The sequence below is a fragment of the Bacillus sp. ISL-34 genome (genome assembly GCF_018613325.1).
GTDB lineage: Bacteria > Bacillota > Bacilli > Bacillales > DSM-1321 > Peribacillus.
Genome location: NZ_JAGGQJ010000025.1, coordinates 173,015 through 230,070 on the forward strand (window position 1 = coordinate 173,015; position 57,056 = coordinate 230,070).

Annotated in this window: 59 protein-coding genes and 1 pseudogene; 18 read left to right on the forward strand and 42 right to left on the reverse strand. The window is 37.8% G+C overall.

Annotation, left to right across the window (positions count from 1 at the left end):
* Window positions 1-12: 12 nt before the first annotated feature.
* The 3 genes from J7E52_RS18185 to yneA all read right to left on the reverse strand — a co-directional run bounded on the left by J7E52_RS18185 (window position 13) and on the right by yneA (window position 1,299).
* The gene (locus J7E52_RS18185) at window positions 13-246 is read right to left on the reverse strand and encodes a DUF896 domain-containing protein (RefSeq protein WP_137020072.1); all 234 of its coding nucleotides are present in this window, start codon (window positions 244-246) and stop codon (window positions 13-15) included.
* 65 nt (window positions 247-311) lie between these two features.
* Complete coding sequence (locus J7E52_RS18190; protein ID WP_214749564.1) at window positions 312-968, reverse strand: YneB family resolvase-like protein; 657 nt, start codon at window positions 966-968, stop codon at window positions 312-314.
* 19 nt (window positions 969-987) lie between these two features.
* Complete coding sequence (gene yneA, locus J7E52_RS18195) at window positions 988-1,299, reverse strand: cell division suppressor protein YneA (protein WP_214749567.1); 312 nt, start codon at window positions 1,297-1,299, stop codon at window positions 988-990.
* A 155-nt stretch (window positions 1,300-1,454) separates the two neighbouring features.
* Here yneA and lexA point away from each other — a divergent pair, with 155 nt between their 5' ends.
* Complete coding sequence (gene lexA / locus J7E52_RS18200; RefSeq protein ID WP_214749570.1) at window positions 1,455-2,078, forward strand: transcriptional repressor LexA; 624 nt, start codon at window positions 1,455-1,457, stop codon at window positions 2,076-2,078.
* Window positions 2,079-2,553: 475 nt separating this feature from the next.
* Here the strand turns inward: lexA and J7E52_RS18210 are convergent, their stop codons facing one another.
* The 3 genes from J7E52_RS18210 to J7E52_RS18220 form a co-directional block, all read right to left on the reverse strand.
* A complete protein-coding gene (locus tag J7E52_RS18210) occupies window positions 2,554-3,933 on the reverse strand; it encodes an MFS transporter (protein ID WP_214749573.1) in 1,380 nt (459 codons plus the stop codon).
* Window positions 3,934-4,016: 83 nt separating this feature from the next.
* A complete protein-coding gene (locus J7E52_RS18215; RefSeq protein WP_214749575.1) occupies window positions 4,017-5,036 on the reverse strand; it encodes a quercetin 2,3-dioxygenase in 1,020 nt (339 codons plus the stop codon).
* 91 nt (window positions 5,037-5,127) lie between these two features.
* Window positions 5,128-5,703, reverse strand: coding sequence for a TetR/AcrR family transcriptional regulator (locus tag J7E52_RS18220; RefSeq protein ID WP_214749577.1), 576 nt, complete (start codon window positions 5,701-5,703; stop codon window positions 5,128-5,130).
* Window positions 5,704-5,835: 132 nt separating this feature from the next.
* Between J7E52_RS18220 and J7E52_RS18225 the strand changes: the two genes are divergently transcribed.
* A complete protein-coding gene (locus tag J7E52_RS18225) occupies window positions 5,836-6,153 on the forward strand; it encodes a hypothetical protein (RefSeq protein WP_286197867.1) in 318 nt (105 codons plus the stop codon).
* A 385-nt stretch (window positions 6,154-6,538) separates the two neighbouring features.
* Here J7E52_RS18225 and J7E52_RS18230 read toward each other — a convergent pair whose 3' ends face one another.
* Both J7E52_RS18230 and J7E52_RS18235 read right to left on the reverse strand, forming a co-directional pair.
* Window positions 6,539-8,071 carry an esterase/lipase family protein gene (locus tag J7E52_RS18230; RefSeq protein ID WP_286197885.1) on the reverse strand — a complete coding sequence of 511 codons (1,533 nt, stop codon included), beginning with the start codon at window positions 8,069-8,071 and terminating at the stop codon, window positions 6,539-6,541.
* Window positions 8,072-8,794: 723 nt separating this feature from the next.
* A complete protein-coding gene (locus tag J7E52_RS18235) occupies window positions 8,795-9,019 on the reverse strand; it encodes a helix-turn-helix transcriptional regulator (protein ID WP_101221641.1) in 225 nt (74 codons plus the stop codon).
* 134 nt (window positions 9,020-9,153) lie between these two features.
* Here J7E52_RS18235 and J7E52_RS18240 point away from each other — a divergent pair, with 134 nt between their 5' ends.
* Window positions 9,154-9,792, forward strand: coding sequence for a LexA family protein (locus J7E52_RS18240; protein ID WP_214749583.1), 639 nt, complete (start codon window positions 9,154-9,156; stop codon window positions 9,790-9,792).
* Between the two features lie 416 nt (window positions 9,793-10,208).
* Here J7E52_RS18240 and J7E52_RS18245 read toward each other — a convergent pair whose 3' ends face one another.
* Entirely contained in the window at window positions 10,209-10,898 is a 690-nt protein-coding gene (locus J7E52_RS18245; RefSeq protein WP_214749586.1) for an N-acetylmuramoyl-L-alanine amidase, read from the reverse strand.
* Between the two features lie 617 nt (window positions 10,899-11,515).
* Here J7E52_RS18245 and J7E52_RS18250 point away from each other — a divergent pair.
* Both J7E52_RS18250 and J7E52_RS18255 read left to right on the forward strand, forming a co-directional pair.
* Complete coding sequence (locus J7E52_RS18250; protein ID WP_286197869.1) at window positions 11,516-12,436, forward strand: aminoglycoside phosphotransferase family protein; 921 nt, start codon at window positions 11,516-11,518, stop codon at window positions 12,434-12,436.
* 209 nt (window positions 12,437-12,645) lie between these two features.
* Complete coding sequence (locus tag J7E52_RS18255; protein WP_286197886.1) at window positions 12,646-12,888, forward strand: CotD family spore coat protein; 243 nt, start codon at window positions 12,646-12,648, stop codon at window positions 12,886-12,888.
* A gap of 73 nt (window positions 12,889-12,961) precedes the next feature.
* On the opposite strand, the gene J7E52_RS18260 is transcribed toward J7E52_RS18255, so the two are convergent.
* Window positions 12,962-13,423 (reverse strand): GNAT family N-acetyltransferase, encoded by a 462-nt coding sequence (locus J7E52_RS18260; protein ID WP_214749591.1) that lies wholly within the window; start codon window positions 13,421-13,423, stop codon window positions 12,962-12,964.
* A gap of 227 nt (window positions 13,424-13,650) precedes the next feature.
* On the opposite strand from J7E52_RS18260, the gene J7E52_RS18265 reads away from it, so the two are divergent.
* The gene (locus tag J7E52_RS18265; RefSeq protein WP_214749594.1) at window positions 13,651-13,806 is read left to right on the forward strand and encodes a hypothetical protein; all 156 of its coding nucleotides are present in this window, start codon (window positions 13,651-13,653) and stop codon (window positions 13,804-13,806) included.
* Window positions 13,807-13,905: 99 nt separating this feature from the next.
* On the opposite strand, the gene J7E52_RS18270 is transcribed toward J7E52_RS18265, so the two are convergent.
* Window positions 13,906-14,046, reverse strand: a complete 141-nt coding sequence (locus J7E52_RS18270) for a hypothetical protein (protein WP_214749597.1) — start codon at window positions 14,044-14,046, stop codon at window positions 13,906-13,908.
* A gap of 881 nt (window positions 14,047-14,927) precedes the next feature.
* Between J7E52_RS18270 and J7E52_RS18275 the strand changes: the two genes are divergently transcribed.
* A complete protein-coding gene (locus J7E52_RS18275) occupies window positions 14,928-16,148 on the forward strand; it encodes a GAF domain-containing sensor histidine kinase (protein ID WP_286197887.1) in 1,221 nt (406 codons plus the stop codon).
* A gap of 185 nt (window positions 16,149-16,333) precedes the next feature.
* On the opposite strand, the gene dnaN is transcribed toward J7E52_RS18275, so the two are convergent.
* Window positions 16,334-17,464 (reverse strand): DNA polymerase III subunit beta, encoded by a 1,131-nt coding sequence (dnaN, locus tag J7E52_RS18280; protein WP_214749604.1) that lies wholly within the window; start codon window positions 17,462-17,464, stop codon window positions 16,334-16,336.
* 273 nt (window positions 17,465-17,737) lie between these two features.
* Here dnaN and J7E52_RS18285 point away from each other — a divergent pair, with 273 nt between their 5' ends.
* Both J7E52_RS18285 and J7E52_RS18290 read left to right on the forward strand, forming a co-directional pair.
* The gene (locus J7E52_RS18285; protein WP_286197871.1) at window positions 17,738-18,067 is read left to right on the forward strand and encodes a DMT family transporter; all 330 of its coding nucleotides are present in this window, start codon (window positions 17,738-17,740) and stop codon (window positions 18,065-18,067) included.
* A gap of 25 nt (window positions 18,068-18,092) precedes the next feature.
* Window positions 18,093-18,440 (forward strand): DMT family transporter, encoded by a 348-nt coding sequence (locus J7E52_RS18290; RefSeq protein ID WP_214749607.1) that lies wholly within the window; start codon window positions 18,093-18,095, stop codon window positions 18,438-18,440.
* 185 nt (window positions 18,441-18,625) lie between these two features.
* Here the strand turns inward: J7E52_RS18290 and treR are convergent, their stop codons facing one another.
* From treR to treP, 3 genes are all read right to left on the reverse strand, one after another.
* Window positions 18,626-19,339 carry a trehalose operon repressor gene (gene treR / locus J7E52_RS18295; protein ID WP_214749609.1) on the reverse strand — a complete coding sequence of 238 codons (714 nt, stop codon included), beginning with the start codon at window positions 19,337-19,339 and terminating at the stop codon, window positions 18,626-18,628.
* Between the two features lie 31 nt (window positions 19,340-19,370).
* Complete coding sequence (gene treC / locus J7E52_RS18300; protein ID WP_286197872.1) at window positions 19,371-21,041, reverse strand: alpha,alpha-phosphotrehalase; 1,671 nt, start codon at window positions 21,039-21,041, stop codon at window positions 19,371-19,373.
* 81 nt (window positions 21,042-21,122) lie between these two features.
* On the reverse strand, window positions 21,123-22,574 hold the full coding sequence (gene treP, locus J7E52_RS18305; RefSeq protein ID WP_214749611.1) for a PTS system trehalose-specific EIIBC component: 1,452 nt from the start codon (window positions 22,572-22,574) through the stop codon (window positions 21,123-21,125).
* Between the two features lie 324 nt (window positions 22,575-22,898).
* Between treP and J7E52_RS18310 the strand changes: the two genes are divergently transcribed.
* Together J7E52_RS18310 and J7E52_RS18315 are read left to right on the forward strand one after the other, a co-directional pair.
* On the forward strand, window positions 22,899-23,483 hold the full coding sequence (locus J7E52_RS18310; protein ID WP_214749750.1) for a CGNR zinc finger domain-containing protein: 585 nt from the start codon (window positions 22,899-22,901) through the stop codon (window positions 23,481-23,483).
* A 389-nt stretch (window positions 23,484-23,872) separates the two neighbouring features.
* On the forward strand, window positions 23,873-24,427 hold the full coding sequence (locus J7E52_RS18315) for an HPP family protein (protein ID WP_214749613.1): 555 nt from the start codon (window positions 23,873-23,875) through the stop codon (window positions 24,425-24,427).
* A gap of 158 nt (window positions 24,428-24,585) precedes the next feature.
* On the opposite strand, the gene J7E52_RS18320 is transcribed toward J7E52_RS18315, so the two are convergent.
* Complete coding sequence (locus J7E52_RS18320) at window positions 24,586-25,698, reverse strand: DNA alkylation repair protein (RefSeq protein WP_214749616.1); 1,113 nt, start codon at window positions 25,696-25,698, stop codon at window positions 24,586-24,588.
* 98 nt (window positions 25,699-25,796) lie between these two features.
* Here J7E52_RS18320 and J7E52_RS27065 point away from each other — a divergent pair.
* Window positions 25,797-25,894, forward strand: a pseudogene (locus J7E52_RS27065) (IS6 family transposase); the annotation flags it as partial.
* 335 nt (window positions 25,895-26,229) lie between these two features.
* Here J7E52_RS27065 and J7E52_RS18325 read toward each other — a convergent pair.
* From J7E52_RS18325 to J7E52_RS18380, 12 genes are all read right to left on the reverse strand, one after another.
* On the reverse strand, window positions 26,230-27,024 hold the full coding sequence (locus J7E52_RS18325; RefSeq protein ID WP_214749619.1) for an XdhC family protein: 795 nt from the start codon (window positions 27,022-27,024) through the stop codon (window positions 26,230-26,232).
* 26 nt (window positions 27,025-27,050) lie between these two features.
* On the reverse strand, window positions 27,051-27,917 hold the full coding sequence (locus tag J7E52_RS18330; protein ID WP_214749622.1) for an FAD binding domain-containing protein: 867 nt from the start codon (window positions 27,915-27,917) through the stop codon (window positions 27,051-27,053).
* Window positions 27,914-28,378 (reverse strand): (2Fe-2S)-binding protein, encoded by a 465-nt coding sequence (locus J7E52_RS18335; RefSeq protein ID WP_034312987.1) that lies wholly within the window; start codon window positions 28,376-28,378, stop codon window positions 27,914-27,916. Before J7E52_RS18335 ends, J7E52_RS18330 begins: the two co-directional genes overlap by 4 nt.
* Entirely contained in the window at window positions 28,375-30,534 is a 2,160-nt protein-coding gene (locus J7E52_RS18340; RefSeq protein ID WP_214749626.1) for a xanthine dehydrogenase family protein molybdopterin-binding subunit, read from the reverse strand. Before J7E52_RS18340 ends, J7E52_RS18335 begins: the two co-directional genes overlap by 4 nt.
* 135 nt (window positions 30,535-30,669) lie before the next feature.
* Entirely contained in the window at window positions 30,670-31,269 is a 600-nt protein-coding gene (locus J7E52_RS18345; protein ID WP_214749629.1) for a nucleotidyltransferase family protein, read from the reverse strand.
* 446 nt (window positions 31,270-31,715) lie between these two features.
* A complete protein-coding gene (locus tag J7E52_RS18350) occupies window positions 31,716-31,886 on the reverse strand; it encodes a hypothetical protein (RefSeq protein ID WP_214749632.1) in 171 nt (56 codons plus the stop codon).
* 194 nt (window positions 31,887-32,080) lie between these two features.
* A complete protein-coding gene (locus J7E52_RS18355) occupies window positions 32,081-32,983 on the reverse strand; it encodes an aldo/keto reductase (protein ID WP_214749635.1) in 903 nt (300 codons plus the stop codon).
* Window positions 32,984-33,270: 287 nt separating this feature from the next.
* Complete coding sequence (locus J7E52_RS18360) at window positions 33,271-33,597, reverse strand: PTS sugar transporter subunit IIA (RefSeq protein WP_214749637.1); 327 nt, start codon at window positions 33,595-33,597, stop codon at window positions 33,271-33,273.
* A 24-nt stretch (window positions 33,598-33,621) separates the two neighbouring features.
* On the reverse strand, window positions 33,622-33,927 hold the full coding sequence (locus J7E52_RS18365) for a PTS sugar transporter subunit IIB (protein ID WP_214749640.1): 306 nt from the start codon (window positions 33,925-33,927) through the stop codon (window positions 33,622-33,624).
* A 29-nt stretch (window positions 33,928-33,956) separates the two neighbouring features.
* Window positions 33,957-35,039 (reverse strand): DUF871 domain-containing protein, encoded by a 1,083-nt coding sequence (locus J7E52_RS18370; RefSeq protein ID WP_214749643.1) that lies wholly within the window; start codon window positions 35,037-35,039, stop codon window positions 33,957-33,959.
* Complete coding sequence (locus J7E52_RS18375) at window positions 35,036-35,332, reverse strand: hypothetical protein (protein ID WP_214749645.1); 297 nt, start codon at window positions 35,330-35,332, stop codon at window positions 35,036-35,038. Before J7E52_RS18375 ends, J7E52_RS18370 begins: the two co-directional genes overlap by 4 nt.
* A complete protein-coding gene (locus tag J7E52_RS18380; RefSeq protein WP_214749648.1) occupies window positions 35,325-36,653 on the reverse strand; it encodes a PTS sugar transporter subunit IIC in 1,329 nt (442 codons plus the stop codon). Before J7E52_RS18380 ends, J7E52_RS18375 begins: the two co-directional genes overlap by 8 nt.
* A 722-nt stretch (window positions 36,654-37,375) precedes the next feature.
* Here J7E52_RS18380 and J7E52_RS18385 point away from each other — a divergent pair.
* A complete protein-coding gene (locus J7E52_RS18385; protein WP_214749651.1) occupies window positions 37,376-37,654 on the forward strand; it encodes a ribbon-helix-helix domain-containing protein in 279 nt (92 codons plus the stop codon).
* A 112-nt stretch (window positions 37,655-37,766) separates the two neighbouring features.
* Here the strand turns inward: J7E52_RS18385 and J7E52_RS18390 are convergent, their stop codons facing one another.
* The gene (locus J7E52_RS18390) at window positions 37,767-38,186 is read right to left on the reverse strand and encodes a VOC family protein (RefSeq protein WP_214749654.1); all 420 of its coding nucleotides are present in this window, start codon (window positions 38,184-38,186) and stop codon (window positions 37,767-37,769) included.
* 282 nt (window positions 38,187-38,468) lie between these two features.
* Between J7E52_RS18390 and J7E52_RS18395 the strand changes: the two genes are divergently transcribed.
* Window positions 38,469-38,729: a potassium channel family protein gene (locus tag J7E52_RS18395; protein WP_396020294.1), complete on the forward strand. Its 261-nt coding sequence runs from the start codon at window positions 38,469-38,471 to the stop codon at window positions 38,727-38,729.
* 441 nt (window positions 38,730-39,170) lie between these two features.
* On the opposite strand, the gene abc-f is transcribed toward J7E52_RS18395, so the two are convergent.
* The 7 genes from abc-f to J7E52_RS18430 all read right to left on the reverse strand — a co-directional run bounded on the left by abc-f (window position 39,171) and on the right by J7E52_RS18430 (window position 46,568).
* Window positions 39,171-40,799: a ribosomal protection-like ABC-F family protein gene (abc-f, locus tag J7E52_RS18400; RefSeq protein WP_214749657.1), complete on the reverse strand. Its 1,629-nt coding sequence runs from the start codon at window positions 40,797-40,799 to the stop codon at window positions 39,171-39,173.
* A gap of 446 nt (window positions 40,800-41,245) precedes the next feature.
* Window positions 41,246-42,115, reverse strand: a complete 870-nt coding sequence (locus J7E52_RS18405) for a cation diffusion facilitator family transporter (protein ID WP_148356810.1) — start codon at window positions 42,113-42,115, stop codon at window positions 41,246-41,248.
* A 194-nt stretch (window positions 42,116-42,309) separates the two neighbouring features.
* A complete protein-coding gene (locus J7E52_RS18410) occupies window positions 42,310-43,308 on the reverse strand; it encodes a sensor histidine kinase (protein ID WP_214749661.1) in 999 nt (332 codons plus the stop codon).
* Entirely contained in the window at window positions 43,305-43,976 is a 672-nt protein-coding gene (locus tag J7E52_RS18415; protein ID WP_214749663.1) for a response regulator transcription factor, read from the reverse strand. The genes J7E52_RS18410 and J7E52_RS18415 overlap by 4 nt, the downstream gene beginning before the upstream one ends.
* A gap of 18 nt (window positions 43,977-43,994) precedes the next feature.
* Window positions 43,995-44,960 (reverse strand): alpha/beta fold hydrolase, encoded by a 966-nt coding sequence (locus J7E52_RS18420; protein ID WP_214749666.1) that lies wholly within the window; start codon window positions 44,958-44,960, stop codon window positions 43,995-43,997.
* 144 nt (window positions 44,961-45,104) lie between these two features.
* The gene (locus J7E52_RS18425; RefSeq protein ID WP_214749669.1) at window positions 45,105-45,656 is read right to left on the reverse strand and encodes a dihydrofolate reductase family protein; all 552 of its coding nucleotides are present in this window, start codon (window positions 45,654-45,656) and stop codon (window positions 45,105-45,107) included.
* 66 nt (window positions 45,657-45,722) lie between these two features.
* On the reverse strand, window positions 45,723-46,568 hold the full coding sequence (locus tag J7E52_RS18430; protein ID WP_286197874.1) for a nucleotidyltransferase domain-containing protein: 846 nt from the start codon (window positions 46,566-46,568) through the stop codon (window positions 45,723-45,725).
* Between the two features lie 216 nt (window positions 46,569-46,784).
* On the opposite strand from J7E52_RS18430, the gene J7E52_RS18435 reads away from it, so the two are divergent.
* The gene (locus tag J7E52_RS18435) at window positions 46,785-47,111 is read left to right on the forward strand and encodes an antibiotic biosynthesis monooxygenase family protein (protein WP_214749675.1); all 327 of its coding nucleotides are present in this window, start codon (window positions 46,785-46,787) and stop codon (window positions 47,109-47,111) included.
* 540 nt (window positions 47,112-47,651) lie between these two features.
* Here J7E52_RS18435 and J7E52_RS18440 read toward each other — a convergent pair.
* Both J7E52_RS18440 and J7E52_RS18445 read right to left on the reverse strand, forming a co-directional pair.
* Window positions 47,652-48,209: a GNAT family N-acetyltransferase gene (locus J7E52_RS18440; protein ID WP_214749678.1), complete on the reverse strand. Its 558-nt coding sequence runs from the start codon at window positions 48,207-48,209 to the stop codon at window positions 47,652-47,654.
* A gap of 164 nt (window positions 48,210-48,373) precedes the next feature.
* On the reverse strand, window positions 48,374-49,123 hold the full coding sequence (locus J7E52_RS18445) for a class I SAM-dependent methyltransferase (RefSeq protein WP_214749681.1): 750 nt from the start codon (window positions 49,121-49,123) through the stop codon (window positions 48,374-48,376).
* Between the two features lie 421 nt (window positions 49,124-49,544).
* Here J7E52_RS18445 and J7E52_RS18450 point away from each other — a divergent pair, with 421 nt between their 5' ends.
* Complete coding sequence (locus tag J7E52_RS18450) at window positions 49,545-51,329, forward strand: laminin G domain-containing metallophosphoesterase family protein (protein WP_214749684.1); 1,785 nt, start codon at window positions 49,545-49,547, stop codon at window positions 51,327-51,329.
* A 154-nt stretch (window positions 51,330-51,483) separates the two neighbouring features.
* On the opposite strand, the gene J7E52_RS18455 is transcribed toward J7E52_RS18450, so the two are convergent.
* The gene (locus tag J7E52_RS18455) at window positions 51,484-52,380 is read right to left on the reverse strand and encodes a DMT family transporter (protein ID WP_214749687.1); all 897 of its coding nucleotides are present in this window, start codon (window positions 52,378-52,380) and stop codon (window positions 51,484-51,486) included.
* A 262-nt stretch (window positions 52,381-52,642) separates the two neighbouring features.
* Between J7E52_RS18455 and J7E52_RS18460 the strand changes: the two genes are divergently transcribed.
* Window positions 52,643-52,942 (forward strand): hypothetical protein, encoded by a 300-nt coding sequence (locus J7E52_RS18460; protein WP_214749691.1) that lies wholly within the window; start codon window positions 52,643-52,645, stop codon window positions 52,940-52,942.
* 79 nt (window positions 52,943-53,021) lie between these two features.
* On the opposite strand, the gene J7E52_RS18465 is transcribed toward J7E52_RS18460, so the two are convergent.
* Genes J7E52_RS18465 through J7E52_RS18475 form a run of 3 tightly spaced genes read right to left on the reverse strand, consistent with a single transcriptional unit; the run spans window position 53,022 to window position 55,771 of the window.
* Window positions 53,022-53,846, reverse strand: a complete 825-nt coding sequence (locus tag J7E52_RS18465; RefSeq protein WP_214749694.1) for an ABC transporter permease — start codon at window positions 53,844-53,846, stop codon at window positions 53,022-53,024.
* Window positions 53,847-53,866: 20 nt separating this feature from the next.
* Entirely contained in the window at window positions 53,867-54,682 is an 816-nt protein-coding gene (locus J7E52_RS18470; RefSeq protein WP_214749697.1) for an ABC transporter ATP-binding protein, read from the reverse strand.
* A gap of 27 nt (window positions 54,683-54,709) precedes the next feature.
* The gene (locus J7E52_RS18475) at window positions 54,710-55,771 is read right to left on the reverse strand and encodes an ABC transporter substrate-binding protein (RefSeq protein WP_214749700.1); all 1,062 of its coding nucleotides are present in this window, start codon (window positions 55,769-55,771) and stop codon (window positions 54,710-54,712) included.
* A 408-nt stretch (window positions 55,772-56,179) separates the two neighbouring features.
* On the opposite strand from J7E52_RS18475, the gene J7E52_RS18480 reads away from it, so the two are divergent.
* A complete protein-coding gene (locus J7E52_RS18480) occupies window positions 56,180-56,326 on the forward strand; it encodes a BH0509 family protein (protein WP_214749703.1) in 147 nt (48 codons plus the stop codon).
* Window positions 56,327-57,056: the final 730 nt, after the last annotated feature.

The following is a 57,056-nucleotide window of genomic DNA, read 5'->3' on the forward strand; positions in this document are numbered from 1 at the left end:
TTATCAGAAGCATTAATGTAAGTTTCTTTTTTCTTTTATATTTTTTATCTTTTGAGGAGTGACGTCATTACCTTCGGGATCGACGACTTTCACATGCTCCAACGTATCGGTCATGGACTTTCTGAAAGTTTCCAAATACTCACTTCTCAATTGGGTTTGCTCTTTCGCCTCAACTTCCGTCAAACCTTCAGCCTTTGCCTTTTTAGAAAGTTCATTAATACGGGCTATTTTTTCTTTTGATAACATAATTTCGCTCCTTCATAATCTCCGGATATTGTCATGGTATTAAAAAAAAAGCGAAATTACAAGTTCTATGATTGACTTTCCTTTGCATTCATTTGATGTTCGAGAAAACGCCTGTTCACAGTGGCCTTGGAAACATTGTATCCAAAGCCCCTTAAAGTGGCTGCGATTTCTGCAAATGTCAATCCATTGGCCCGAAGTTTAATAATTTCTTCAATAGGAATCTCCATACGGTCCCTTCCAGTGGAATTCCTTTGATTCTGAAGATTTTTTTGAGGACGGTACCCTTTTTCAACGGCTCTTATCATCCCGCGCTTTATTTTAAGATTATGTAGTTTCCTTTGATATTCTTCTACAATACCGACTATCTGGATGACCATGGCATCCGAATCCGATAACTCAAGCTCCCCATCGTGTGAGAGCGTATAAATTTTCACACCTTCTTTAAGGATGACATGGAAAAGGGCAATTTTGGCATTCCCTCTTCCCAATCTTGTTTCGTCCTGGATTAATAGTACTTCAGCTTCTTTAGTTTTAAATAGTTCGAGCATGTCAAAAATGCCATCCCGATTCAACTCATAACCACTTGCCTGTTCTTTTATTATGGAAATGACTTCAACATCCATCTTTTCTGCCAATTTGACTAATTCATCTTCCTGCCTTGCCAATGATGTTTCCTGTGACTCTTTTTCTGTGCTGACCCTACAATAGATTACCGCCTTCATAATACCCTACCTTCACTACTTACTGCTCACTGGCCAAATTCTGGACAATTTCTTCCCCTTTAACCGGAATGACGATGACTTGACCAGGTTTAATTGAATCCGCCCTGACTCCATTATGCTCTTCTATCCAACCAATGAATTCTTTTTTTGTCAAATTTGCTTCTTCATATTCTTCGGCAATTCCCCATAGGGTATCACCTTCACTTACTTCTATAGAAAGGAAATCCTTTTTTGGATCATTGTTCAATGTACAAGAGAATAAAATTGAAAAGATGAATACAGATCCCGCTAATAGAATCGTATAAATATAATTTTTGTATAAATTTTTCATAAATATCCCTCCAAAGCGAATGTTCGTTCGTATGTTATGGTCAAATTATAATACGAACGTTTGTTTCAGTCAACAAGAAAATTCGAACTTATGTTTGTATAGAGTTGGGGGCCATGCTATAATGTAGCAAAGAACATTGGGGAAGAGGTGCACAAATGACTAAACTATCAAAACGGCAGCAAGATATTCTTGATTTCATTAAAGAAGAGGTCCGCCAAAAAGGGTATCCACCTTCCGTACGGGAGATTGGCGAAGCGGTGGGACTTGCTTCAAGTTCAACAGTACACGGACATTTATCCCGCCTGGAAAGCAAAGGCCTGATTAGACGTGACCCAACCAAGCCAAGGGCCATTGAAATCATGAATTTGGAGGAAGCGAACAATATTCCAAAAGCCAATGTCGTGAACGTGCCGTTACTTGGTAAAGTAACAGCGGGAATGCCGATAACGGCCATTGAGAACATAGAAGAATACTTTCCGCTTCCCGAAAGCATGGTTCCGCATGATGACCATGTATTCATGCTGGAAATCATGGGTGAAAGTATGATCGAAGCAGGAATTCATGATGGAGATTATGTCATCGTGAAACAACAAAGCAATGCCAATAATGGAGATATCGTCGTGGCCATGACGGAAGATGATGAAGCCACTGTAAAACGATTCTTTAAGGAACCGGATTACATAAGGCTTCAGCCTGAGAACTCGAATATGGAACCAATTATTTTACGAGATGTTTCGATACTTGGAAAAGTAATAGGCTTATATAGACAAATACACTAAAAGCGCTAATCGCGCTTTTTTTGTTTGTTTAATTTATGTCTTGAATTCTCTCAATATGCTTATGGAAGAGTAGATATTGATATATTTTTTAATAGAATCAAGTTTTCATGGGAATTTAAACATCCTTTATAACGGATGGAATTTATTCTAGCGCCCAGATAAAATTCATTTCACTCTTAATCTTTGGTTCACTTTAATGGGGTTAAGATCGACCAAACCGTTCCACTGTTGAATCTGCACTTGTGTAGAACCGTATGCTTTTGCAAACGCAGAGACGGAATCCCCTTACTTGACAATATGATAAACCTCTTCAATGCTTGCATCATATTTAGTTAAATCGCTTGTTCCGATAAGGTTCACCAGTTTTTCTATATATTGGATCCGAGACGTACCCCGCATTGGTTTTCTGTAATCTTTTTCTCCATATATTTATATACAACAAAACAGGAGTTCAATAAATTGACCCCTGCTTTTATTAATGACTTTTTATAGTTTCTTTTCGAAAGTTACTCATATAAATTAAGGTAACAATCACAATTAAAATTGCAAGAACGACGTAGATATTACTGTAGTTTAAACTATTGTGATCTAACAAAAATGGATTAAGTTGAAGACTTGCATTTTTAACTTCTAATGCTTTACTAATTAGTGTAGTAGCTGTAGCCCCTGCGATAAAGTTCATCATCATATAAATGCCCATACCTACACCTGCTTGTTCTTTTGGTAGCGAACGTGACACATTATTACCTAATGCAATTTGAATAAATGTTTGACCAACATAAGCAAAAATAAGCACAATCATAATGATATATGGAGAGGAACCTGCAATAATTGACAAAATCCCATATCCTAAAAAGAAACATAATAATGCTGTGTATGCCACAAATCCATTTCCTTTTTGATCCGCGAGCTTCCCGCCTTTTCTCCCTAGGATAGCTGCAAGAGCCGCCCCAGGAAACATTACAAGTCCACTAAGCATTGGAGACAGCCCATTAACCCCTTGAAGTAAAAGAGGTGTAAGGTACGGTATACCAAACCCAATCCCAGAACTTAGAGCTGAGACAAGTAGCCCCGCAGAGAAAGTTCTATTTTCAAATAAATTCCCTTGTATGAAAGGATTTTGAGCCACTCGAATTCTCCATAAAAATAAAACAAAGAAGACAATTCCGATAAAAGCAAGTAATAAAGACCCTTGCGTAATAGCTAAAAGAAGCAAAGCAAGTGTTCCGGCAAGTAAAACGGCTCCAATCAAATCTGTTTTATTTTTTACCTTTTCTTCCTCATTATCTAGAAAAACTCTAAAGAACGGAAGCGTCAGGAGAATAAGCAGCGAAATGACAAAGAGATAGCGCCAACTTATAAAGTTTGTCACAAGTCCCGCAACAATGGGACCAACAGCTGTTCCAAAGGCTGTCGCTGAGGATGTAATCCCTAATGCTCTTCCTCGTTTTTCAGGTGTAAAATACCGAGTTGGGATGATCATGGATGTAGCCGGCATGATAGAAGCTCCCATCGCTTGTATGATTCGTCCTGCTAAAACAAACGAAAAGTTTGGTGCTAAAAAACCCATTAAAGATCCAAATGCAAAAATGAGCAGACCAACTGTTAATAAATTTTTCAACTTGTATTTATCAGCGAGCTTTCCAAACATGACAGATCCAATGGCATAGACAATAATATATCCTGTCACAATCCATCCTGCCTGTGATGGTTGCAGATGAAATTCATTTGTAATAGTAGGTAGTGCAATGTTAAACATGGTCGAGTTCATGACCGAAATTACCATTGCAAATGCTAAAATTAAGATAAGTTTTCCTTTTCTTTTTTCATTCATTTCTATCAGATCTTTTTTCATTTTTCTCCTTCTCTCTAATCTGGAATAAAGGTTGATTAATTAAGGCTAGAGAGAAATTTTTTCTCTCTAGCCTCATCATCTTCTTATCCTTTATTTTGATCTGCCATCTTTAAATCGAGGTTATGAATGTTTGCAATTACTCGATCAAAACGTAGTGGCTGAGGATCAGCTGGGAAAATATGATGCTCATATAGATCTCCCAAAGTACGGAAGAATGGTTCAAATAGACCTGAAACAAGTACTCCTACCATCTTAGTATAAGGAGAATCCAGACGGTATGAATGAACAGTGTGAGCAGGAACGTGAAGGAAATCTCCTGGGTTTAGCTTAATTTCCTCTCCATTTGCCCACATTGTCATTTGACCTTCTAGGCAGTAAAACGTTTCTGTATGATGCTCATGATAATGATCAACAATCCGGTCACCTTTTGGACCTTCCGATGAAACAACGATAAATTGTCCATCGGTATTGGTCTGAGCTGCCACAATTCGGTGAAGCTGGTCACCGGTTAAAAGGCGATCCCCTTCTCCAGACTCAAGGACATACGGGACAACTTCATCAGGACGTTTTGAATTTGCCACAAGTTTTACTTCAGTTTCTAAGTTTTCCTCGTTCGATACAAACTCAATATCAGAAACTGCTGCAGCTTGTAAGAAGCGCTCGTAAGACAATTCTTCTGCAAATGGAGGATGCTCTACATACTGATAAGGTGTACCAATTTCAGCATAATAGTTCGCAACTTTCCCTTTCGTTGTATATGAAACAAAACGAGTGCGATGACTTTGCATTTTATAGCCGTGGGTCGTATCTGCTGGAATATGAGCGTAGTCACCCGATACAAGAAGGTGCTTTTCTCCATTAAGGATAAGTTCTACTTTTCCGTCTAAAACTAAAATGCCTTCATGCGTTTCTTTATGAAGATGAAGAGGGAAAGAATCTCCTTTTCCACCTGAAAATAAGACAATTTCAAACATATCCCCTGTACTTTTTCCATTTGCCATAACTGTCGCTACTTGTCGTCCAAAGAGATAGCGAGGACCTTCCCCATTTCGTAGTATATAAGGCAGTTTTTCTTCTGGTAATTTATTAACTAATGATGTCATTTAATCCCCTCCTTATAAATAGACCATTCTACATAATTATTGTACCGACCGGTCTATAAGTTTTGATTATAAAGTAAAGAGTAACAAAATGCTACCCTTTTTTTTGTACAATCACTGGAATTTGCTTTGAAATAAGTAAAAGTGGCTGTTTATCTTTATGAGCTAGTGAGAACATAATACCGCCTTCAATCATTGAGTTAATCGTCATTCCAAGCTGTTCTGCTTCTTCATGTTCGAATCCATGTTGGATTAACTTTTTTGCAAACACATTTGCCCAACTCTTAAAAACTTCAACACATGTACATCTTAGAGGCTCACTTATTAAGGCTGTTTCACTAGCTAACAAGCCAACTGGAATTCCCTCAACATTTTCTGGGTCATTAAACTGGCTGGCTGTTACGCCAATAAAATGTTGGATGGCTTCAACAGGATCTAAGATTTGGGCCATACTTTCTTTGATTTGTTCTTCAATAGATCTTCCTGTATATTTTACAGCCTCAATGGCTAGTTCTTCTTTTCCATTTGGAAAGTGATAATAAACAGAACCACGAGGTGATCTGCTCTCTTTTATAATTTGATTCAAACCTGTTGCGTGATACCCTTGAAGTTGGAAGAGATATGCAGCAGTTTGAATAATTCTTTCTCTTGTCTCCCCTTTGACTTTCATTAAATTTCCTCCTACTAATTATGAAGACCAATCGGTTTAAGTATAGAAAACGGTAGCTAAAAAGTCAAAAATCGCTCATATTTTTATATGTTCCCTGTCTTCTTTTGGTTTAGTCTATGATGACCTTCTTCTGTGAGTGCTTTTACTGCAACACCAGCAATATCAACTTCATGGAATCTAGCGGTTAAACTAACAGAAAATGCAGTGATAGCCATTCCTGCCATCATGATTCTTACTCAACTTATTAGGTCATGTTTCATATTCATCCAAAATTCATCCCTGCCATCGCTTTGGTTATTGGCTAATTCATTTCCATTTTCATTGCCATCGACATCATTTGGTTGCAGGAATTTAAACGGGATGGTTCATGGCTATGCAAGCATTGACAAGTACGTTGAACTCAAAACTGGTATTTTATCTTATAAAGAATCTTATCAAAAGGCGGAATAAATCAATACGGCTGTCACTCGTTGAAATTCATAAAATCTTTTATTGCCAGGGAACCTGACTTGGTTATATCACCCTCCCCCCACTTTCATCCAAAAAAAGACCCTCTCATTTAAGAGAAGGCATTAGTTTGGACAAAAAAAGACCTAGTTATCCTTCATGAATTATTTATATGGGATGAAACCCTTAATAGATTGAAGAAATTTGCAACACTCCTGCCGAATAACTGGCTAGCCGAGACCCCACAGGCGCTTTCAGCCGAGGAGGCTTGGCAGACAGTCGGCAGAATGGGAGCGATTTCTGAAATCAACTGGATCTTTTTTTAAGAATAGAACTGTAGGCAAACTTCGAATTTGTCTACAGTCTGATACCCTCAAATAAGAGAGCACTACTTCTCAATATAGACCGAACGAATAAGCGTCCGGGTTCTTTCAGTACCATCCACATTTTTTTCCTTGACATCTATCGTTACATTATAAACACCTGACTTAGGTACTTCTGGAAGGGTGCCAGTAAAATTTTCGGTATCCATTACCTTAATTGAGCTTTTTTCACTAATTTCATTACCTGTTTCATCTATTAGATGAACCAAAAATGTTGTGCTGATTGGCCTTTTTTTATCATTCATTGGGTTTTTTATTAAAAATTTTGCATCTTTTTGCTTAACTTTACCTGCCATACTTAATGTAATGGGATTCTTTTCGTTAAATTGTGCTGTAAACAGGTAGGCGTCTTTGGGCGATTTAGTCTTCATTCGAACTTTCCAATCACCAATTTCAAGGTTGTTTCTATTGAATGATTGGATGGTTGCACCATTAAAAAAGGAAGATTCATTTTTGGCTGAATGAACCTTTAAGGAAGGTGAATACTTTTTATTGGATGGAGAAATCAATTCAACCTCGACATCATTTGAGGCTGTATAAATGTTTATATTACCTGGAGCTGCTTCATTTACATGGAAGCTTTGTTCGATCCAGACATTCTGTTTCAGGACATCACCCAGTACGGTTTGAGCGAGTGCGGTTGTGATGACATTATCTTCAACTCGTTCTTTATAATTGACATTATATTCAGGAATCCCAGCGGTGGAAGTGCTTCTTAAATATGGTTCAATTCTTGAAAATACAGCTGAACCGACCCGAATATGGTCGTGGTCAAAGTTGGGATCTGAAAATAAATGTGTTGCATAGGGTATTTTTGTACTCCATACATTCACTAGACCATCATTTTCCCCATATGAGGATAAATATTGTCCACCCATTGATAAGGCTGATAAAGCCGGGCCTCTGTTCAAGCCTGCCACAGTGAAATACATGTTTTTACGAGAATTAACATGGTTATCGGTGACAGAACGAAATTCCGCCATTTTACCAACTTGTAAAGAATAAGTTCCCTCATCTTTTTGACCTAATAGGGAACCGAGCCAGCCCGCATACCAGCTATAAGCCAAATCAGCTAGGTGAGAACCATGATGAGGGGAAGCTAAAGTGATCACCCTTCCAACATATTGGTGTGCTCCATAGTGTACTAGGGCCGCTTGGGTATCTGGGCCCCCTTTGCTGTGAGCGATAATATTTACTTTTTCGCCCCCGAAATGGTTACTGATTTCTGAAAGCATTTGAGCTAAAAGCCTTCCATTAGCATATTGGCTCACTGATCCATTTCCAGCTGAATCATGAAGCTGAACAAAAACAGTTTGGTAGCCCGCTTCATATGCCTTGGTATACATATCATTGACACCATGATATTCCGTTTCACCGTACCAGCTGGTTGAACTGCCGTTTTTGCCTTGAACAAACACGATCGGCGGTTTCTTTGTATCAAGATTGGGAGGAATGCTTCCAAGAAACCAATCCCCTGGACTGAAAGTTTCGGAAGGAGGCATCAATTTTCCTGCTGAGGAAATGTCTGGCTTAGCCATAATTAAAATGGTTAGAATGAGGACAAGAAAAACGACATAATTGATTACATTCCTTTTCAATTGTTATCTCCTCCAATATCAAGTGGAATTTTTTCGAACTCATCCTATTATCAACGCCCTCCTTCCAGTCCTTCATTAGTATATATTTGTACTTTTGCATACCATTACCTGCTATCTTCATAAAGATGGGAGAAAAAAACTAGAAGAAGTTCATAAAAAATGGAGATATAGTATGAAGATTCGCCTTCAATTCAATTTATGTATACAGTCATTTTCCATTTATGAAAATATACTTATGGAGGAAATCCTTATATCGATGCTGTATGTTCACGAAGAAAAAGAGAATAAGCCCTTCTCCTGCAAAGGATATAGGGCTTGAATTTTTTTATGATCGTCCAATTATTATTCTTCGAATTTGCCACTGTCCAATTGCTCCTATTCATGGTGTTTTGAAGTCCATCCTCATTAAGTAAATCGTTGAAAAAAATTCTTTCACAGCAATTGGCTGCGATATTTAGCTCCTTTAAGTACTCCCCACCACCCTACATACCCATATCTCACAATGAGAACTGGATAAATATTATCAGGGATAACTCGTCCTTCCGATTGTACAATTTGTTTATATAATTTTCCTTTCCCCTTTTTCCCCCTCTTTCCATCATTACTTAAATCTTGTCCCAGAAATGGCTACTTTGGTGAAGAAACGCTGATACACTTGACCCTTCAACTACATTTGAAGTGTAGGTGAGGGTCAAAAAAAATGATATCGTCGATCGAGAACCCTACACATTCAGCAAACAAATAAGCCTTATCGATTCGCAAAGGAATCTTATATTGCTCATAGTCAATGTAAGTCCTCTTGGCCATTTTCAGCACTTTAGCCATTTCTTCTTGTGTTAAACCCTTATACTTCCTCGCTTGTTTTAGTGTGAACTTAACGTTTGTCATATCTTGTCACCACCTATCTAAAAAAATAATATCACACTTGAAGTATAGTTACCAACATTTTTTCGTAAAATTCACGCACTTTAAGTTTACTCACTTTCACTCATGGTGTATATTCAAGTAAGAGGTGAAGAAATATGCACATTGGTGAACGGATTAAAATGTTAAGAAAAGAAAGAAAAATGACACAAGAAGATTTGGCAAATATATTAAAGGTGGCCCCAACGGCAGTATCAGCTTGGGAATCCGGACGGAATAAACCTTTAATGGATAAATTGAGCATGATGTCCACATGCTTTGAAATACCGCTATCCCACCTCATTGAAGGAGCACCTATCGTTAAAAATACTCCTGGAATGGAATTTCTAACTGAAAAGAATGTTAGATTAATTGGAGTCTATGGTAATATCCCTGCTGGGGAGCCTAATTTCACCAACGAATATATAGAAGCCTATATGCCGACATTAAATTCGATGCTAAAATCGAATAAAGAATATTTTTTCCTTAGAGTGAATGGCAATAGCATGAACAAAGAATTCAGTGACGGATCATTGATTCTCGTTGAAAAAACAACCTACGTTGAAAACGGAAAAATTGGAGTGGTCTTGGTAAATGGTCACGATGCTACGGTCAAAAAAGTGAATATCGTTGAAGAAAACATCACACTCACCCCCTGCAGCACGGATCCTTTTTATGAAGAAAAAACCTATAACATCAAAGATGATAGAGTCCGAATTTTAGGAAAAGTGGTTCAAGCCATTAAAATATACGATTAATATCATTTAGAGGGTTTCAAAATAAAAAAATAATGAGCAACAATACATAGATACAATTCCTTCAGTTCTCTTATTTGCTGATACATATTAGGTAAAAGCCATCATGGTTTGTGCTTTTTAGTATGGATCCTTTTTATATGTCTTTACAAAGAATCCATTTAAATTTGTGTCAGCCTATAAAAAAGCATACCTTACATTAGTAAAGGAGTAGAGATCAATAATATTTTCGTCATTTTATTCCCCTTTCACTTCTTCCGCTAATATCCAAGTACTCAAATAGGACATTAGAATGTACTCGTTATTTCATTACATGAATTTTTCCTGAACAAGGAAAAGCCCCTCTCTTTTTGAGAAGGGCTTCCTGCGTGGTGTGCTTCTGGAAGTTAAAAATAATTTAACCATCAACTATTACTTATTCATTTCACCCGCAATTTCTGGTTTACTGTAATGGTGTACTGACTGTCAAGACCGTTCCAATCTTTAATTTGCTGAACCGTACTTCCATAAGCAATGCTTAAGGAGTATACGGTGTCACCACTTACGACAGTGTGGTATACAGCTGTACTTTTCTTTGTAAGATTGAAGCATTTAACTAAACCGTTTACATGTCCGCGAGCCAGTAATTCGATAAAGGATGCCGTTTTCAATTTGGCTGCGTCATTGACATTATCGATAAATCCATTTTCAGTCAGTAGTGCAGGCATGTCGGTTTCACGGAGCACATGTAAATCTCCTGTTTTTTGTCCTCTGTCTTGGATGTTGATAAGCTTCATGACCTCTGAATGAATATGATCTTGATACGTTTTCGTAATCTGGTTAGTGGACGTATAAATGTAATCCTCGTACCCAGTGCCTCCGCCGGCATTAATGTGGATGGAGAGATAGAAGTCAGCTCCCCACGCGTTTGCTGCATTCGTCCTATCGTTTAAAGAGGGGTACGTATCTTGGGTCCTGCTCATTTTTACAGAAACGTTATTATATTCTATTAATAATATATCTTTAATTCGAGTTGCAATGGATAAAGTTAAATCCTTTTCTCTCAATCCATTCCCCACCGAGCCTGGATCCGTACCGCCGTGGCCGGGATCAATAAATACTTTTACCATTTCTATCACCTCTATTAATCTTATGTTACGTATCAAAGAGTGCTTGTACACATAACTATCGATTAAAGAAATTTCAAAATAAAGAATTCTTCTTCTCGGCTACAGTTCCAAAAAAAATACACCCCTAAAGGTGTTGGCATTATATGATGACATTCGCCAGGCCCCCTAGCGAATGTCCAACCAATAAGTATGGAGGTTCAAACCCCACGATAGTTAATGCTTCACGTAAGTGTTAACAATACTTATCGCGTCTTGGCTTGCCTTCCGTTTATCGCTGCCAGCAACACCTAAGCGATTATAGGAAAATAAAGAGTATGCTTCCGAAATTGCCGGTAGTATTTTCATCCAACCCTCTATCGGTCCAGAGCCACCGTTAATCAACTATATTTGGTTTGCCTTTTCCACTAATATTATATTGTAACGTCCCATTTGGTGGTTCCACTTTACATTTTTCTATTTTCAATGTCCACACCTCACTTTGTATAGATTACTCTACGTGTCTAACAAGCTATTGGTTTCATTTGTTGAAGTTCTAACATAATGCCTTAATTTTTACGTAGGTTATCTGGAAACTTATCCTGTATAAGGTTAGCTTAAATTTTAAAAGGAGAGTTCGTATGATGAATGAATATGGTAAGTTTGAACAATTGGTTCAAAAGTTTGATCAAGGAAGCAAGCTAGTTCGCGCATGGGAATTAAAAGGCGGAATTTCTGCTCAGGTTACAGGACTTGAAATATTACGAGCTTCAGGGCGGATCATAAAAATGATCGTTCGTCAGCATGGTGATAATGACTTAAAACGGAATCCAAATGTTGCAGCAGATGAACACAAGCTCTTAGGGATATTGAAAGCTGCAGGTTTGCCTGTACCGATGCCATATTACCTCGAGCAATCGTGCGAGATTTTTTCCAAGCCATGCATACTTATCGAGTTTATTGAGGGCAAGTCAGAGTTCATACCCTCAAATCTTAATGATCATATCTTACAATCGGCAATCAATCTAGCAAAAATCCATCGTGTTGATTGTACGAATCTATCTTTATCATTCCTGCCTAAATTGGAGAATACATATATCGAGATGTTAAATAATAAAGATAGGGTAATCCTGGACGATACATTAAATCTGAGCTTGATTAGAGATTTATTAAAATCATTCATGCCTCTACCTTCCATGAATAAGGAAGTGATCCTTCATGGTGATTATTGGCCGGGAAACCTATTATGGAAAGAGGATAAACTAGTTTCCATAATTGACTGGGAAGATTCAGGCTTAGGGGACCCTTTGGCTGACCTTGCCAATAGTCAACTTGAAATTTTATATCATTTTGGAATGCAAGCGATGAATGACTTCACCAATCAATATAAATCGATGATGCCTGAGGTAAATTTTACAAACTTACCTTACTGGCAATTATTTGCCGCATTACGGTTATCTACATTTCCTGAATGGGGCTTGGAAAAGAGCAAAGAAGATAACTGGCGGAATAGACACAAGTCCTTTGTTCGTCAAGCGATTAACCGAATTCGTTTAAATTAATGCATAATCGATTTTTTAAAAATGAGTGAAAGATCTGATATGCCCCGGATATTTTTGATAAAGGCATTTATACTAGTCCCTTTATCATTTATTTTCATAAACTAACAATGACTTTCAAAAAAAATCCAGGAGGTGTTCCAATGTTTAATAAGCCCTGGAGGCATCCGAAAGGCGGTCAATGTCCACCACAATATTGCCCACCTCACAGTATGCCAACTCAGTATGATCCACCTCAAATCTCCCCAGCAAAGCAATATGTCAAAACTAATGTCATTAACACTGTCATTCCGGTTTTTCACCCGACACATACAACTACCGTGAATAAACACTTCATCACGTATAAACATAATTTTCCGCATACCAGAAGTGTCATGGCAGAATGTTATACCCAAAGCTTTGTTTGTGGAGTTCCTCAGCCCCCCCGTTTTTCGAGGAGAATGTTAAGATATTAATTAAAAAAACCCCGATTCGGGGTTTTTTTATTAATTCCTTCCGCCAACCTTTGAAAATTGACATTCAAAGGATTTACAACTGTCTAAATGCAAACTCCCTATACTTTTTAAAGTCTTGTTTTTGATAAAACTCTTTTGCAGCTATGTTTTCAAACCAATAATCCAGTTCAATTAAATCTATATCATTCTTTTTGGCAATATCATAGACCTCATTCATTAGTTTTTTCCCGTAACCTTTTTGGGTTTGATTTTCAACGATACTAAGCTGATGCACATATACTGATTTATACGCATTTTTAAAAGCGCTTTCTGGATAGTTCTTAATTTCAATCCATGCATAACCGATCGCTTCTTCATGTTCTTTTAAAATTAGAAAAACAAAACTGTTATTTGCAACCAAACTTTTGAAAGTTTCTTTCATTGCACTATAATTATATTCCTTAAAAAATTTAGGATATAGTTTTGCATGCAGATTGTGAACATTTCGATTTAATTTTGCAATTACTTCATGATCCCTGGTTTGACTAACATACATAATTATCCTCCTGTCTATATCCTGTGAATTTCTTTATACACACAACGTCTACATTCAAAAGTACATTCATTTATATAGGCCAGTCAATAGTCGTAAAGAAGAATCCCATTCCTTTAGAGGCAAAGTTCTTTTTTCATTCTGGGTAAAAAAAAAGATGCAAATAAACAGTTTCAACATACTAATAAATAAAGTGGAAAATTTCCTTAACATTCTGGAAGGTGATGATCATGACTTACCCTCTTTTTATTATGACTGGCATTAGTGGCTCAGGTAAATCAGCAACTTCACTGGAATTGCAGAAAATCATGGTGGATTTCAATGAATTGATATGGATCTTATCGTTAACAATGACGATTATCAAACAGCATGTGATAATTGGTTGAAAGTTGCCTATTATAGTGCTTATTCCGGACGTAATTCCGTATTATTCGGCAATGTACCCGATCCATATAATGTTGAAATTTGCGTCCATTACCCTTTATTTAATCCAGTTCATTACCTACATCTTTATTGTAACGGTGAAGCACGTACACAACGATTAGCGGCTCGTGGCAAATGGACGGCTGACAGCATAAAATATATGAATGCACGATCTGAGAAGTTAGTTCAAGAAGCCAATACATCTGTACCACCAATACCTACTTTAGACACTTCTACCACTTCGCCGCCCCAAGTCGCCAAGTTAATTAAACAATGGATAATGAAGAACTTGCCTAAATAAGAAAAATTTTATAAATTGATTCTAAGTGTAGCTACATCATCAATTTCAGTGACTAAAAAGAATTGACCATTGACTTCTAAAATACAAGGTGATTGCATTCATTCTTCCTCCTTTCTTTAGAAAGATAAAATAGTATATGAAAAATATATTAAAGTGTAATAGTTTAATAGTTTGATTTTAAGAGGAAATAATATGTTTGATTACTATGTTAATGGCATTAGGGGATTTCTTTTGTAAGTTAGAAGTGCCTTATTTCATTCGCGGACACTCTATTGGCGGTCAAGGTACCTTCTTGGAGCGTTCATTACATAGGAGTGATAAATCCTCCTGAAAAACGAATAGTGAGTATTTAGCTATTGTTGGATAACATTTTTACAATATATTCTATCGAGGTATATTTTAAAATAAATAATGTCTTTACAGAGGGTTTCCAACAGTGCTTAAACAACTTTAGCCGAATAACTTTTAATTAATTTCATATTCTACCGCTTTTCTATTCCTTAAATTCTTAGTAAAAAAATCTGCTACCCAGATGTCCTTATTGATGGGCATTCTGCACAACAAAAAATGGACAAATCCTTCATAATCCAATCCAACAGCGAACTTAATGTTATACTAAGTGGTATTCTGAATAATAAACAACATATTGGAAGCTATAGTGCCTTTCAATACAAGAGCTTCCCGGAGTTTTAAAGGATTACAATACCTTGATGAAATCTCAATATGTTGCCTTTACTGCACTTGGCAATCCGTATGACTTTGGAGGAATAATAATTGAACAATATGATAGAAATAAGCCAACTTGAGCGAGAGCGTATAAATGCTTTACAGCGGTATCAAATACTTGATACACCGCCAGATGGCGCTTTTGACAGGGTTACAGCTCTTGCGTCGCAATTACTAAACGTCCCCATCGCAATAACAAGCCTCGTCGACACGGACCGGATTTGGTTCAAGTCCCATCATGGTTTGGATGTGGAGGAAATAGATAGGGAGCCAGGGCTTTGCGCTTCGGCCATTCTTAAAAATGTTCCTTATATTCTTAACGATGCCAGTATAGACCCCCGATCATTGGCCAACCCTTTGGTTGCAGGTGAAAACGGATTTCGTTTTTATGCAGGCATCCCATTGAATACCCATGATAACCATAACCTTGGCGTGTTGTGCGTCATTGATTATAAGCCGCGTACGATTACAGAAGAAGAGCTGGATATTCTCAGGTCTCTTGCACAAATCGTCATGGATGAAATGGAATTGCGTCTGGCTTCACTTCAAATCAATAAACTCAGTAAGGATAAATCCGACTTATTGGCGGTCTTAAGTCATGAAATCAGAAACCCATTGAACGGGATTATGGGGATGGCAGAACTGTTACTATCAACTGAATTGACCGAAGAACAAAAAGAATATACAGAAATCATTGAAACGAGCGGAAAGTCACTGCTTACTGTGCTTAGTCATATATTGGATTATTCGAAAATGGATGAAGGTAAAATGGAAATGAACATTCAACCATTTGATATCCGTTCCTGTGTGGAACAGGTCATCCAACTATTCACAGCGGAAATCGATAAAAAGGGAATCCAACTAGTAGGGGAAATCGATTCAGATATTCCTATGGTATTATTAGGGGATGATCATAAGATTCGTCAAATCCTTGTTAATCTAGTAGGAAACGCCATTAAATTTACGAATAACGGGGAAATTAACATTGCCGTCGCTTTGATTCCCGATGAAAATAATCGTGATTTCGTTCGTCTATCCTTCACTGTGAAGGATACAGGAATCGGTATCCCCACTGACAAAATCGACGGGTTGTTTCATTCCTTCAATCATATGCTTCCGAAAGGATATGAGGAAATGTATAGTGGAACTGGATTGGGACTTTCCATTTGCAAACGATTGACGGAATTGATGGACGGACATATTTGGCTTGATGAGTCCAGTGAAAAAGGGTCTACCTTTGCCTTCGAAATTGATTTGCCGGCTTTAAACCAAGAATGAAAACCGTTATTTCAATAATCCATATGAATACAATGGGCCCAGATTTTTCTGGGTCTCTTTTTCTTGTTCTTTTTCATGATGAATGCATTTGACATTATCTCCACTATCCATCAACAACCATCCTTGTTTTTATTAACCCGCTGTTGCCGTTCACCCTGTAATTCGTTTTTTATATACTTTGTTCTTTAATATGTTCTCACTGGTGATATAAGTTGACGATAGGAGGAATTACCGCTTGGCTCTATTAAAACAGGTCTCATTGGACCACCAAAACTTAGCTTTACATCTTTTTCTTTAATCGCTTTTAAGGCATCCAATAAAAAACTTCCATCCAGTGATATACTTAACCCCGCTTCACCTCTGATTGCCTTGATGCTTTGCGTTTCTTCTATTTTCCCTAATTCCGATGAGTTAGAAGATATCCTTAGCTCACTATTATCCAGGATTTCTAAATGTACATTGTTATTTCTCCATTCACTTGCAAAAAGGCAGGCCCTATCAATACCCCTTAACAGTGTTTTGGTATCCAAGGTGATGATCGTTTTAAAATCTTTTGGCAGCAATCCTGATGCATTCGGATAATTACCTTCAATCAGCCTTGAAAAAAGTGAGATATTGTTTGATTTAAAGACGATATAGCTTTTTGTGATGAAAATATGTATGATACCCGATTCATCATTAATTAACTTGGTTAACTGATTAAGGCTTTTACTTGGAACGATGAAAGACCCATTCACCATCGATTCTAACGGAAGTTCTCTTAACGCTAAACGATGGGAATTTGTTGCAACACAAGAAAGCCTGTTTTCCCTGATTGACAAATTGACTCCTGTCAGAGCAGGTCTTGCCTCGCTTTTAGAAACGGCAAACACAGTCTGTTTTATGATTTCCAATAATTCAACACTTGGGATATTAAAATAACCTGCTCCATCTATTTGAGGAAGATTTGGATATTCACCGGACTGTAATCCATTTAAGTTCGTTACTATTTCATTTGATTTAATAGTAACTGATTGATTTTCGTTCAGCTTTAAATGGATGACCTCAGGTAATTTTTTTACGATTTCACTTAAATATTTAGCCGATAATACAACAGTACCCTTTTTATAAACCTCCAATTCCTTTACACCATCAATCGTTAAAGGAATGGTTTTTTCTATGACAATATCGGAATTACTACCAAGAAGGGATAAGCAATCGCTATTTGCCACTATCTTTATTCCTGATAAAATGGGTACTGGTGTTTTTATGGAAACGGCATGGCTGACATCTGAAATCGCCTTATTGAAACATTCTTTGTTTATTATAAATTCCATGAAATAAGTTCACCCCAATATAATCGTTAAAGGAATAATTCGACAAAATTCCTAAAAACCCCTGTTTAACCTTCTTATATGTTGCTTTCAGGTTCGAAGAAGCGGCTTATTGTATCACTTTCGGCCTAAGATTGAGAGTGAAAGGATATATTCTGCAATGACAGAGAATATGAAACTGACTATAGGTGGTATTGGTTTAATATGAGTCCTTTAGATGATAAGATTCATGGGGGAAGTGATTGAAAATAGATCAATATTTAGGAGGAGTTCATCTTGAATCCTTATGCATTTTTGGCAATAGCCATCCTAAGTGAAGTGTTTGGCAGTTCGATGTTAAAAGTATCAAACGGGTTTAAAAGGTTATTCCCTTCCATTGGTGTGGTAATTGGAATGGGTTTGGCTTTTTATTGCTTATCGTTATCATTAATAACCATACCGCTTGGAACGGCTTATGCGATTTGGTCAGGAATAGGCACAGCTTTAACGGCATTAGTGGGAGTTATCGTTTATAAAGAAGGCTTTAACGTGAAAAAATTTTTAGGTTTAGTCCTGATCATTGGAGGGGTGATTGTTTTGAAACTCTCTAGTGGTGACACTCATTAGCAATTTAGTAATCGGAGGTAATAATATGAAAGGATACATAGCTTTAGGAATATCAATCATTAGTGAAGTATTTGGTACGACCATGCTTAAGTTGTCTGAAGGATTCACTCATTCATTCGCTTCATTTGGGGTTATAATAGGATTTGGCATAGCATTTTATAGCTTATCTTTATGTCTTAAAACAATTCCGTTAAGCTTAGCATATGCCATTTGGTCGGGAATAGGCACAGCTTTAACGGCATTGATTGGTGTACTAATATGGAATGAGGCATTTAGTATCACTACATTAGGCGGCTTAGTATTAATCATTGGGGGAGTGGTTTTACTAAATGCTTCCCATACCTCCAAACAAGTGGAAGGAGAGTCAAACTAAGTTTGACTCTTCTTCTCTCCCCGCTCGTTCAAATTAAAAATGCCTTTAAAGACCCCCACTGCGGCCTTCTATTGAATGGGGCTAACTTTCAAGAATCTGACCTACCATTGAAGAAAACTCCCCAGTCTTTTTCCTGAATAACCTGATTCCGTTTCTTCCTTAGCTTGCCCTCATATACCATTCCTTCACCAAGTCCTTCGTGCAAAGTCCGTGAACTTGAATTTATCGGGTCTATGCCTGGATTCGCTATATTGAAACAAGCTTCCATCGATTAAATGGACCGTACTTTTCACAACTGCCACCATATCGAAGTCTTCAATGTCCAATAATTGTTTATCTTCCTCACTGCATGGCTCCACGGTGATTTCCTTGTTGGAAAAACCAATCTGGAGCCCTAGTTCCTTTTCGATATATCCATAAATCGAATCCTCACAAATTTCCTTTGTCAGGTTAGTTACGAACTCACTTTTGAAATAGTCTTTGTCCAGTATGATCTTCTTTCCATTGATTTGGCGTACCCGGAACACTTTCCACACTTCACCATCATCAGTTAAGTCTAGAAGCTTGGCCATGTTTGCGTCGGGGGTCTCAAGCTCCAACTTATGGATGATCGTTTTGGAATGCAAATTCAACTTTTCCACCATTTCTTTATAGGAAATCAACCCTGCTACAGGAAAATTAAATTTGCTGAAATCCAAGACAAAGGAACCCTTGCCTTTAATTTTATGGATATATCCATTTTGTTCAAGCAACTGTAAGGACTTTCTCACAGTATCCCTGGAGATGTCATACTCTTCCATGAAGCTGCTTTCGGAAGGAAGCTTTGAATTTGTCGGAAAGGTTCCTTCTTCAATTTTTGAAACGATATCACTATATAGCGATAGATATTTGCTGTTCATTTCATCACCACAATATATTTTTCTTAGTCTGCTACTCGTCCTTTTTCAACAAATAGACAACCGATTCATAGGGACGAAGGATAAAATTATCTGCAAGGTCTTTCGAATCGATATAGTTTGAGAGCAGGAGCTCAAAGTTGTATCCGGATAGATTTATATCCTTTGGAATTTCGAAGGACGCTTCTTTTGCATAAAAGTTATTGATGACCAAAAGTTTCTCGTCTTCATAACTGCGTACATAAGCGAACAATTGGTCATGGTCGCCAAGAATATCCTGATAGTCCCCATATGCAATGATATCATGTTTCTTGCGTAAGAATATAAGTTTTTGGTAATGATGAAAAATGGAATCCTGATCCGCCAGTGCGTGTTCAGCATTGATGATCTTAGCATTATCAGGCACTGCAATCCATGGAGTCCCTTTTGTAAATCCTGCATGCTCCGTATTTTCCCACTGCATGGGAGTTCGCGAGTTATCACGGGATTTAGCTTGAAGGATTTCGATTATTTCCTTTTCATCCTTGCCTCCCTCTTTTAAAATACTGTAATAATTAATCGATTCCACATCCCGGTATTGTCCAATATCATTGAATTTCGGATTGGTCATCCCTATTTCCTCCCCTTGATAGATATAAGGGGTTCCCCTAAGCATATGAATGGCTGTTGCCAGCATCTTGGCAGATTCCTTATGATACTCTTGATCATTCCCGAACCTTGATACGATCCTCGGCTGGTCATGGTTGCACCAGAACAGGGCATTCCACCCATTTCCTTCTTGCATCCCATATTGCCAGCTGCTTAGGATTTCCTTTAACTGCCTAAAGTCAAAATCTGCAAGTGACCACTTTTCCCCATCCTTATAATCCACCTTTAGATGATGGAAACTGAATACCATGGACAGCTCCTTTTCAACTGGAGATGAATATTTGATGCAATGGTCAATGGTCGTCGATGACATTTCCCCAACAGTCATCACCTCTTCATCCTTCCCAAAAGTTTCTTCGTTCATCTCTTTAAGGAATTGATGAATTTTGGGACCATCTGTATAAAAGCATCGTCCATCTCCATCTTTGTCATTTTCATAAAAGTCAGGTTTCGAAATAAGATTGATGACATCCAAACGGAAACCTTTAACACCTTTATCCATCCAGAAGTTTACTATATTGAAGATTTCCTGCCTTACTCTGGGATTTTCCCAGTTAAGGTCAGCTTGTGTCCGATCGAATAAGTGAAGGTAGTATTCATCATGTTCCGCTACATATTCCCATGCAGGGCCTCCGAATTTGGAAATCCAATTGGTAGGGGGCTCTCCATCCTTCGATTTCTTGAATATATAATAGTCCTTATATTCTTTCTCTCCAGCCAATGCTTTTTGGAACCATTCATGCTCTGTTGATGTATGGTTGAATACCATATCCAGCATGATTTGGATATCCCGCGAATTAGCTTCCTTCACCAATCTTTCGAAATCATCCATCGTTCCAAAAGCAGGATCAATGGATGTATAATCCGCAACGTCATATCCATTATCATTTTGCGGTGAACGATAAAAAGGGGTCAGCCAAATATAATCCACTCCCAGTTTATTCAGATAATCAAGTTTTTCAATAACACCATTTATGTCCCCGATGCCGTCACCGTTCGAATCCTTAAATGATTTCGGATAAATTTGATAGATGGTACTCTTTTTAAAATCCTTCATTGTAATTCCTCCTCTAATATCCCCGATGTATCTTTTGTAAGTATGGTAAAAAAGAGGGAGAATGCTTCTCCCTCCGCGTTATTAAGCATTTAATTTCGTTGTTTTCGTTCTAGTTTTCAAGTTCATTTTAGGACGCTTGGAAAATGCTATTGTCAAAATGAATGGCACAACGAAAGCAACCAACATCGCGAGTGCAAACATTCCCATATGCTGCGGCTGGATGGATAGGATACCTGGGATCCCTCCAACACCGATGGAGTTTGCCATTACTCCAGATCCGACTGAAACGATGCCTGCGAAGAGTGAACCGATCATACCGGCTAAGAACGGGAAGCCGTATTTCAGGTTAATCCCGAACATGGCTGGCTCGGTTACACCGAGATAACATGAAATCGTGGCGGGTATGGAAACTTGTCTTTCCTCCTGGTCCTTTCTGTTAATGTAAATCATCGCAAGCACTGCTGTACCTTGTGCAATATTGGATAATGCGATCATCGGCCATAGGTTCGTACCGCCCAGCTCACTCATAAGCTGAAGATCGATTGCGTTTGTCATGTGATGCAGGCCTGTAATGACAAGCGGTGCATAGGCAAAGCCGAAAACGGCAGCAAATAGCCAGCCAACTGATGAGGTCAATCCTGAATATACAACCGTAGAAATGACAGAACCGATTTTCCAGCCTATTGGCCCCAAAATGGTATGGGCAATGATTACGGTTGGAAGTAAAGCGAAAAATGGAACGACGATCATGGAAATGGAATTGTGCACTTTATCTCTCAAGAACCGTTCTAAATACGCCAAGACGAACCCTGCAAGTATTGCTGGAATGACTTGAGCCTGATAGCCGATCATATCGACCTGGGCAAAACCGAAATCCCAAAAAGGTATGTCACTTGCCTTTGTGTTTGCCACTGCATATGCATTAAGAAGTTGTGGGGAAACAAGGGTCAAACCAAGGACGATGCCGAGAATTTGAGTCGTGCCCATTTTCTTCGAGATCGACCATGTAATCCCAACAGGAAGAAAATGAAAAATAGCTTCACCTATTAGCCACAGGAAGGCATGGACACCTGCCCAAAATTGTGAAATATCCACAAGGGTCTTTGTGCTGTCATCGAACAATTTAATATCCCCGATGATATTGCGGAATCCAAGAATCAGGCCGCCAACGACTATGGCAGGAATCAGTGGAGTGAAAATATCTGCAAGATGTGCGATCATACGCTGCAGCCAGCTCATATTCTGTTTAGCCGCTTTTTTCACATCTTCTTTTGACGCTTCCTGTAGTCCAGCTATGGAAACGAATTCATTATAAAACGATGATACTTCGTTCCCGATTATGACCTGGAACTGGCCAGCTTGTGTAAATGTTCCTTTCACAAGCTTAATCGATTCGATATTCGTTACATCCGCCTTGGCGGGATCTTTCAAAGCAAAACGCATTCTTGTCGCACAATGCGTAACCGTCGCAATATTCTCTTTCCCTCCGACATGTTGAAGCAAATCCGTTGCTGGTTCTGTGTATTTACCCATTTCACTACTTCCTTTCCCTAGAAAGCAAAATATAGTTGTTTTTATAACCTGTACGTATAGGTTCTGTATACGCTTTCATATTATCCTGTACGTACAGGTATTGTCAAGAACTTTTTCCCTCACTTTAAAAGGATTGATTTTCATGTACTTTCATTTACTATACTGTTATTGCTAATATGGATGTTTGATAATATTCATGTTATCCCGTAATTTCTCAAGAAAGACGAGTAGCTGAAAAATTCCGAAATAGGGTATAATGATGATATAACCTCTCAATTAACATTTTAATGGTTAGAATTTAGCAGGGAAATGGGAGATGAACTTATGTCTGAATCTAATAAATTTCCACTTATATCAGGTAATCTTTCTCTGGATTTAGTGAATACGGAACTAGTCAGTCGTGGTCAACGGCAAGACTTATTACTTTCAGAACGGGATGTCCTGGACTGGCTTGCTGTAATAAAAGGGAAAAACTCATTTTGGGATAATCAGCTTCCCTTAAGAATTAAAGAGAGAATTCAACAGGTATATGTAGGCATTCTAGAAATGCGTACTATTTTAAGAAAACAATTTGAGTTAATAGCAGATGGGAATCCGATTCCTGATGAGTTTATCGCCTTTTTAGAAAATAAAATTGAAAAATCACCTTTCACTTATAAATTAATGGATCAAAAACTGGTTCCCATACCTGTTGGAGAAGCGGAAGATATCCTGCAATCTTATATTTCTTTTGACTTATTAACTTTAATTGAAGAACATAAGCTGTCATCACTAAAGCGATGCTCGAATGATGATTGCGTCTTGTTATTTATCGATGAAAGCGGAAGACGCAAGTGGTGTTCAATGAAAATATGCGGTAATAGAAAAAAGGTAGCACGATTTCAACACCGGAAATCTGATGATGAATGAAGATCTAACTTATTATATTAGTGGTCAGACTGTGTACAAATTTGAAGAAAGCTGGTTGCCTACAGTTTATTCATTATAAAACGTTCCAGCTGATTTCAGAAATCCGCCCCTTTCCGCCTACTGTCTGCCAAGCCGCGAGCGTCTGTGGCGTCTTGGCTAGCCAGGGAGTCGGCAGGAGGTCGCAAATTTCTTCAATCCATTTAGGGTTTTATAAAACAGTAAAAAACCTTGTTTGATTCATGGTTCGGGATGAGACCATTCTGAACCTCCTCTTGTCGACAAATTGAGTTGGCTTTTTTTATGTATTTTTAAACTAACCATTAAAAATAGTTTTGACAGGTTAGTTTAATTCGTGTAAAGTCTAATTATATAAAAAAGGAGGGGTAATATTGGACCGTATATCAGTAGCGAGGCATAAAGAAAAACGCTTTTTTCATATTCGTTATTTATCGAAGATGAAGGGAAAAGGAAGAAGCCCTTTACAGATAAATGTAAAGGACGCAATAACGGGGCTGATTGGGGGATTTTTAACTATATTCGCTTTAATTCTTTTAACAAAAATAACATCAGCAGTGTGGTTAATGGCTCCATTTGGTGCCAGCTGTGTACTGGCGTTCGGTCTGTGGAACGCACCATTATCACAGCCACGGAATATTATTGGCGGCCATTTTGTTTCAACATTCGTAGGTTTAGCTTCCTATCATTTTTTTGGCGATGAACCTTGGGCAATCGGCTTGGCTGTCGGATTAGCAATTGCGGTGATGATGCTGACAAAAACGACGCACCCACCAGCTGGGGCAGACCCGCTTGTAGTTATGCTTGGTCAGTATAGCTGGAGTTATTTATTTACGCCCGTTTTAACTGGTGCTGTGATAATCGTTTTACTGGCATTGTTAATTAATAATTTGCGCAGCAATCGGAGCTATCCAACTTTTTGGATTTGATTGCTTTTTAATGTGATTAAGCATGGAAAGTAACTTTGCAATGTTTCACTATCATGTAATAATTAAAAACGAGGAACTCTTAGGCTCCTCGTTTTTGTCAGTTATAAGTGCTGGTAATCCTGTAATTAATCAAGATCTCCCATAATTTTTATAAACCATTATTTTTCAGTGTTTAGTTTGACATGCGTTTCTGCCACTTCCACTCCGTTCACAAGGAGTGATATTCGATGGACTCCCTTGTAATGTCGACGTGTAGTAAGATCTTTCCAATTGTGGATTCTCACTCTTTCAACTCCTTCACCACCTGAGAAATCCCTATCTGCCAAAAGGAAAATTTTACGGGACGTTTTCTGATTGGCTTTTACGAAATCGATGGCATACTCAATGCGAAGTTTCGCTGTATTCTTCACTTGCACTTGAAAGCCGAAATGAAGTTCACTGGTTTCCCCAATATAAATTGAGTCTGGTTCATTTCTAATAAATGCGTTTGTAATGATATTCGGATTATTCAATACATCCGTGTATCCAAATAATGAAAGCACTTCTGGTTCTGCTTGACGAACTAGAGTCCTGCATCCCCGTCGGACAATCCAAATCGTGTTGGGTTCTCCGCTTTCATGCCAGCGCTTGGCAGTTTCTATTACGGCATTTGGATGATCTCTCGAAATGTCATTCAAGTTATTGGCCACACTTTTGCGTACATAGAGAGACGGGTCGTTTTTCAGGTTCTCAAGTACTTCCAAGACTGGTGCCGGATCGGATTTGAACATCGGTAAAGATTGCCCCCAAGGTAGCCTGGGCCTGCACCCCTCACTTGCCAGCCTGCGGACATGCTCATCCTCATGTTTTGTCCAGTTCTTCATCTTTTCGATCATTCGAGCGGGATCAAGCAAGATAAAAGCACGTACTGCAAATTCGGAGGATGACTTTGAAGTAAACCGCTCCAACGCATCAAGCGATAACGGCCAATCTTTCTTATTCAATCCATGTACTTCTACAAAATCCGGGAAAAATAAATATCTAAAACCTTCACAATCCTTATCAAGTCGATATAAAATACCCAAAGCCTCTTGATAATCACTTGGAAGATGCTTTCCAAGAGTAATGGAAATGTGCCTTATTCGTTCTTTTAACTTTCTTTCGTCCCAATGCTCATCCATAACTTCTCCAATGAACGATTCAGTAGAAAAGGACAGATACACGCCTCTTACTTTTTCACTGAATTCACGAATGAACGTTTCATTATATAAATCCTTTAAGGGTTCAGCCATTTTTTTCACTTCTTTTCTTCAGGTTAAATTAGCTTTTGGATACTTGCATTACCAACCCAGCTATCATTTCAACTTAATTATTTACTCTCATCCGTAGAGCGATGCATATCACTAAAAAAGGACAGCTTACTTTACAGAACAAGTCTGTCCAAAATCAAGTGAAGTTCATTCATCACTATTTGGAATGGCTGCATAAGAGCTGATTCTATACGAATCTATATACCTCTTTCCCATGGATGTAATCTTTGCACCAGAACCCGTTTCCCATAAGTCCATCTAATATCCCCATACAAAATCCCTCCCGAAATTTTCCTTTGTGTATAGTATGATAGTAGTAGCATATAAAGTAAAATATTCCTACCATATTAATGAATTAATCAAAACGACAAAAAGCCCACTCTGAAGAGCAAGGGCCTGCTTTAGCTTTTATCAAAGAAAAAGGGTCAGTCCCACTGAGTTAATACTTTAACACAGTGGGGACTGACCCCATTGTCTATTAGACATTTTGATTTTAGCTTTATCTGACCTTTCTTATCTATTTAATTGTTTCACTTTTACAGGCTTGTTTTCCTTGCTTAATTTGATGATTTGACCGATAATACTGATGGCAATTTCTTCTGATGTTTCCGAGTCAATTTCCAATCCGATTGGAGAATGGACCTGCTCCAACTGTTCTTGCGTGACCCCTTCACTTTTTAACTTTTCAAATATGCTTATGACCTTGCGTTTACTGGCTACCATCCCAACATATGCAATCGGAAATTGCAGTGCCGTTTTTAATACAATATCATCACAATCTTTTGTAACAATTACCACATATGATTTTTCATTTAGGTTGGCTGCGAGCAAAGCCTTTCCAATATCCTCGTTCACAAAAAGGTTTGTCGCATTAGGAAAGCGTTCCTTTGTACAATAACCAACGCGATCATCGACAATGCAATAAGGATATTCGAGGAAATCAGCGAGCTTTGCCAACGCGTGGCCTAAATGACCGGCCCCAGCCAGAATGAGTTCAGGCCTGCTTGTATAGACTTCAATAAAGACTCTTAACGTGCCGCCACAATTCATCTGAATTCCGTCTTTTGCATGTTTATTCAATTTATATTCAACGATTTTCGATTGGCCATCTTGGATCGCCTTTACACTATCTTCGATCACATAGTGTTCAGCCAAGCCCCCTCCGACAGTCCCTTCAATGGTACCATCCCGGTAGACAATCATTTTTCCAACATGCCTGGGAGTCGAGCCCTTTGATTCAATAATCATGGCTAGAGCAAAGGTTTCGTTTTGACGCGTCAGCATGGCCACTTTTTCCATCAGCTGCATGAAAAGCTCCCCCCTATCTTTAAACATTAATTCGGTTGATATTGCTTCATGCTAAGAAAATAACGTAAAAGATGTAACGCAACGGTTTTTCTGTAAGCCGCAGTGGAGCGTTGATCGTCGATTGGTCTAATGATCTTATCGAAGGCTGCCACAATTTCAGCGATGTCTGCATCGGCTAATGGTATCGTTTTTCCAACCAGCTTCTTCTCAATATCAATGGAACGAACCATCGTAGGTCCGACCGCCCCGAAGGCAAATCGAATGTCATCGATTCGATCTTTGCTTATCCGGACGAAACCCGCAAACGATACTTTGGCAATGGCATCTGCGTTGCGGTTGCCGACTTTCTCGAAAACGACATGTGAATCTCCTAATACAAACGGCAGAATAATCTCCGTTACTATTTCATTGTGAAAGTGTTGAACCTGTCGTGGACCTTGAATGAAATCGCTAATCGCAACCATGCGATCACCATTTACGGAGCGCAACAGAAGCTTTGCATTGTATACATATAATAAAGGAAGCATGTCACCGGCTGGAGAGGCGTTGCAAATATTACCGCCTAATGTTCCCCGGTTTCTAATTGCCGGGGCAGCAATTGTTTTAATTGCATTCTTTAAAGCAAAAGGAATCAACGGATTTTCAAGTAATTCACTATAGGTACAGCAGGCCCCGATGTGGAGATCCTTGTGATGTTGATACACCTGCTTTAATTCGGAAAGATGATTAATAAAAACAATCGGTTTAGGGATTTTTGGAGGTACTCCCCTTCTACTTTTGTGAAGAACCATAACATCGGTGCCTCCGGCTATGATTGCACAATCTTCTCTATTCAATTGGCTCAAAGTTTCGTCTAAACGCTCGAAGCGATACGCTGTTATTTTCTCTATCATAAGCCATCACCTTTTTTAGCTGCTAGGTTAATCGCCTCAACAATCATATTATAGCCCGTACATCGGCACAGATTTCCGGAGATGCCCTCACGAATTTCAGCCTCTGAAGGATGAGGATTTTCAGATAACAAGGCTGCACTTGCCATAATCATTCCCGGTATGCAATAGCCGCATTGCACTCCCCCGGCTATGGAATAGCTTTCATCTAAAATTTTAAATTGTTCCGTTTCAATGATGCCTTCGATCGTTTGAATATCGGCACCAGCAATCGAGCCAATTGGAATAAGACAGCTGTTTTGCAGGAGGTTATTCACAAAAACACTGCAGGCTCCGCACTCCCCTTCACCACAGCCTTCCTTTGTTCCGATTAACTCAAACTCATCTCTTAATAAATCTAGTAATCTTGCTGTAGCAGGGGCGTCAGTTTCTACCGTTCTTCCATTTAGTGTGAATTTAATCAACCCTCTTCACCTTCTTTCATCCAAAGACTTTCAATAATGACTTCCGGTGTAATCGGAATTTGCTGAAAAGAAGTGTGCAGGGCATCCTCAATCGCAGCTTGGACTGCTGGAGCACCTCCGATTAAAGTCAATTCACCTGCGCCCTTCGCCCCGTATGGACCATCAGCATAAGGGTTATCAAAGACCTTGCTTTCAATTGAAACAACATCCAATGAAGTTGGAGGTCCATAATCCGATATGCTTTTTTGTTGGATTCTACCTTGTTTTGACGTCATCTTTTCCAGATAACCGTATGCTAGCCCTTGAGCTAAACCACCGTCAATTTGGCCTTTCATAATCCGTTCATCGATGACCTTCCCAACTTCATAATTGCCGTATACTTTTTCTAACTTTAAATTACCTGTTAACGTATCAACTTCTACTTCAACGATATTAACGCCCCATGAATAAGCCGGGTAGGCATCTCCAGTGAAGGTTTTCTCGTCCCAAGGAATCATTTCACGGTGAACATAGTGCTCAACTACTTCCTGTTCCACCCCTGTTTGCCACTGATTCTTAAGTTTTTTTGCGGCACGTTCAAGCAATTTTCCAACAATCATCGTCGTCCTGGAAGCTACGGTCGGACCCGAGTCGGGAACCTCTTTTGTGTCGGGATAAGGGTACAAAATATCTTCGAACGGGAGGTTAAGTTCTTTGGCGACAATTTTACACAACGTCGTCAAAATACCTTGTCCCATATCAGAGTTTGAGATTTTTAGTGATACCTGGTCGTCCTTTGATTTAACCAGTTTCACCTTTGCTTTAATATGATCTCTTTCGCCACTGCCAGTAAATCCACAGCCGTGGAGGAACAGCGAAGTTCCTATGCCTTTTTTATAGCGCTGATTTTGTTGATTTAAGCGCTGAAAGTCTTCTTTTTTCTTTTTGTATTCTGACAAGTTGAGTACGTCCTCAATCATTTCTTCCACTAATATCGGGTCGCGGAATTTACCTTTGGTGATGGTGGGGTCTCCTTGTTTGACGAGGTATTTTCGTTTATATTCAAGCGGGTCGATTTTTGCCAGTTTACTAAGATGTCCAATATGACTTTCGATTCCGGCAAAGCTTTGAGGAGCACCAAAGCCTCTGAAGGCGCCGTTCGGAACGGTATTGGTTTTTAGGACATAGCCTTTTGCATGAAAATGCGGAATTTTATAAACACCGGCACTGTTTATTAATGCGCGCTGCAGCACGACAGAGCTCAATCCCACATTTGCCCCTCCATCGAGAAAGATGTCAACACACATGCTCAAAATATTTCCTTCCTTATCAAGGGCCGTCCGATATTTGAGTTTGGCCGGATGCCTTTTCGTCGTTACCAGCATATCCTCAGAACGGTCGAACACGAGCATTACCGATTTTTTGACTGCTCTTGCGGCAACGGCTACGTGACAAGCCATCATAGAAGGATAATCTTCTTTGCCGCCAAAACCTCCGCCGGTAGGACTTTGAACAACTCTGACTTCATCGTCACCACAGGCTAATGCGCTTAGCAATGCATTTTTTATATAATAAAGACATTGCATCGATCCCTGGACGACAATTTCATCATCCTTATAAACGGCGAGCATTCCTTGCGGCTCAAGATAGACATGCTCCTGATAACCCGTATCATATTCTTCTTCCATTATTTTATGGGCTCCCTGCTCGATAGCTGAAATGTTTTCTAAGCTTTCCCCAAATTCATAGCTTGCCAAAACTAAGGAAACTGATTTTTGCTTGATCGCTTCGTCCAATGTATAGATAGCCTGATGTTCTTCAAATTCAACCTTCACTTCATTTAACAAACTGTACAGAATATCCAGGTCTTTGCCCGTGAGCATGAGAATTGGCTCACCAATATAATTGACCCACTCATTGGCAAAAATGGGCTGATCTTCTTTGATAATTTTGACATAATTCGGTCCGGGGATATTCTCTGCTCCAACAGCTTCATACCCTTCCGGAAGGTTAGGTAATTGAATGGATATGATTTTTCCATAAGCAATTGGCGATCGATACAAAACACCATAAACCATATTTTCCACTTTTACGTCACTAATATAGGGCAACTGGCCCGATACTTTACCTTTATGGTCCTTTTTGGGCACTGAGGTGCTTATGTCTTTGAGATTCATTGCAACAACACCCTTCGACTCATTTTTTTAATGGGACATATTCTGAATAGAAACCTCTTCCTATGATTTTATCAATGAGAATGAACTTTTATGATTCATTTCTATTCAAGATTTTCGTAGTTTTTAATTTTATTTTTACTTCGAGAAATTTAAAGCATTATCATAATCAATGGCTCTTTGGTAATCCTCTGGTGTATCAACATCCATTAATACTCCCGCATCATCTACATTCATGTATTTCTTTTCGTAATCGCCCAGGACCACACGCAAATTACTTTCTGGATTGGTTTCGAGTATTTTCTGTTTCACTTCGCTTGATAATTTAATGGGATGGCCGCCTTTATAGTCAAAGCTGGGAATAACCACGTTTCCTTTGTGTTTTGCTAGTAACTGAACAGTCTCTTTTTTTACAAGCGGACAATCGCCGGGTGTTATAAAGAAGGTTGGGGCATTTACTTCGTTGCAGCCCTTTTGAATGGAATGAAACATTCCCTGGTTAAAGTTTTCATTATAAACAAACTTGATCTGAAATGAATAGGCATTTTCACTGATGATTTTGGCAAGTTCCTCTTGGATGATTTCCGCTTGAAATCCAGCTACGACGATGACCTTGCTGCATAATCCTTCAAATTTAGAGATCGTTTGCTCCAACACGCTCATTTGCCCCATCGGCAAAGTCATTTTAAATGCATTCGCTCGGCTGGAATATCCAGCAGCTAGGACGATTGCTTCCATATTTGTCACCTTCTACCTATCATTTTTCTTAAATCTCACAATAAAATCACAAGCGGAGGAAGGCTCTATGGACTATTAAGAGAACATTGATTATTGTTTATGTTTTGAATTTTAATTAAAGAATCTGGATAGTGTTTTTTCTTTATATGCGTAAAAACCTCATTATATTACTTATTAACCAACTTGATACTATTTTTAAATTATCAAAAGATATAAAGAGACAATACATAGTCCTTATTTTAAATGAAAGGCATTGTCGTTAGAAGTCTCCTTTACGGGACTGCTAACGACAATGCCTTTTTCTTTAACTATATCTAAATATAAGAAAGACAAAACATTTCGAATAAATGAATGAGTGAGTGTTTCCGCTATTTATTTGAATAGTTTGAAACAAGGTAATTTCAATGAACTTTTATAGTAATTATCATGGCTACTGGCTTGAATGATCAGGAGATTCCATCATTGAAAATGTCTTCCGGTCCTTCAATTACAGAAATGGGATAGATTGCTTTCTTCCACATATCATATTGAAAGGAAATGAATTGTACCTTAGGAAGCATGGGAAAGTGGATTGATATGGATTCCAAATACTTTGAGCCTATTACCCCGATTTTCATGTTGTTTCACCTCGAAAATCAAATAGTATTTTTATTATATGGCAAGTTCTTATTAGCACTAAAAAAATTCACCAAAAATAATGCTTTGAAAAATGAAAGTCCATCTCGTCATTGTTTGAAATATAAGAATGGGCACCTCTTTACGGAGGTCCCCATTAATGAAGGCAAGGTTTCTTGTTCAAAGGTACAATTCATTACGGGATATCATGTCCCATCGAGCTGGTTAAAATGTTAAACCATTGTTCTTTTTCCATGCTTAGGTTTAGTGAATCAATGGCGCTGTCCAATCTTTCTTTCTTACCGGATCCAACGATTGGAATGATTTTTGCAGGGTGCCTCAACAGCCATGCATACATCACTTCATCTATTCCGTTAGCACCGATTTCTTCTTTTATGATTTCTAACGTTTTTCTTAAGCGGGCAGCCTTTTCAGTCGATTCCTCAAAGATGCTTCCTCCTGCAAGTGGTGACCATGCCATAGGAGCCACGCCCGCTTGTTGACATAGATTAACAGTTCCGTCCTCGAAGTTTTCAAGATTATATGCAGAAAGCTCCAGCTGATTCGTCACAAGGGGATATTCTAGGTAAGATTGAAGCATATCCCATTGCGGTTTTTTGAAGTTCGATACGCCAAAGTTACGGACCTTTCCTGATTCTTTTAATTGATTAAACGCCTCAGCTGTTTCCGCCGGGTCCATCAGGGGATCCGGACGATGGATAAGCAATAAATCAATATAATCCGTTTTAAGATTCATAAGAGATTGTTCAACAGACTTTATTATATGGGTTTTACTAGTGTCATAATGGTGACTTTTATGAGAAGGACGGTTTTCTGATTTAAGAACTATGCCACATTTCGTAACGATCTCCATTTTATCACGTAAAGATGGCTTTAATGAAAGTGCGTTCCCAAAAATCTCCTCACACGTATAGCTGCCATATATATCGGCGTGATCATATGTAGTGACGCCCCGATCCATTCCGTGTTCAATAAGAGATAGGATTTCCTCGGTAGCAAATCTCCAATCCGCCAATCTCCACATACCGTGTACGATGCGTGAAAGACTAAGATCTTCAGTTAGATTGACTCTTTGCATGTTATTCTCCCCTTTTATATCATAATTGGGCCTAAGTTGTTTGGTACTGCTAACCTATGTTCTGCTTTCTATCATGATTAACCTTCGTTTATTTGTGTCAGTATCATTTGCTACTGCCATGAACCTTAGTATAATTTAAAATTTCGGAGAATCCTAATCTTGAGTGACCCTTTCATGCCATATTTCTTTAGTCTAGGTTCATGAACCTAAACTAAAGAAATATTGTCGTGCAATTTACCCGTTAGGTCCATAAGAAAAAGGCTGCCGAAGCAACCTCCTGAATATTGTTAGTTCCTTTGTGTTTTCTCATGTAATTCCACGATTTCTATCGCTAAATCCTTTGTTGTCATGGAAGTCATCAAGTGATCTTGTGCATGGATCAGGAGCAATGGAATTTCGAATTTTTCACCATTCACTTCTTGTTGAATCAATGCGGTTTGGATTTTATGTGCAGCAACAAATTCTTGTTCCGCTTCCTTTAATTTAACCTGGGCATCACTTGATTTACCTTGTTTTTGCAAGGCGATGGCTTCCATTGCACAACTGCGGGCATTACCGCTATGGAGAATTAATTGAAATGATAATTCTGATAGATCCTCTTTCGTTTTCGTCATATTAACACCCCTTTTGATAATATGTTATTTTGAAATTAATTGGAGGGCTGTACGCAATACTTCCTTGCCATTACATGATCCATAATGCATTGGATTTATCGTATCTACAGGTACTCCTTTTTCATCCCCTATTTTCTTTATATCATTAAGTAAATAACGAACTTGAGGTCCTAAAAGAATAACATCCACCTCATTTATGTGATTTCTAACTTCCATAGTGGCAATCGCCTGGATTTTTACGTTCAATCCTTCTTCCGCCGCCGCTTTCTCCATCTTATTAACCAATAGACTAGTAGACATTCCTGCAGAACAGCATAATAGTATATTCATCAGTATTCCTCCTTAAAATTAGGTACAGGTTATTTAATCAATTTAAATGTGCCCCATGGTTTAATATAATCCATTAAAAAATGTTCTTCTTTTACTACATGGGCAACTGCATTTTTTCGTTCATCCAATGGCATATCCCTTAAAATGACTTGAAGTTCACCTTTGTATTTACCAAAAGAATCATTGCCGATGAAAACGGCCCCTTTTCGCTGTGGGATACTTTCCCGAATTGCAAAATCTTCATTCGCATATTTTTTCCGAACTTCCACTGAACGGACCAAATATTCACTGATATCACCACGGCGAAGGTGTAATTCATCCAATACAACCTTTTGCTCAATTGGTGATGCATCCGAATGAAGTTCTACCTTCAGCTCGATCATGTCACGCTGTAATGATCCCAGCATTCTTAATTCCTCTTCACTCGCGTAAGCATTCCCGATGATGACATCATCTATTAAACCAGTTGCCCATAGATGCTTGGCCTGTACATCAATTGAAAGATCACGGTGCTGTTCTAATGTGCACAATCCATCATTAATACTCCAAGGACCTATATCACCAGTTTGTGAGGTAACGAATGCAGCTGTACGAATACCATGTTCTTTAAAACGTTTACTGCAGGAAATGAAGAAGTCGTAAGGAAGACCTGTGAATTTTTGGGGATAAAAATTATGACAGCCAATCATTTGATTTTTATTCCCTTGATGCGTCAGAATATTCGATAAATAATCAACATCATTACTCATATTCAATTCGATTTTCAATCCATAAGGATTATATGTCATTTTAGCTTCTTTCAGGCCATCGAACCCAAGGTCAAGACGAACACCGTCTGCTCCCATTTCTGCGAAAAAACTTAAGTCATCATAACTAATGCCAAACTTGTCGAAAACAGCAGGCGCAACATCAAGAATGACTTCCATATGTAACGTTTTCGCATAAGAAATAATACTTTTATATTCTTCCATGACAACTTCATAAGGTTTTGAGACCGATAATAAACATGTGAAAATTCGTTCGAAACCATATCCATGGGCAAGTTTAATATATTCCTTGTCTTTATCAGGTGTAGAGTGTTCCGGATAAATTGAAATTCCTAATCTTCTCATAAGCTATCATTCACTCCTTTTCTACTTTCTTTCCATTGAGCCCGCTTGGCCTGTAAACCCATTAAATAGTCACGGTAGCGGGAGGAAACCATTACAGAACAAATAACCGTTGGTACAATGACAATTAAATAATAAGTCGATCCCATTGCGCTAAACAGAATGATTGAAAAGCTAATGATTAAAATAGACAGGCCAACCGATTTCCAGGGTGTTAATTTTTCACCTAGGCCTGTTCGGGAAAAAATGATTTGGGCCCCTACAAATGATAGGATTGCGAAAATTATTTCAAGCATATTTAATGCCCGCTTTTTTATCTTCTGGTCCAGCTTCTATTTTATTTTCATCACGTAGATGTTGCTTCTCGAACATCTTGAAAAAGGGAAAATAGATCATTAAAGAGATGAAGAAATTCAATAACACCAGAACCCCGGCCATGATTGTCCAATTTGTACTTATGACAGCTGCGATTGGACTAAAGACCGTAAACGGCAGCTTAGCCATTATCATCGGTATCAAACCTAATTGAAAGAATGTATAAGAAACTATGACATTTACCAAGGGAGCAACAATGAACGGAACCATTAAAATGGGGTTCATGACAATTGGCGCTCCAAAAATGATAGGTTCGTTAATATTAAAAATCCCTGGAACAAAGGACAGTTTACCCAGTTCTTTCAAATACTTCGATTTTGAAAATAAGAACAGTACAACAAGCGATAAAGTCGATCCCGCCCCGCCGATCCATACGAACCATTGAATGAATTGTTCGGTAAATAGATTGGGTAAATTCGCCGCATTACCCGTTCTTGCAAATGTATCCATATTTTCGAGAATCGCCGAATCCCACATTGGCCGTATGATCGGACCTAATATTGCCGGTCCATGAATACCCAGCGACCAAAAGAAAACGATGAGAAAGACTGTAAGCAGACCACCTATTAAACTATTACCAACCAATAAATTTTTGAGAGGAGAGACCAAAGTAGTAATGATCGAGTTAATGTCAAAGCCTAAACCATAACGAATGCCCCAGAAAAGAAGGACCACGACTAATGTTGGAATAAGGGCCGCAAAGGAATTCGAAACCATTGGCGGAACGCTTTCCGGTAATTTGATTTTTATATCGCGTTTAATTAAAAAATGAAAAATCTCAACGGAAATCAGCGATGTTACTATTGCTCCGAATAAAGAGGCTGCGCTCAAAGAGCTGATAGGTAACCAGCGACCCGCTTCTATTACTCCTGGAACGGATTCCATGACTTGGGTAGGCACAACACATGTAATCAGAAAAGCTAAGACTGATAGAAGGCCTGCACTGAGCTGATCTAATTTATAATGGCCGGCAAGCGCTGACCCCACCCCAAAAGCTGCATATAAAGCCATTGCTCCCACTGTAAACCGAAACGGAACATCCAAAGCAGCACGATAAGGTGCAATCCATTCGTCATATCCATCGATTGGAAAATTCAACAAAATAACAAAGAATGAGCCAATGATCGTCAATGGTAGAGTTGCTAGAACACCGTGCCTGATTGCTAGCAGATGTCTTTGTGAACCAATTTTGTTTGCTACTGGAAGCACTTTCATTTCGAGTAACCCCATAAAATTATTCAATAACATTTCCTCCTTTTGATTAAATTCTGAAAAAACAAATAATTTCAATAAATAAACATTATAACGTTATATTGATTATGTCAATATTTTTATTGAAAATATGAATTGTGCAAACTTTTAAATTTTAGGGTACTTATTAAAATCCAGCCATAAAGCTGCAAGCGATAAAAGAGGTACAAAAAAAAGGGAAATCCCTCTCGTGGACTTCCCTAGATTAATAGATTTTTTCCTCTCTAAAGACTTTCCTTATTGAACAGCCTGCTTCTCTAAGTTCAGGTGAAAATGGGAGGAAAATATTTTTATGCATACATTTTTAGGCCAATGATATTCCTGCTAAATTTATTCGTGATTTTTTTGCTGACCCTAATAATCAAGGGAAAAATCGTGAAGAAGCGATTGAAGCCTGAAACAAAATCAAGAAACTCCCAGGAAGCAATAAATATATGTCTAATAATAAGTCTTTTAAGCACATTTAAACATTTCTATTGTGATGTGATTTAAGTTTCGACGTTCATCAAAGGCTGTTTGTTTGCTTATTTCAAGCCAACGGAACCAGTTGAGGTAGTTATCCAATATTAAAACCAAGACTTTCTGATGCGTTCAGGATTTTATCTCCCCAATGCTTCTTTCCGATTCGCACAAGCCCAAGCCCACATACATTTCCCTACACTAATATTTGTTTAACTTTAATTATAGGTATATGATAGATAAAAAGGCTAAAGGTGGAACGACTTATTAATTCCGAAACGAGAAAACCAATAAACATTACCCTCAATCCGTACTTGGCTAATAGACTCGCTAATCTGGCTGAAGAAAGAAATATCCCCATCGAAAGACTGATGGATAAAGCTGTAGATTTGCTGCTTGAATACATGGAAGATAATGAGAGCGTTAATCAGGTGAAATACAGTAATAACGAAGCGATTGAAAAGAATAAAGAAATGATTGAAAAAAGTAGAGAATTCATTAATAAAAAACAAGCACTTACCTCCCTAGGTTAAGTGCTTGTTTCATACTGTAGGCAAACTCGATGAAAATCGAGTTTGCCTACAGTCTTTTTTTATTAAAATAGAGGATTAACCTGAGGTATGAGAATGTTTTCCTAACCTGATTCTATTCACCATCCCACTGCGGATTCCAAACGACTTCCCAAAGGTGTCCATCAGGGTCTTGAAAATGTGCAGAGTATCCTCCCCAGAAAGTGTCATGTGCCGGATCGGTTATGATTGCGCCAGCTTTTTTTGCTTTCTCCAACACAATATTCACTTCCTCTTTACTACCTACATTGTGACCAATGGTAAATTCAGTAGGACTTGCCGGGGACAAAGGAACCTTGGCCTCATGCGCTATATCCCTTCGATTCCAAATGGCAAGCTTTAGGCCTTCTTGCAGGTCGAAAAAGGCAACGGCTCCATGCTCAAATTCTTTGCCCACTATTCCTTCTGTTTGAAATCCCAGGCCATCCCGATAGAATTCCAGCGATTTTTCCAAATCATCCACACCTAATGTAATGACAGTAATACGTGGTTTCATGATTGACCCCCTTCTTACTACTACCTTCTATTGGTTACCAACTATTTTAGTTCAAACCAGATCAATATAAACCTTTTTTTGTCAATCTAAACGGAATTCCTGAATAGTAGAATGATTAACTGATCAGCTCGAATCTCAGGATTTCAAATTTACACTACTTAAAATGTAATGACCGAAAGGAAAAGCGATTACCAATGATTTATATTTATCCTCACCTTGAAACGTTTCCTAAAAGCACTCTGGTCCGCTTTTAAATTGAAGAACTTCCAGGTTCTTTTCGTATTGGTCCTCGTTACTTTATTATCCGGCACGATTTTCTATGTTAAGCAGGAAGGTCTATCTGTGATTGAACCCCTTTACTTCTGTATTGTTACCCTTAGCACGGTTGGGCATCCCAGCTTTGAACCGCAGACAACATTAGGAAAAGTGTTTACAATGATTTATATTGTAGGCGGCACCGGATTATTTATGGGCTTAATAGGATACCTAGCATACGCAATCATAAAGAAACCGGAAAACGAGAGCAACAGCAGCAAAATCTGAATGCATAGGAATGCTTATAATAATCGGCATTCCTTTTTGATTGGTGTAAATAATCGCCATTCAAAAAAGACCAAGAGAAGGTACTCCCCCAAATTATTGAAGTTTGAGCATGGACCTTAAATCCTCTATATATTGGTTTTTCTTCAGTTGTTTTGATCACAAGCCTATCCGTGGCAGGATACGGAGTACTGATTTAAATCGTAATTTCCACCTTTCCCCATAGAGCATCATCGATAGTTATTACTATGAAGTCCGGGATCGGGATTGTCACGTCAGAAAACTTCCATTTGATAAAATTTTCATTTTTTTTAAACCAATCAAGATAAGATGAGTCCCTACTTCTTACAATTGTTAGCACTATTTTATTGGTATATTATCTTTACCGCTCTTTACCCATCAAAAGGCCCCTCTCGATTGAGAGGGGCCTTTAATGGGTTGCATTTAACCTTCAAGCTCCTTTTTCTTGTTCAAGAGTTGGAGGTATTCCCTATCCAATTCCTCTATTTCATCTTTCTTTGTAACACTGGACAGTTTCCCAAGCGTCTCGATGATTTGCACTTCAATCATCAGAAGTTCTGCCTGTTTATCTTGATGAGCATCCTTACGCGTAGCCGATTTTGTTAATTCCTGATTGATTGCCCTTACTCTCGGAGGTTCATCTTCAAATGAAAGTGAATGCGTTGCAAGCGATTGGATCAATGAACGATCATGAGTCACAAAAACGATGGTTCCTGGATATGCTTCTAACACTTCGGATAAAGCCTCTTTAGTATGAATATCCAGGTAATTTGTAGGTTCATCCAAAACCAGTACATTATAATTTCCCAAAAAAACTTTTGCAAGGGAAGCCCTGACTCTTTCCCCACCGCTTAAAAGTGATACTTGTTTATGAACATCATTTCCTTTAAAAGCTAATCGTGATAATAGCGTACGAATAAAGGCTTGATTGTAGGGACTGTCCTCCAATATATTTTCAAGAACCGTTTTATGTTCATTCAAGTTTTCTTGTTGTTGGGCAAAAAATCCAATCTTTGCTGGCTTCGCGACATATAAATCCTCGTGCCGTTCTACTATTTTTTTCAATAATGTCGTTTTTCCTGAACCATTTTGACCATTGATGGCGAGTCTGCATGCTAGAGGGACATCTCCAAAAATATGTTGTTTCAGCATCCTTGACCCAACTTTCAGGGAACAGCCATTAAATCGAATGACCCTTTTGCTGTGCAATGATGGAAATTCTGAAATATCAAAGATGATAGGGGGATCTTCCCTCGGTTTTTCTTTTTTTGCTAATTTTTCGATTCGAGTTTCAATCGCTTCAGCAGAACGGTTCAATTTCGCCTTCTGTTTCCCAGAGCTGCGTTTATGGAGCCTTGCTTCTGAATTGCCCATTCGTTTAGGGGCTTTCCTAATTGAATCAGATTTGGCTTGGAGGTTTTGTGCAGCCTGCTTCAATCTGTTCATTTCGCGGGTATACTCTTCATATTCCTTATTTTCCTTTTCTGTTTTTGCTTGCTTTTGTTTGATATACGCTTCGTAATTCCCTTCATATACAGTTACCTTGCCTTGCTCGACCTCCCATATTGTTGTACACAGTTGATTTAAGAATGCTTTATCATGTGAAGTAAGCAAAATGGCGCCATTAAAGGACTTTAAATCCTTTTCCAATTGTTCAATTCCGAATATATCCAAATGGCTGGTAGGTTCATCCGCAATCAATACATCACAATTGGAAGACAGAGCTGCGGCGATTTTTCTTCGAGTACGTTCGCCGCCGCTTATATTTTCTTGATCCTCATTGGGCAGCTTCCATATGCTCGTTAATAACCCGCTTATTTCTTGTTCAGTTTCTTCCATCTGTGGGATATAGCTGACTGTTCCTTTGCTCTCTATATGACCGGAATCTGGTTCCCTCACGCCCGCTAGTATAGAGAGCAGGGTCGTTTTACCTTCTCCATTCCTACCAACCAAGCCAACACGGTCATGACTGTAAAGATGAAGTGTATCGACGGAAAGAACTTCACGGCTCCCGTAGCTTTTCTTTAAATCATTCGCTTTTAGAAATAACATAAAAAATCCCCCTCCATTTTTCTAGAGAGAGATCGCCTGCTACTAAATTAATATACATAAACCAAATATACCTCTTCTGATAACAGAAAAAGTAGATGTATATGAATTAGTACCTATAAACGAACAGACGAATCCCATCTCTAAACATAATCATTAAAAATCTCACATGGGTATCTAAGATTCTTGTTCAAATGAAAAAGTGAATTCACTTTACTTACCGATAAATCCGGTAAGCAACCAAAGTGACGCGTATTTTCATTTAACATCTAACCGATTGCACCCATCGAAATTGATTTAGATTTACTGTTTATTAGATAAGATTACTGCTTCATTGTATAAGGTACCTTTTCCTTCCAATGTAATGAATTAATGATTGCATATTATTCATATGTTTGTAAAGCAGATTTATACCCTTTTTCCTTAATTCATTAAAACAAGAGAATTAATTAATTGGGTTCTACATGGACATGAACATCATACACGCCATGATCTTTCATCATCACTTTTTCTACATGTGTCGCTATATCATGTGCTTCTTTAATATCCAAGGTAGAATTGACAAGGATCACAACATCAATCACTTCATTGTTCCCGTAATTTCTTCCTTTAATTTCTTTTATCCCCTTGACTCCATCCACATTTGTAATTACATCCTTATATAGATGAATTTTATTTTCATCAAATCCGTCAGAAAGTTCATGCGAGGCTTGAATGAATATATCCCAGGCTGTTTTGCATATTAATAATCCAACAATGACGGCAGTAAGGGAATCCAGCCAAGGCATATTTAATTGGGAACCAAAAATCCCTATAGCTGTTCCGATACTTACCCAAGCATCGGAAATATTATCTTTTGAGGCTGCCATAACGGCCTTACTATTAATTTTTATAGCAAGCTTTTTATTATATCGGTATACAAAATACATGGCTATTGCTGATAGAACACCTACATATCCTGCGATAATGTCAGGTGATTCCTTTCCACCTTTAAGCATGGAAGCAACTGCATCTATTAATACTTGTACACCAACAGCAAACATGATAAATGAAGCTACCATCGAAGCAATCGTTTCACTTTTCCAATGACCATAACCATGATCTTTATCGGGGGGTCTTTGTGCTAGCCTTAAACCGATCAGCACGGCAATGGACGCGATAATATCAGTCGTGTTGTTCAAACCATCCGCTTTCAAGGCCGCTGAGTCGCTTATGTATCCGATAGCCAGCTTCATGATTGATAGGCAAATATAAGCAATTATACTAATGATTGCACCACGTTCGCCTAATTTGAGGTCATTATATTTTTGTTCTTCCATTCAACTTCCCCCCACAATTAAGTACTTGAATATAATATCAACTTAAAAATGGGTGGGTCTATAGCAACCTTTTTGTATCGCTTTATATAAGTAAGATATATATAACTATGTTGCATACGGCAAACTGTCTGAAAAGAATGATATTGATGAATCCCTGATCAAATCCCCGGAAAATAACTAAATCCAAATGAGATTTATATCTTTTTTTCGACAGTAAAACTAAATAAAGTTCCGCTTTCATTTGATTCCAAATTATATTTTATATGTAGTGTCTTAGCTATATCCTCAATTATTTTTAAGCCAAGCCCCTTACTTTTACTATCGATATCAAAACCAATCCCATTATCCTTGATACTGACCACATTATTTTCAATGGTTATCACAAGTTTATCAGCCCTTGAGTGATTCAACACATTTTGGAAAACGTTATCGAATAACCTTTGGAGCCACAAATCATTACTTATCCATTCCAACTCTCCATTTAATGAATGATATATTAATTCAATACCATGCATGTTATACAAATAGCCCCATTTTCTAACCATCATTTTTAATAAATCGTGCACATTCACTTCATCATTTAAGATATAAGAATTATCTAACGCATCTGTGGATTGAATTTTATATTCATTTGTTAATTCGGAAATATAATCAATTTGTTGATATAGTGATTGTAATAGTGGGACTTGATTCGTATATTGATCTTCTAAATAAAATAATTGTAATCTTATTGCTGTTAAAGGTGTATTGATGTCATGCCTTAATTTATTTAAGAGTTCCTTTTTCAATTCCTCCTGTTGTTTTAGTTCCAATTCTCGATAGGTCGTTCTTTCAATTAGTAAATTCACCGCTTTAGTTAATTTCCCGATTTCATCATCGCTTTTAACCTCTAATTTATTCGGAATCTCCTCATCACTAGCTAAGTTCCTGATGGTTTCATTCAATATATTTATTTTATTTAATAGCGAGTTTATAGATTTGGAAAATAAAAAGGCTAGCAAAAATAATGATAAAATAAATACTCCAAGCATTGTAGGATATGCAAAAGATTCATGAAAAGGAATGTCACTATTTTTGGATTTAAAGGCCAAATCATAAATTAGAGACATAAGAATACTGATTAACAGTAATATAAATGGCACGCTAATAACAGCGATAAATAACAATAGCTGGTATTTTTTCTTTAATTTCATTTCTTTATATAGGTATTCAATCTATACCCTTCTCCATATATATTTTGGATGATCTCTCCGGTGTTATCATTGATTTTTGTTCTGACTTTTTTTATATGTACATTAATGAGATTTTGATTCCTATCTTCGAGCTGCCATAAATATTCAAAGAAATGTTCTTTGGTTAAAATCCGATTCCTATTTTCATATAAATAGAAAAATATTTTACGCTCTATTGAAGTAAAAACCACTTCATTATGCAAGTCATTATTGAATACCTTTTTATGCTCGGCATCAATATATAAATGTTTAATTTGCGTGAAAGTACCATATTGATTTTCCAGCAATTTCTGCATTCTTAGTAATAGCTCCCTGGGATCAAAAGGCTTAGTCATATAATCCTCACCAATTGTCAAACCTTGGAGTTTGCTATCCATATCATTTCGGGCGGATAGAAAAATAACTGGAATATTTAATCCTAGACTTTTTACTTTCTTTGTAGTTTGATAGCCATCATCTCCTGGCAGCATAACATCCATAATGACTAAATCCATCTCATGGATAATATCTATAATATCTTTTCCTTCTTTCATCCAACATACATTGTACTCTTCGCGTTGCAAAATTTTTTTCAATAAATCACCAATCATCAAATCATCTTCAACTATTAAAATATTATATCTTTTCATCACAGGCCCTTTCTATATTCATTTGATAAATTCCATGGCAAGATCATATATTTCATCAGGTGCGTATAAATAAATGCTGTGCGTCCCTTTCAGTTTTATTACATCCGCTTTTAATAGTTTCTCTGCAAACTCCTCATAATCTTCATTTTTTTGTTTTGTATATTTTGAATTTTTATTTTCATCGGCAATCGCATCTAAAAATAAAATGGGTGTTTCTTTTGGAATCGGCAAGTTAACTGATTTTTTACCATTATTGTAACTCTGTAAAAGCTCTTGCTCCATATCATCATTAAAAAACTGTTTATATGATAGTGCTTTATACATTTCTTTTTCATGGTCAGTTAAGAATGATTGCCGGATCACTTCGGGATTATAAACAGCAGAGGGAACAAGACGGTGCAAACCCATTTTCGTTAAAATATTCACTCCTCTTACTGTCATTGAATCAACCATGCCCATTTTATGAGTTACATATTGGTGCGGTAAACCAATATCCAAAGCAATAATTCCCTTTACTTCACTTGGGTATTTTTGTGCCCAGTAAATAGCTTCAATACCTGATACTGAGTGTGGTACCAAAATATAAGGAGGTTTATTTCCACTTTCAATTAACGATTCCCTGCTTTGCTCCAATATTGTATCAATATCCCTATCATCGTGAAAAACATCACTGTATCCATATCCAGCTCTTTCAATGACTGCAATCTTATTTTCTTTTGAAAACTTACTATATAATCCCTTCATTTCATAAACAGGAGCAGCAATCCCGGAACCGGACATAAAAACGTATGTATCCTCCCCGCTTCCTTCCGTATATACATTAATTTCTTTGTTATTAAAATCAATGGATGTTCCTTCACTAATTAATGATGATTCCTTGCCCTTTTGATGATAATGGTAAATAAAAACAGCTATTGCTACAAATAAGATAATAGCAATGAAGGTAAATAAGATATTCTTTGCTACTTTCACCATTTTTCTCATATGGAAAACTCCTTTCAAGTGATACTGAAAGGATAAAGTCCAATAATAAATTTCTAATTAATTTTCTTTGTATATTTTCAATCAAGAATTGTTTAACTTTTAATGATCATTGATTTGCATTAAAAAAGCTGCGCCAGCGCAGCCCTAAGTATAAATAATATTATAAGTGGGTTTAATCACTCCGTTTGAATAATGTTTCATATCAACTAAATCTAATTTTAGACTTGGCTTAACGCTGCCGAAAAGAGGGATCCCTTCACCGATTATGACTGGATTCACTTTCAGCACCAATTGATCAATGAGTTTATGTTTTAATAACGATCCAGCCAATTCTCCGCCCCCGCAAAGCCATAGCTTTCCGTCACCTTGCTGCTTGAGGTTTTCAATAAACGCAACGGAGTTTCCTTCGATAAGTTCTACCTTCTCATTCGATTCAAACTGAAGGGAGCTCGAGAATATATAATGTTTCAAACCCTTATAGCCCGGTTCACCCGGTTTAGCTCCGAATTGAAATCCAAATTCATATGTTTTACTTCCCATCAACACCGCTTCATATTGCTGGATATCGGATAAAAAGTCCGGGACATGATCTCCTTCAAATAAGAAAAAAGAATGATTGATATTCCCTTCCAACATTGCTTGGTCGGCAATGAAATTGTCCAGTGAAACTGCTACATGATATACCAATTCTGCCACTTGGCATCCCTCCAAAAGTGATTTACACATTTTACACGAACTTTATTTCATTAGCCTCATATGGTATCAGATAGCCATATCGATTATTTTTTTGATATGGTCTTCATTTGTTTCGACATCCACTTGAGTACATAGGTATTTATTTAGTCTAAGGAATTCTGGGATCATACGTCTCAACGTTTTCATAATTTCATTTGAATCGCGGCCACAATCCCAACTTTCCAACATGGATAATTGCTTTCCAGCTAATATACTTCTATTGCCTTCGATTTTTGTCCATACTCCATAAGGCCCGTCTACATGTTCTTCCATTTCCATATACCACCCAGACACAATCAGCCACCGTATCCTATCAAGATTGGATAGTGCATATAACATTTCTCTCCTCATGACGGCTCTGTAGGTTTCATGGACAAAGGCAAGCAGCTTTCCTCTCCAAAGTTCAACTTCATCCGGTGAAGGTTCATAAACTTGTTTTGCGGATTCATTAATAACATGACTCATAATATTAAAGGGATCATAAAGAACTTCAACCTCTTTTAACCAAATGGAGGGTACAACTTCCTCAGGTGCGTGATACCAGCTATCCACTTTCACAAATGTATCATAATGAGTGACGACATACGGTGAGGAAGGATTGCAGTCTTCGTGAAATGTAACATTTCCCCAGTTATTGGCTCTTTTCCTTTTTCCCTTTAAAAAATCTGCTTTCCGTTCTGGAATAACAATGGTATGCAAATCTATATCTGAGTAGTTATCATCGTTTCCTTTTGCTAATGAACCGGCTAAGTAAATAGCCAAAACATCAGGATCTGCCGATAAATCTTTTAATGCATTTTTCAAAAGAATATCGCGTTGTTTCGGTAAAAATGCATCTCTTTCTATATGTTTACTAACGAATCCCGCACACAAAACCATCTCCTTTTTTTGTAAAACCGTTAAAGTAATATATATTCGTGAATCAGAATAAAATCCCTTCCGTAGAACTGCCGTGTCAGTGATATAAAATGATTCTTACCACCTTGTTTTCTTGGCTGAGTATCAAGTTCCCGCTTTACCGGGTATCTATCCTCATTCTCGCCTGTATGGTATTATTTTGAATATTAAGTTAAAAGGAGGCATCATTTCATGTTTTTTGCAAATACTCCCGACCCACCCTATTACGCTTGTATTTTCACTTCTCAAAGAAGCGATAAGGATGCCGCAAGCTATAATTCAACCGCTGAATTCATGGTTGAACTTGCTGCCCAACAAGATGGCTATTTAGGAGTGAAAAGCGTAAGAGATCAAAACGGTTTAGGAATTACCGTATCCTATTGGAAGTCCCTGGATGCCATAAAGCTTTGGAAAGAAAATGCTGCTCACAAAAAGGCACAGGAAAAAGGTATGAAAGATTGGTACTCGTCATACTCAACCCGAATTTGCAAGGTGGAAAGAGATTATACAAGCAAATGAGTAAACTAAGATTTATGAATATATAGTTATAAAAAAGACCGCTCTACTATTTTGGGTTTGTAAATTCGAACGTTGATTTCCATTCCAGGCACTCGCTTCCGCGGGCGGTCCGGGAGCCTCCTCGGCGCTCTTCGCGCCTGTGGGGTCTCCCTTGGACGCGCTTTTCCTGCAGGAGTCTCGTACCTTCCATTTCAATCAACTAGATTTTTTTTCACTTTAGGATGTTCATCCCAAACCATGTTATAGACTAATTCCCATTATGGATTTTTACTGTTTTATGAAACACTTATTAAATTGGACAATTTCACCATACCCTTGGAGAGTAACTTTCAGATACCCAAGACGCTTGCGGTTAGAACTTTTTTAAACTGAAATCAAACTAGTTTTCCATTGAGTTTGTCTTCAGCATGAGACTAAAATCCCAATTGGTAATCATCCCCTCAGTAAAATCGTAAAAGAGCTTCGGGATGAGAGCATTCCGAAATCCACTTTTGTCGACAAACAGAGACCGCTTCTTAAACGATCTTCACAATGGATTAATTAAAAGGAAATGCCGTTAAGATCTTCTTTTAGGAGCGAGTACATATATAAATCATCGAATTTGCCACGAGTATATTCATAATGCCTTAGCAATCCTTCTCTTCTAAACCCTTGCTTTTCCACTAGTTTTTGGGATGGGAGATTATCCGGTTCAATCAAGGCCTCAATCCTTTCCAGGTGAAAGTGACGATAACCATACATAACAACGGCTTCCAACGCTTCACCTGCAATGCCTTTCCCCCAATGATCTTTAGTTAATTCATATCCAATTTCAGCTCGATGATGTTTGGTGACCATATTCAGAAAACCGCAACTTCCTATAACCTTACCGGAATTCTTTAATGTAATTCCCCATCTGATTCCCGTGCCTTCTTCGAATATAGATTCGTACCACTTAATTTCATCCCATACGTCATTTACGGTTTGGCATGGATCTAACCCCAATGGCTTCACTACATCCGTATCAGATAGATATTTAAACATATCATGCGCATCTTCTATTGTTACTTTTCTTAAAATCAATCGTCTTGTTTCAATAAGCGGAAATACCTTCTCCATCCAAATTCCCTCCTCTAAATCCCCTTTTCCATATTTAACTATTTTAATCATTACCTAATTAAAGGAGATAATCAACGCATTATTGCTTAAAAATTAATGTTAATAATTAAAAGGCGTCCCTACTTTCGTAGAAACGCCTTTTTCCCGTTTATTTAATTCCTTCATTAAAAAGAATTTTTTGTTTCCTTTACTGCTGAAATGATTAAAAACATGGGCCTTCGATTTTCATCTTTCATTTCAGGAACACTTTTTAACATTTCATCAGAAGGCATTGGTTCCTTTACTGCTTTAATGCTGAAACCAGCACCAATCAAGTCATTCATATATGTTGAAATCGTACGATGATACTTTACTACGTTTTCGGTTAAGAAGGTTGTTTCTCTCACACCTTCGAATTGATAGTTGTCAACTGGCCAATGCAGATGATTTCCGTGATCATCTACATGCCATTCTTGTTCGTTGCGAGAAGTAAAGATTGGATGTTCAACCGAGAAAACAAAAGTGCCTCCATGCTTTAAACAATCATGGACCTTTTTGCAGATTGCCTCATATGACTCAATGTAATGAAAAGCCAATGAACTGATGACCACATCAAATTCAGAGCCGGAAAAATCGATGTCTTCAATTGGCATTTTAATATATGTAATGAAAGGGTCATCCGTTTTTTCACGTGCTCTTTGAAGCATATTGTCGGAAATATCCACACCAACGACGGAACTTGCCTGTTGTTCACGGGCAAATCGGCAATGCCAGCCGAAACCGCAGCCCAGATCAAGTACACTCTTATTACGCAGATTAGGCATTAACTCTTTTAAAACATGCCATTCCCCGGCAGCTTCAAGTCCTTTGACTGATCGTGGCATTTGCTCATATGCAGAAAAGAAATTTTCATCATCATATTTGTTTTGTTTCATATTCATACATCTCCTATTATCAAGATAGCCTCCTAAGATTCATACCACATCTATTACAGGAGGCTACCTATCTCCTTCTCACCATTTTTCCACCTCATTTTCTTGATGAATCACTGTCCTAATACTAACACACTGCTTTTTTTTCCTACATCTCCGTTGTTCGTCATATTGATCTCTTTAGTGGTGTATACATTGATCTCAATAAGTTAAATCGTTCGCTTTAGGCCTTATCTCCTAATGTCTTTTTTAGGAGTAAGACTTTTTTACTCATCCTTAATAAGTTATCGAGAAGATAAGCAAACTATACCATATTGCAGCTATACGGAATCTACCTAGGCATAGTTCGCTACAAATTAATCCAGGTAGTAAAAAGGATAAATGTATATCGTTTAATCAAAATGTAATGGGGTGAATGTTGTTTATGAGAATGAAAAAAGCATTAATAGGTCTCTCACTCTTATGTATGATTGTTCCTGGTATTGCCAAATCGGCTGATTCCGTTGCTGAAAATGATCGAAGCAATATCGTGGCAAATTGGAAATTCACCAAACAACATGTTAAAAGCGGTTCAATCGATAAAGGTAATTTGATTATAGAAGATACAAGCAGACATGGAAATGATTTAGAGTTAGTGACGATAGGTGATCCTGCCTCGACTGAATTAAAAAATATGGTTCAATGGTCTGAAGAAGATTATCATGATCAAGAAAAAGTGGATAGCCTGGAGTTCGCTAATTACGAAAACGCCCCTTCAGGAAGGTATTTCAAAACCAAAAAGGGTTCACCTATCAATTCGGAGAATTTCGATAAGGGTTTTACCATTGAAGCGATTTTTAAGTTGCCAAGTGATTCCAAGAGTGTCATGGGGCTTTTTTCTAGACAAGGACAGGCTGCCGACCTTAATAAAATGGAAGGCGAGAAGAAAATCCTTTCTGCTTTAACTGTATCAAGTGATCAAAAAATCCACTGGACAAGCCATCCATCCAATTTAAATTATAATGTAAGCAATTGGTCTCGATCATTAAATGCTGATGAATGGTACCATTTGGCGGTTGTTAATGATGGTAACACGACGACTCTGACTTTGAATGGCGTTAGTGATTACGGGAAATCAGAAAAAGTAATAGGTATTGCAGCAGTTAAAGGTAAAGGCTGGAACATCGGAGCATCTGAGTGGGGAAATAAGTTTAATGCACTATTCAAAGGGAATATGCAGGAAATACGAATTGCCAATAAGGCTTTAACTGAAAAAGAATGGCTTGTGCAGGATGCCCGTGACGATGAACCATTCGAAGGATCAAACAAAACTTTACCCTTTCTAACGAATAAAAAGAATTATAATTTTCTTTTTGTCCCGGATACCCAGAAATATTCAAGCCAAAATCCAGAGATTTTCAATAGCCAAATGAACTGGATTTCCAATAACACCAAGAAGAACAATATCATCATGAATACATTTGTTGGGGACATTGTCGATAGTGATTCAGAAATACAATGGCAGAATTCCCTCGGAGCCATTTCCCATTTGGATAAAAAGGAAGTTCCATATATGATGGCGGCTGGGAATCATGACTATGCGGACGGCGATCCTTTCTTAACGCATTATGGGCCGCAGCGTTTTTTGAATAAAAAATACTATAAGGGGTCGTCTCACTCTGGGTATAGCTCATATGCAATCGCTAAGGCGGGGAGTTATGAATATTTAATCTTGATAGTGGATATGAAAAATCTGCATAAGGACCTGGAATGGTCAAAAAAAGTCCTGAATCAGCATAAAGATAATCCGACAATCCTCGTTTCGCATGATATTATATTCCCGAAGGTTAAGGATGATAAAACCATTGCCGCCCAATCGTCTAATGGCCGGCTGATCTGGGATGAACTTGTAAAGAACCATAATCAAGTATTCATGACGGTTAATGGACATTATTTTGGGATAGCACATCGGGTAAAACAAAACTCAGCAGGAAATGATGTCATTCAAATGCTGGTCAATTACCAAACGAATTATCGAGGGGGGAATGGCTGGCTTAGACTTGTAGAATTTGATGAAAAGAAAAATGTTTTGTTATTCCGTACCTATTCCCCATTTGTCGACGAAATGTCTAAAAAAGAAAAATCCTATATCGATTATAAATTTTTAACAGATGAAAATAATTACTTTAAAATGGCTTGGGACTTTAAAAATAGATTTAATTTTAGGTGAATGAAATCCAATTCCCCAGGTGTACCTGATCGATCTAAAGCAACCTGGGTGAATTCCATTTTTGGGTGCCCTCCCGAGTCTAACAAGAAGGATAAAAGTTCAATCTTCATGAATCAAGAATGCTGCGATTTTTACTACTTGGTTTAAACATCTATCATGCTGCTTTTTTCATCACTGATTTATACTTTCCGAACCCATTAACGACAAGAACCCCTAATATAGCAATTGCGCCGCCAATGACTGAAAGGGTACTAGGCACCTCCTGCAGCCAAACCCAAGCGACAAAAATGGCAATTACAGGTTCAATGTATAACAGACTAGAGACGGAACTGGCTTTTCCTAATGACAGTGCGACTGCCCAAGTTACGTAACCGATGGCCGCAGGGAAAACACCAACGAAAATCGCTGATAAATGACCTTCCATCGTTGCATGTTGAATTTCTTGAAATAGCCCAGGAAAAAATATAAAAAAGGGTATTGTACCGATCCATGTGAAATACGCTGTCAATTCAATCGGATTATAACGGCTGAACAGTGGCTTCTGGAAAACAAAAAACACTGCAGAAGCAATAGCAGACATCAGCACTAAAAAGGCACCTTCTGAAATTTTCAGGGAAGGGCCTGCAGTACCTAATGTTATTAAGGTGATCCCTGTGAATCCTATACCTAAACCAATCCATCCTAATAGGCCGAGGCGTTCTTTTAAAACGAACGCAGCAATGATCGCGATGAAAACAGGTGCTGAACCAATCAGCATTCCAGCCGTTCCCGCCGAAACGGTTTGTTCCCCGAATGTAACCCCGATATGATAAATACTAATACCAATAAATGCAAGGATCGATATCCTCAGCAAATCCTCTTTTTTCGGGAGTCGAAATTTCACCCCAGGCCATAGAGCATAAAGGACAAAAATCCCTGATGCTATAAGATAACGAACAAGTACCAAATGGCCGGCTGAATACCCGCCATGTAAGCTTGCACGAATAGCAGCGAATGTAGATCCCCAAATAATAACTGTAATTGATGCCAATAAAAATGCCTTAGTGTTCAAAACCTATTCCTCCCAACCATTCACTATAAACTGAAGGTATCATGGATACGTGAGAACTTCAATAAAATTTCTATCTCGCTGTGAAGTGGCACAGTAAAATAACGAATCAGAATACATTCTGAGATGTAATCATCGGTTGGTGAAGAAATCCTTTCCATATGGGATTGGATAGGAAATCTTCATTAAAAGATTGATAAGGTTAGAAAAGCATGCTAAACCAAAAAGTTCTATCTAAAAGTTTAAGCAAATTTGATTGGAGCGGATGTGCGAGACTCTTGCGGGAAAATCGTGTCCAGGCGAAACCCGAAGACACAAAGGGGCCGAAGAGCGGACCGCTTGCGGAAAGGGAGTGCCTGGAGGCAACGTTCAAATTGTACAAACCCTAAAAACTGCTGAATTTTTCAACAAGACTGGATTATTCTTAATGTTTTTTCACTGTAATCCTTATTGGATTGAAGAAATTTGCGACACTCCTGCCGAATTACTGGTTAGCCGAGACACCGCAGCCGCTTACGGCAAGGAGGCTTGGCAGACAGTCGGCGGAAAGGGAGCGGATTTCTGAAATCAACTGGAACGTTTTTTAATAAAAAAACTGTATCAAAACTCGATTTTCATTGAGTTTTGATACAGAATTAATTTTATTAACTATTTTCTGGTTTCCAAGATGAAAAGCGTCTTTCAATAATGCCTAATAATGAAGTAAGAATGATTCCTGTAATCGTAATGACCAACACTCCAACAAACATGCGATCTGTTTGTAGATTTTGACCATTGCTTGTCAATTGATATCCGATACCAGCTGTCGAAGCGAATAATTCACCTACAACTACAGCAATTAATCCTTGACCAATACCTAAGCGAATACCGTTTAAAAGGAATGGTACCGTCGAAGGCAATGCAATTGTTTTAAAAATTTGAAATTCACTTGCACTAAATGTTCTTGCTGCTTTTATTAAGTTTTGATCCAATGTTAACATTGCCTTTTGAGCGCTCATCACTATTGGAAAGAAGGCCATCAAAAATACTATCACAATTTTTGATGCTGGTCCTATTCCGAATGCAATGATGATCACTGGTAAAAGGGCGACTTTAGGCGTTACATATAATCCTGAAATGAAAGGGTTAACTACTGCATTGAAGTTAGAATTCCAGCCCGATAACACACCAATTGGAATTCCAATTAGTATTGCTAAAACAAAGCCTGCAACAAATTCGTAACCACTCACCTTCATATTTTCCCAAAAAGATACTTCTTGGACCATTAAAACCGCTGCTTGTGCAATTTCAATTGGTGAGCTAATGAACAATGGATTTATCCATTCATTTTGAGAAGCAACTTCCCAAAGCAACAGGAATATTAAAACAGAAGCAACACTGATAAAAAATGACTTCTTTTCTTTTTTTATTTTCTTCGTCTTTTTTATCTTGTGCTTTGATTGTGTTAGTTGGATCGTACCCTTCGTCATATTATTCTCCTTTCCCTTTATTATTTTTCTTTATTATCGAAAACTTGTTTTGAAGACTCCTGTTCTATAATGGACCATATATGGTCTACAAACTCTAAAAATTCCGGGCTACGCTTCACATGGAGATCTCTCGGTCTGGGTATATCAACATCAACAACCTCCACTACACGTCCTGGTCTTGCTCCAAAAACAAAAACTCTATCAGCTAAAAATACCGCTTCATCAATTTGGTGTGTAATAAAAAGACTTGTCTTTTTTGTCTCATCCCATATTCTAAGTAACTCACCTTGCATAAATTCCCTGGTTTGTGCGTCTAATGCCGAAAATGGTTCATCCAGTAATATTAATGACGGGTTTACCGTTAATGCGCGAGCCAAGTTTACCCTTTGCTGCATCCCCCCTGATAATTCGTGGGGATAATGATTTTCATAACCTTTTAAACCGACCATTTCAATAAATTCTTTAGCCTCTTTCTTTTTCTCTGGTGTTACTTGCTTTAGCAGTTCAACTCCATAGAGAACATTTTCCAATACTGTTCTCCAAGGTAAAAGACTCGGGTTTTGAAAAACCATTGCCCTATCCTTGCCGGGCCCGTCAATTTTTTGCTGATCTAATAGAATTTCTCCCTTACTTGGCTTAAGTAATCCAACTACAGTATTTAAAAAAGTGGTTTTTCCACAGCCGCTCGGCCCAACAATACATATAAATTCACCATCTTTGATATTTAAGTTTATATTCTGCAGGGCAATCACTTCTGCACCAGTTTTATTGTTTACGTAAGTAACATCTAAAAAACGAGTAGACAATTTGAACTTTTCCAGTTGTGCATTTTCCATCTTAACTATCATCTCCTTTCTATCCAATTATTTTTTAAAAGCTTCTTCTATATAACCATTTGTCCAAATAACATCTTCAGTAGTATCCTGTTTAGTAGAAACGCCTGACAACTTGCCAAATTCAACTAACGGATCTTGGGCATTATCCCAAGCTTCTTGATTCATTTCTCCATAGCCTTTAAAAGTGCTTTTCAATCCGATTATTGATTCCTCTAGAATATCAACATCAATTCCATCAAAATAAGATACGATAGATTCGGCTGCCTCTCTTGGATTATTACGTGTAAATTCCATACCTTTCCCAATTGCCCGAACCACTTTCAAAGATGTTTCGTGATTTTCTTCTAAGTATTCTTTTTTAGCAAAAACAGCTTCCCAGACCATATTCCCATACATTGGCTCTTCACTTGTATTGATTACAATCTCACCAACATTTTTACTTTCCGCTTGTAAACCCATTGGAGGTGATGCTATTCCCCCGTCAACAATTCCCTCCTGCATACCGCCAATCTTCGATCCATCTCCTGCTAATTTGACGGTTTTAAGAGTATTGGGATCAACACCATGCATTTGCATTAAATATCGGGTGTATACGTCTCCAGAATCGCCAACAAGGTTAGTGCCAATGGTTGCGCCATTCAATGAAGCAACTTTATCTTCAAGTGTTGAGTCTTTAGAAACATTCTTTTTCTTTTGATATTGTTTAGAGAGAGTAATTTGATAGGTTAGCGCTGAATTTAAAGATTGAATAGCCAATAAATCTTCACCTTTGTCAAGAGGAGTGAACATACTTCGAGGACCTGAGACCGCAAACTGAGCTTCACCTGATAATACAGAAGCAATTACTTGTGCTCCACCACCACCAGATACAATCTCTGCTTCAATTCCTTCTTTTTCAAAAAACCCTTGCTCGATGGCTACATACAATGGGGCAACTGACAATAACCGTGCAGGTTCCGTAAAAGTAAGCTTAACCGTTTTTCCTTCTGAATTCCCTTTATTTTCTGTAGTTGTTTCGTCACTTGGACCGCATGCAGATACTAATAACACCAAACAAAGCAGAACGAACGCCAATTTATTCTTAAACATATTCCTTACCTCCCTAAATCAGATATATTTTTAGTTCAATTGAAAATTGTCTATTAAATATTCCCATTCCTCCCCCTGTTTTTTGTTTTATATTCAAAACATAATTTCATATACATATCAATTCTAAATCAGCTGTCCCATTATGGTCAATTATAATTTCGGAAAATTTAGATAATTAAGTGGATTGCTGCACAAAAAAAAGACACTCTTTTAAACCATGTGTGTCCTTTAACTAACTGCTTTAAAGTAAATAGATAAATAACATTTCTATATTATTTCCTGAAAAATCATCTATATTTGATATTTGATTAATCTCACATTGAGATATATAATAAAAACAAGAAAAAAAGAAAGCGTTTTCAATGTTTAAATACTTCGTTACTTCTCATACTATAAGGAGGATTTAAGATGAGCCAAGTAGAAAGAAATTCCAAATTGCAGAAATTAATTGAGCAACAAAAATTCAATGAGAAAGAAATTTCCTGGATGACAGATTCACAGATTGAATATTATCACTGGCTCTATTTTGATGACTCTGTTTATGATTATATGTAACTCAAATATAAAATGATAAAAAGCGGGAAAAACATTGATAATTCAGGGTTTCCCGCTTTTACTTTTATCACTTTCAGAAATAATCCAACAACATTAAGGGATCATATAAATCCAGAATCTTATCATCTAACTTGATAACTCAGCCTTTACGATAAATTTCCGAGCCGATGATATATGTTATGTAAACTAGAAAATTGTGTAATAAAAGAGGATCCTTAAAGCCCCTACTCTTATGTACGATGACACAAAGATAAGTACATTGGGGACATGAATTTGAGTACATAGAGTTATTAATCCACTCAAAACCGCACCAATTCAATCTCTAACTGTTTTGAGATACAAAATCGAGTACATTATAAACAATACAGTCATATAAATTTATCTGTAAACAAAAAGGGGAATGCAATATCTATACCCTCCCCTTTTTCGAACACAACTTATTTTTTTAATCTTCTTGATTATTTTATAAAAAAGATTGATCATTTTTGTGATCCTTAATGAACTCCCTCAGTTTAATTGATAATGCTCGCGAATACTCGCTTATTCGCAGGATTTCAAACCACATGGTATAGGTTGCTTTAGATGAACGAAAGAGATCGGACCGTTTTGATAAGATGAGGGCAGATTGAAATAGGGGATCTGTTAAAAATCCCATATTATTACATATGCTGCACACATTTTCCACGCTGCCCCTGGATGCTTTCCCTCCCATGTCTCAACGGGTCATAAT

Coding starts and splice junctions, on each gene's coding strand:
- J7E52_RS18185 (WP_137020072.1), bottom strand. CDS start 246: ATGTTATCAAAAGAAAAAATAGCCCGTATTAATGAACTTTCTAAAAAG.
- J7E52_RS18190 (WP_214749564.1), bottom strand. CDS start 968: ATGAAGGCGGTAATCTATTGTAGGGTCAGCACAGAAAAAGAGTCACAG.
- yneA (WP_214749567.1), bottom strand. CDS start 1,299: ATGAAAAATTTATACAAAAATTATATTTATACGATTCTATTAGCGGGA.
- lexA (WP_214749570.1), top strand. CDS start 1,455: ATGACTAAACTATCAAAACGGCAGCAAGATATTCTTGATTTCATTAAA.
- J7E52_RS18210 (WP_214749573.1), bottom strand. CDS start 3,933: ATGAAAAAAGATCTGATAGAAATGAATGAAAAAAGAAAAGGAAAACTT.
- J7E52_RS18215 (WP_214749575.1), bottom strand. CDS start 5,036: ATGACATCATTAGTTAATAAATTACCAGAAGAAAAACTGCCTTATATA.
- J7E52_RS18220 (WP_214749577.1), bottom strand. CDS start 5,703: ATGAAAGTCAAAGGGGAGACAAGAGAAAGAATTATTCAAACTGCTGCA.
- J7E52_RS18230 (WP_286197885.1), bottom strand. CDS start 8,071: ATGGCTAAGCCAGACATTTCCTCAGCAGGAAAATTGATGCCTCCTTCC.
- J7E52_RS18235 (WP_101221641.1), bottom strand. CDS start 9,019: ATGACAAACGTTAAGTTCACACTAAAACAAGCGAGGAAGTATAAGGGT.
- J7E52_RS18240 (WP_214749583.1), top strand. CDS start 9,154: ATGCACATTGGTGAACGGATTAAAATGTTAAGAAAAGAAAGAAAAATG.
- J7E52_RS18245 (WP_214749586.1), bottom strand. CDS start 10,898: ATGGTAAAAGTATTTATTGATCCCGGCCACGGCGGTACGGATCCAGGC.
- J7E52_RS18250 (WP_286197869.1), top strand. CDS start 11,516: ATGATGAATGAATATGGTAAGTTTGAACAATTGGTTCAAAAGTTTGAT.
- J7E52_RS18255 (WP_286197886.1), top strand. CDS start 12,646: ATGCCAACTCAGTATGATCCACCTCAAATCTCCCCAGCAAAGCAATAT.
- J7E52_RS18260 (WP_214749591.1), bottom strand. CDS start 13,423: ATGTATGTTAGTCAAACCAGGGATCATGAAGTAATTGCAAAATTAAAT.
- J7E52_RS18265 (WP_214749594.1), top strand. CDS start 13,651: ATGACTTACCCTCTTTTTATTATGACTGGCATTAGTGGCTCAGGTAAA.
- J7E52_RS18270 (WP_214749597.1), bottom strand. CDS start 14,046: ATGTATTGGCTTCTTGAACTAACTTCTCAGATCGTGCATTCATATATT.
- J7E52_RS18275 (WP_286197887.1), top strand. CDS start 14,928: ATGATAGAAATAAGCCAACTTGAGCGAGAGCGTATAAATGCTTTACAG.
- dnaN (WP_214749604.1), bottom strand. CDS start 17,464: ATGGAATTTATAATAAACAAAGAATGTTTCAATAAGGCGATTTCAGAT.
- J7E52_RS18290 (WP_214749607.1), top strand. CDS start 18,093: ATGAAAGGATACATAGCTTTAGGAATATCAATCATTAGTGAAGTATTT.
- treR (WP_214749609.1), bottom strand. CDS start 19,339: ATGAACAGCAAATATCTATCGCTATATAGTGATATCGTTTCAAAAATT.
- treC (WP_286197872.1), bottom strand. CDS start 21,041: ATGAAGGATTTTAAAAAGAGTACCATCTATCAAATTTATCCGAAATCA.
- treP (WP_214749611.1), bottom strand. CDS start 22,574: ATGGGTAAATACACAGAACCAGCAACGGATTTGCTTCAACATGTCGGA.
- J7E52_RS18310 (WP_214749750.1), top strand. CDS start 22,899: ATGTCTGAATCTAATAAATTTCCACTTATATCAGGTAATCTTTCTCTG.
- J7E52_RS18320 (WP_214749616.1), bottom strand. CDS start 25,698: ATGGCTGAACCCTTAAAGGATTTATATAATGAAACGTTCATTCGTGAA.
- J7E52_RS18325 (WP_214749619.1), bottom strand. CDS start 27,024: ATGCAGCTGATGGAAAAAGTGGCCATGCTGACGCGTCAAAACGAAACC.
- J7E52_RS18330 (WP_214749622.1), bottom strand. CDS start 27,917: ATGATAGAGAAAATAACAGCGTATCGCTTCGAGCGTTTAGACGAAACT.
- J7E52_RS18340 (WP_214749626.1), bottom strand. CDS start 30,534: ATGAATCTCAAAGACATAAGCACCTCAGTGCCCAAAAAGGACCATAAA.
- J7E52_RS18345 (WP_214749629.1), bottom strand. CDS start 31,269: ATGGAAGCAATCGTCCTAGCTGCTGGATATTCCAGCCGAGCGAATGCA.
- J7E52_RS18350 (WP_214749632.1), bottom strand. CDS start 31,886: ATGAAAATCGGGGTAATAGGCTCAAAGTATTTGGAATCCATATCAATC.
- J7E52_RS18355 (WP_214749635.1), bottom strand. CDS start 32,983: ATGCAAAGAGTCAATCTAACTGAAGATCTTAGTCTTTCACGCATCGTA.
- J7E52_RS18360 (WP_214749637.1), bottom strand. CDS start 33,597: ATGACGAAAACGAAAGAGGATCTATCAGAATTATCATTTCAATTAATT.
- J7E52_RS18365 (WP_214749640.1), bottom strand. CDS start 33,927: ATGAATATACTATTATGCTGTTCTGCAGGAATGTCTACTAGTCTATTG.
- J7E52_RS18370 (WP_214749643.1), bottom strand. CDS start 35,039: ATGAGAAGATTAGGAATTTCAATTTATCCGGAACACTCTACACCTGAT.
- J7E52_RS18375 (WP_214749645.1), bottom strand. CDS start 35,332: ATGCTTGAAATAATTTTCGCAATCCTATCATTTGTAGGGGCCCAAATC.
- J7E52_RS18390 (WP_214749654.1), bottom strand. CDS start 38,186: ATGAAACCACGTATTACTGTCATTACATTAGGTGTGGATGATTTGGAA.
- abc-f (WP_214749657.1), bottom strand. CDS start 40,799: ATGTTATTTCTAAAAGCGAATGATTTAAAGAAAAGCTACGGGAGCCGT.
- J7E52_RS18405 (WP_148356810.1), bottom strand. CDS start 42,115: ATGGAAGAACAAAAATATAATGACCTCAAATTAGGCGAACGTGGTGCA.
- J7E52_RS18410 (WP_214749661.1), bottom strand. CDS start 43,308: ATGAAATTAAAGAAAAAATACCAGCTATTGTTATTTATCGCTGTTATT.
- J7E52_RS18415 (WP_214749663.1), bottom strand. CDS start 43,976: ATGAAAAGATATAATATTTTAATAGTTGAAGATGATTTGATGATTGGT.
- J7E52_RS18420 (WP_214749666.1), bottom strand. CDS start 44,960: ATGAGAAAAATGGTGAAAGTAGCAAAGAATATCTTATTTACCTTCATT.
- J7E52_RS18435 (WP_214749675.1), top strand. CDS start 46,785: ATGTTTTTTGCAAATACTCCCGACCCACCCTATTACGCTTGTATTTTC.
- J7E52_RS18440 (WP_214749678.1), bottom strand. CDS start 48,209: ATGGAGAAGGTATTTCCGCTTATTGAAACAAGACGATTGATTTTAAGA.
- J7E52_RS18445 (WP_214749681.1), bottom strand. CDS start 49,123: ATGAAACAAAACAAATATGATGATGAAAATTTCTTTTCTGCATATGAG.
- J7E52_RS18450 (WP_214749684.1), top strand. CDS start 49,545: ATGAGAATGAAAAAAGCATTAATAGGTCTCTCACTCTTATGTATGATT.
- J7E52_RS18460 (WP_214749691.1), top strand. CDS start 52,643: ATGTGCGAGACTCTTGCGGGAAAATCGTGTCCAGGCGAAACCCGAAGA.
- J7E52_RS18465 (WP_214749694.1), bottom strand. CDS start 53,846: ATGACGAAGGGTACGATCCAACTAACACAATCAAAGCACAAGATAAAA.
- J7E52_RS18470 (WP_214749697.1), bottom strand. CDS start 54,682: ATGGAAAATGCACAACTGGAAAAGTTCAAATTGTCTACTCGTTTTTTA.
- J7E52_RS18475 (WP_214749700.1), bottom strand. CDS start 55,771: ATGTTTAAGAATAAATTGGCGTTCGTTCTGCTTTGTTTGGTGTTATTA.
- J7E52_RS18480 (WP_214749703.1), top strand. CDS start 56,180: ATGAGCCAAGTAGAAAGAAATTCCAAATTGCAGAAATTAATTGAGCAA.